Annotated in this window: 54 protein-coding genes and 1 pseudogene (2 of these 55 running past the window's edge); 30 read left to right on the top strand and 25 right to left on the bottom strand. The window is 63.6% G+C overall.

Annotated elements, in window-relative coordinates; genetic code table 11:
• Positions 1-283 carry the start of a response regulator transcription factor gene (locus K359_RS0114775; protein WP_029080052.1) on the bottom strand. Its footprint begins 338 nt before the window's first position, so the window shows 283 of its 621 coding nt (coding positions 1-283); it begins with the start codon at positions 281-283; its stop codon lies beyond the left edge, outside the window.
• Positions 284-463: 180 nt separating this feature from the next.
• On the opposite strand from K359_RS0114775, the gene K359_RS0114770 reads away from it, so the two are divergent.
• Positions 464-1,828, top strand: coding sequence for a histidine kinase (locus K359_RS0114770; RefSeq protein WP_029080051.1), 1,365 nt, complete (start codon positions 464-466; stop codon positions 1,826-1,828).
• Between the two features lie 96 nt (positions 1,829-1,924).
• On the opposite strand, the gene K359_RS0114765 is transcribed toward K359_RS0114770, so the two are convergent.
• Positions 1,925-2,341, bottom strand: coding sequence for a YkvA family protein (locus K359_RS0114765; protein WP_051346134.1), 417 nt, complete (start codon positions 2,339-2,341; stop codon positions 1,925-1,927).
• 30 nt (positions 2,342-2,371) lie between these two features.
• A complete protein-coding gene (locus K359_RS0114760; protein WP_029080049.1) occupies positions 2,372-3,346 on the bottom strand; it encodes a helix-turn-helix domain-containing protein in 975 nt (324 codons plus the stop codon).
• Positions 3,347-3,788: 442 nt separating this feature from the next.
• Between K359_RS0114760 and xoxF5 the strand changes: the two genes are divergently transcribed.
• From xoxF5 to K359_RS0114735, 5 genes are all read left to right on the top strand, one after another.
• Entirely contained in the window at positions 3,789-5,594 is a 1,806-nt protein-coding gene (gene xoxF5 / locus K359_RS0114755; protein WP_029080048.1) for a lanthanide-dependent methanol dehydrogenase XoxF5, read from the top strand.
• Positions 5,595-5,717: 123 nt separating this feature from the next.
• The gene (locus K359_RS0114750) at positions 5,718-6,194 is read left to right on the top strand and encodes a c-type cytochrome, methanol metabolism-related (protein ID WP_035976611.1); all 477 of its coding nucleotides are present in this window, start codon (positions 5,718-5,720) and stop codon (positions 6,192-6,194) included.
• A 49-nt stretch (positions 6,195-6,243) separates the two neighbouring features.
• Positions 6,244-7,353 (top strand): S-(hydroxymethyl)glutathione dehydrogenase/class III alcohol dehydrogenase, encoded by a 1,110-nt coding sequence (locus K359_RS0114745; RefSeq protein WP_029080046.1) that lies wholly within the window; start codon positions 6,244-6,246, stop codon positions 7,351-7,353.
• 34 nt (positions 7,354-7,387) lie between these two features.
• The gene (gene gfa, locus K359_RS0114740; protein ID WP_029080045.1) at positions 7,388-7,951 is read left to right on the top strand and encodes an S-(hydroxymethyl)glutathione synthase; all 564 of its coding nucleotides are present in this window, start codon (positions 7,388-7,390) and stop codon (positions 7,949-7,951) included.
• Positions 7,952-8,099: 148 nt separating this feature from the next.
• Positions 8,100-9,053: a hypothetical protein gene (locus tag K359_RS0114735; protein WP_029080044.1), complete on the top strand. Its 954-nt coding sequence runs from the start codon at positions 8,100-8,102 to the stop codon at positions 9,051-9,053.
• A gap of 11 nt (positions 9,054-9,064) precedes the next feature.
• Here K359_RS0114735 and K359_RS0114730 read toward each other — a convergent pair whose 3' ends face one another.
• Positions 9,065-9,496: a hypothetical protein gene (locus tag K359_RS0114730; RefSeq protein ID WP_029080043.1), complete on the bottom strand. Its 432-nt coding sequence runs from the start codon at positions 9,494-9,496 to the stop codon at positions 9,065-9,067.
• Positions 9,497-9,738: 242 nt separating this feature from the next.
• Between K359_RS0114730 and K359_RS0114725 the strand changes: the two genes are divergently transcribed.
• Both K359_RS0114725 and K359_RS0114720 read left to right on the top strand, forming a co-directional pair.
• A complete protein-coding gene (locus tag K359_RS0114725; protein WP_029080042.1) occupies positions 9,739-10,881 on the top strand; it encodes an epoxide hydrolase family protein in 1,143 nt (380 codons plus the stop codon).
• 112 nt (positions 10,882-10,993) lie between these two features.
• On the top strand, positions 10,994-12,712 hold the full coding sequence (locus K359_RS0114720; RefSeq protein ID WP_245284605.1) for a metallophosphoesterase: 1,719 nt from the start codon (positions 10,994-10,996) through the stop codon (positions 12,710-12,712).
• Between the two features lie 90 nt (positions 12,713-12,802).
• Here K359_RS0114720 and K359_RS0114715 read toward each other — a convergent pair whose 3' ends face one another.
• Both K359_RS0114715 and K359_RS0114710 read right to left on the bottom strand, forming a co-directional pair.
• A complete protein-coding gene (locus K359_RS0114715) occupies positions 12,803-13,837 on the bottom strand; it encodes an AI-2E family transporter (RefSeq protein WP_029080040.1) in 1,035 nt (344 codons plus the stop codon).
• 258 nt (positions 13,838-14,095) lie between these two features.
• A complete protein-coding gene (locus tag K359_RS0114710; protein WP_029080039.1) occupies positions 14,096-15,631 on the bottom strand; it encodes an alpha/beta hydrolase in 1,536 nt (511 codons plus the stop codon).
• Between the two features lie 97 nt (positions 15,632-15,728).
• Here K359_RS0114710 and mddA point away from each other — a divergent pair, with 97 nt between their 5' ends.
• Both mddA and K359_RS0114700 read left to right on the top strand, forming a co-directional pair.
• On the top strand, positions 15,729-16,493 hold the full coding sequence (mddA, locus tag K359_RS0114705) for a methanethiol S-methyltransferase (protein ID WP_029080038.1): 765 nt from the start codon (positions 15,729-15,731) through the stop codon (positions 16,491-16,493).
• A 1-nt stretch (position 16,494) separates the two neighbouring features.
• Positions 16,495-17,481, top strand: coding sequence for an NADPH:quinone oxidoreductase family protein (locus K359_RS0114700; protein ID WP_029080037.1), 987 nt, complete (start codon positions 16,495-16,497; stop codon positions 17,479-17,481).
• A 124-nt stretch (positions 17,482-17,605) separates the two neighbouring features.
• On the opposite strand, the gene K359_RS65785 is transcribed toward K359_RS0114700, so the two are convergent.
• On the bottom strand, positions 17,606-17,728 hold the full coding sequence (locus K359_RS65785) for a hypothetical protein (RefSeq protein ID WP_256375154.1): 123 nt from the start codon (positions 17,726-17,728) through the stop codon (positions 17,606-17,608).
• A 98-nt stretch (positions 17,729-17,826) separates the two neighbouring features.
• Here K359_RS65785 and K359_RS0114690 point away from each other — a divergent pair, with 98 nt between their 5' ends.
• Positions 17,827-18,459 (top strand): invasion associated locus B family protein, encoded by a 633-nt coding sequence (locus K359_RS0114690; protein WP_029080036.1) that lies wholly within the window; start codon positions 17,827-17,829, stop codon positions 18,457-18,459.
• Between the two features lie 28 nt (positions 18,460-18,487).
• Here the strand turns inward: K359_RS0114690 and K359_RS0114685 are convergent, their stop codons facing one another.
• From K359_RS0114685 to K359_RS0114670, 4 genes are all read right to left on the bottom strand, one after another.
• Positions 18,488-18,952 carry a GNAT family N-acetyltransferase gene (locus K359_RS0114685; protein WP_029080035.1) on the bottom strand — a complete coding sequence of 155 codons (465 nt, stop codon included), beginning with the start codon at positions 18,950-18,952 and terminating at the stop codon, positions 18,488-18,490.
• 169 nt (positions 18,953-19,121) lie between these two features.
• Entirely contained in the window at positions 19,122-20,063 is a 942-nt protein-coding gene (locus K359_RS0114680) for an aldo/keto reductase (protein WP_029080034.1), read from the bottom strand.
• 32 nt (positions 20,064-20,095) lie between these two features.
• Positions 20,096-21,589 (bottom strand): DHA2 family efflux MFS transporter permease subunit, encoded by a 1,494-nt coding sequence (locus K359_RS0114675; protein ID WP_029080033.1) that lies wholly within the window; start codon positions 21,587-21,589, stop codon positions 20,096-20,098.
• Positions 21,586-22,815: an HlyD family secretion protein gene (locus tag K359_RS0114670; protein ID WP_029080032.1), complete on the bottom strand. Its 1,230-nt coding sequence runs from the start codon at positions 22,813-22,815 to the stop codon at positions 21,586-21,588. Before K359_RS0114670 ends, K359_RS0114675 begins: the two co-directional genes overlap by 4 nt.
• Before the next feature lie 142 nt (positions 22,816-22,957).
• Here K359_RS0114670 and K359_RS0114665 point away from each other — a divergent pair, with 142 nt between their 5' ends.
• Entirely contained in the window at positions 22,958-23,599 is a 642-nt protein-coding gene (locus K359_RS0114665; protein WP_029080031.1) for a TetR/AcrR family transcriptional regulator, read from the top strand.
• 793 nt (positions 23,600-24,392) lie between these two features.
• On the opposite strand, the gene K359_RS0114660 is transcribed toward K359_RS0114665, so the two are convergent.
• Positions 24,393-25,331: a GAF domain-containing protein gene (locus K359_RS0114660; protein ID WP_029080030.1), complete on the bottom strand. Its 939-nt coding sequence runs from the start codon at positions 25,329-25,331 to the stop codon at positions 24,393-24,395.
• Positions 25,332-25,443: 112 nt separating this feature from the next.
• Positions 25,444-26,238, bottom strand: coding sequence for a class II aldolase/adducin family protein (locus tag K359_RS0114655; RefSeq protein ID WP_035976608.1), 795 nt, complete (start codon positions 26,236-26,238; stop codon positions 25,444-25,446).
• 188 nt (positions 26,239-26,426) lie between these two features.
• Between K359_RS0114655 and K359_RS0114650 the strand changes: the two genes are divergently transcribed.
• Together K359_RS0114650 and K359_RS0114645 are read left to right on the top strand one after the other, a co-directional pair.
• Positions 26,427-27,923, top strand: coding sequence for a M81 family metallopeptidase (locus tag K359_RS0114650; RefSeq protein WP_029080028.1), 1,497 nt, complete (start codon positions 26,427-26,429; stop codon positions 27,921-27,923).
• On the top strand, positions 27,920-28,930 hold the full coding sequence (locus K359_RS0114645) for a glutathione S-transferase N-terminal domain-containing protein (RefSeq protein WP_029080027.1): 1,011 nt from the start codon (positions 27,920-27,922) through the stop codon (positions 28,928-28,930). The genes K359_RS0114650 and K359_RS0114645 overlap by 4 nt, the downstream gene beginning before the upstream one ends.
• 33 nt (positions 28,931-28,963) lie before the next feature.
• On the opposite strand, the gene K359_RS0114640 is transcribed toward K359_RS0114645, so the two are convergent.
• From K359_RS0114640 to K359_RS0114620, 5 genes are all read right to left on the bottom strand, one after another.
• A complete protein-coding gene (locus K359_RS0114640; RefSeq protein WP_029080026.1) occupies positions 28,964-29,593 on the bottom strand; it encodes a 2-hydroxychromene-2-carboxylate isomerase in 630 nt (209 codons plus the stop codon).
• Positions 29,594-30,078: 485 nt separating this feature from the next.
• Positions 30,079-32,001: an NAD(P)/FAD-dependent oxidoreductase gene (locus K359_RS0114635; RefSeq protein ID WP_029080025.1), complete on the bottom strand. Its 1,923-nt coding sequence runs from the start codon at positions 31,999-32,001 to the stop codon at positions 30,079-30,081.
• Positions 32,002-32,010: 9 nt separating this feature from the next.
• Complete coding sequence (locus tag K359_RS0114630) at positions 32,011-32,784, bottom strand: SDR family NAD(P)-dependent oxidoreductase (protein WP_029080024.1); 774 nt, start codon at positions 32,782-32,784, stop codon at positions 32,011-32,013.
• Positions 32,781-33,425 carry a TetR/AcrR family transcriptional regulator gene (locus tag K359_RS0114625; protein WP_029080023.1) on the bottom strand — a complete coding sequence of 215 codons (645 nt, stop codon included), beginning with the start codon at positions 33,423-33,425 and terminating at the stop codon, positions 32,781-32,783. The genes K359_RS0114630 and K359_RS0114625 overlap by 4 nt, the downstream gene beginning before the upstream one ends.
• Positions 33,422-34,918, bottom strand: a complete 1,497-nt coding sequence (locus tag K359_RS0114620; RefSeq protein WP_029080022.1) for an AMP-binding protein — start codon at positions 34,916-34,918, stop codon at positions 33,422-33,424. The genes K359_RS0114625 and K359_RS0114620 overlap by 4 nt, the downstream gene beginning before the upstream one ends.
• Before the next feature lie 172 nt (positions 34,919-35,090).
• Here K359_RS0114620 and K359_RS0114615 point away from each other — a divergent pair, with 172 nt between their 5' ends.
• From K359_RS0114615 to K359_RS0114570, 10 genes are all read left to right on the top strand, one after another.
• Positions 35,091-36,350, top strand: a complete 1,260-nt coding sequence (locus K359_RS0114615; protein WP_029080021.1) for an ABC transporter substrate-binding protein — start codon at positions 35,091-35,093, stop codon at positions 36,348-36,350.
• Between the two features lie 88 nt (positions 36,351-36,438).
• Complete coding sequence (locus K359_RS0114610; protein ID WP_029080020.1) at positions 36,439-37,341, top strand: branched-chain amino acid ABC transporter permease; 903 nt, start codon at positions 36,439-36,441, stop codon at positions 37,339-37,341.
• A complete protein-coding gene (locus tag K359_RS0114605) occupies positions 37,338-38,366 on the top strand; it encodes a branched-chain amino acid ABC transporter permease (protein WP_029080019.1) in 1,029 nt (342 codons plus the stop codon). The genes K359_RS0114610 and K359_RS0114605 overlap by 4 nt, the downstream gene beginning before the upstream one ends.
• Positions 38,363-39,142, top strand: a complete 780-nt coding sequence (locus K359_RS0114600; RefSeq protein WP_029080018.1) for an SDR family NAD(P)-dependent oxidoreductase — start codon at positions 38,363-38,365, stop codon at positions 39,140-39,142. The genes K359_RS0114605 and K359_RS0114600 overlap by 4 nt, the downstream gene beginning before the upstream one ends.
• Before the next feature lie 2 nt (positions 39,143-39,144).
• A complete protein-coding gene (locus tag K359_RS0114595) occupies positions 39,145-39,903 on the top strand; it encodes an ABC transporter ATP-binding protein (protein ID WP_029080017.1) in 759 nt (252 codons plus the stop codon).
• Positions 39,900-40,616: an ABC transporter ATP-binding protein gene (locus K359_RS0114590; protein WP_029080016.1), complete on the top strand. Its 717-nt coding sequence runs from the start codon at positions 39,900-39,902 to the stop codon at positions 40,614-40,616. The genes K359_RS0114595 and K359_RS0114590 overlap by 4 nt, the downstream gene beginning before the upstream one ends.
• Positions 40,617-40,725: 109 nt before the next feature.
• Positions 40,726-41,931, top strand: a complete 1,206-nt coding sequence (locus tag K359_RS51965) for a CaiB/BaiF CoA-transferase family protein (RefSeq protein ID WP_051346133.1) — start codon at positions 40,726-40,728, stop codon at positions 41,929-41,931.
• A gap of 16 nt (positions 41,932-41,947) precedes the next feature.
• Positions 41,948-42,724, top strand: coding sequence for an enoyl-CoA hydratase/isomerase family protein (locus K359_RS0114580; protein WP_029080015.1), 777 nt, complete (start codon positions 41,948-41,950; stop codon positions 42,722-42,724).
• A complete protein-coding gene (locus K359_RS0114575) occupies positions 42,725-43,180 on the top strand; it encodes a MaoC family dehydratase (RefSeq protein WP_029080014.1) in 456 nt (151 codons plus the stop codon).
• A 3-nt stretch (positions 43,181-43,183) separates the two neighbouring features.
• Positions 43,184-44,038, top strand: coding sequence for a CoA ester lyase (locus K359_RS0114570; protein ID WP_029080013.1), 855 nt, complete (start codon positions 43,184-43,186; stop codon positions 44,036-44,038).
• Between the two features lie 71 nt (positions 44,039-44,109).
• Here the strand turns inward: K359_RS0114570 and K359_RS0114565 are convergent, their stop codons facing one another.
• The 3 genes and pseudogenes from K359_RS0114565 to K359_RS0114555 form a co-directional block, all read right to left on the bottom strand.
• Positions 44,110-45,702, bottom strand: coding sequence for an ATP-binding protein (locus tag K359_RS0114565; protein ID WP_029080012.1), 1,593 nt, complete (start codon positions 45,700-45,702; stop codon positions 44,110-44,112).
• Positions 45,699-46,384 (bottom strand): annotated as a pseudogene (locus K359_RS51960) (response regulator transcription factor). The gene K359_RS0114565 and the pseudogene K359_RS51960 overlap by 4 nt, the downstream one beginning before the upstream one ends.
• Before the next feature lie 28 nt (positions 46,385-46,412).
• Positions 46,413-47,900, bottom strand: coding sequence for a DUF4173 domain-containing protein (locus tag K359_RS0114555; RefSeq protein WP_029080011.1), 1,488 nt, complete (start codon positions 47,898-47,900; stop codon positions 46,413-46,415).
• 245 nt (positions 47,901-48,145) lie between these two features.
• Here K359_RS0114555 and K359_RS51955 point away from each other — a divergent pair, with 245 nt between their 5' ends.
• A complete protein-coding gene (locus K359_RS51955) occupies positions 48,146-49,450 on the top strand; it encodes a glycoside hydrolase family 3 N-terminal domain-containing protein (protein ID WP_051346132.1) in 1,305 nt (434 codons plus the stop codon).
• A gap of 10 nt (positions 49,451-49,460) precedes the next feature.
• Here the strand turns inward: K359_RS51955 and K359_RS0114545 are convergent, their stop codons facing one another.
• From K359_RS0114545 to K359_RS0114535, 3 genes are all read right to left on the bottom strand, one after another.
• Complete coding sequence (locus K359_RS0114545; protein WP_029080010.1) at positions 49,461-50,615, bottom strand: OpgC domain-containing protein; 1,155 nt, start codon at positions 50,613-50,615, stop codon at positions 49,461-49,463.
• Positions 50,616-50,783: 168 nt separating this feature from the next.
• Positions 50,784-51,059 (bottom strand): hypothetical protein, encoded by a 276-nt coding sequence (locus K359_RS0114540; protein WP_029080009.1) that lies wholly within the window; start codon positions 51,057-51,059, stop codon positions 50,784-50,786.
• A 157-nt stretch (positions 51,060-51,216) separates the two neighbouring features.
• On the bottom strand, positions 51,217-51,846 hold the full coding sequence (locus K359_RS0114535; protein WP_029080008.1) for an XRE family transcriptional regulator: 630 nt from the start codon (positions 51,844-51,846) through the stop codon (positions 51,217-51,219).
• A 127-nt stretch (positions 51,847-51,973) separates the two neighbouring features.
• Here K359_RS0114535 and K359_RS51950 point away from each other — a divergent pair, with 127 nt between their 5' ends.
• From K359_RS51950 to K359_RS0114515, 4 genes are all read left to right on the top strand, one after another.
• Complete coding sequence (locus tag K359_RS51950; protein ID WP_051346131.1) at positions 51,974-52,534, top strand: GcrA family cell cycle regulator; 561 nt, start codon at positions 51,974-51,976, stop codon at positions 52,532-52,534.
• 94 nt (positions 52,535-52,628) lie between these two features.
• Positions 52,629-53,204 carry a DUF6456 domain-containing protein gene (locus K359_RS0114525; RefSeq protein WP_029080007.1) on the top strand — a complete coding sequence of 192 codons (576 nt, stop codon included), beginning with the start codon at positions 52,629-52,631 and terminating at the stop codon, positions 53,202-53,204.
• Between the two features lie 377 nt (positions 53,205-53,581).
• Complete coding sequence (locus tag K359_RS0114520) at positions 53,582-54,004, top strand: GFA family protein (RefSeq protein WP_029080006.1); 423 nt, start codon at positions 53,582-53,584, stop codon at positions 54,002-54,004.
• 305 nt (positions 54,005-54,309) lie between these two features.
• On the top strand, positions 54,310-55,572 hold the full coding sequence (locus K359_RS0114515; protein WP_029080005.1) for a CaiB/BaiF CoA-transferase family protein: 1,263 nt from the start codon (positions 54,310-54,312) through the stop codon (positions 55,570-55,572).
• A gap of 153 nt (positions 55,573-55,725) precedes the next feature.
• Here K359_RS0114515 and K359_RS0114510 read toward each other — a convergent pair whose 3' ends face one another.
• A complete protein-coding gene (locus tag K359_RS0114510; RefSeq protein WP_016847356.1) occupies positions 55,726-55,911 on the bottom strand; it encodes a hypothetical protein in 186 nt (61 codons plus the stop codon).
• Between the two features lie 25 nt (positions 55,912-55,936).
• Between K359_RS0114510 and K359_RS58800 the strand changes: the two genes are divergently transcribed.
• Positions 55,937-56,021, top strand: the 5' portion of a protein-coding gene (locus tag K359_RS58800; protein ID WP_084518393.1) for a hypothetical protein. 98 nt of this gene lie beyond the right edge of the window; 85 of the gene's 183 nt are visible here — the first part of the coding sequence; the start codon lies at positions 55,937-55,939; its stop codon lies off the right edge, out of view.

Genomic DNA, 56,021 nt, shown 5'->3' with positions numbered 1-56,021 from the left:
CGATATCGATGGCGCGGGCGGCGAACACCGGGTCGTCGTTCATGCTGAACATGATGAGGCGCGCCGATGCATCGTGCGACAGAATGCGGCGCGCCAGCTCGAAGCCGGAGACCGTCGGCAGGTTGATGTCGATCACGCAGAGATCGGGCTTTTCAGCGACGAAAGCCCGTTCGCCGCTCTCGGCATCCGCAGCTTCCAGCAGGATGATCTCGGGATCGTCGGCGAACACGGTGCGACAACCCGAGGCGACGATGGGATGATCATCAACAATCAGAATGCGCATGGCGTTGTTCCGCGACCTGCCTTGATTCACTCATCATCACATCGGTTTGCACCAGGACACGTCGGTTCCGACCGCTTGTGCACCTCGCGCGAGATTGCGATAGGCTGCGATTAGATAGCCGGGCAAATTTGGCTGTCAACGATCCTCTCGGAGGAGGGATCGCGGGTCGGGGGCAACGTCATGTGGCAAAAGCTATCCTTGCGCGCACGGATCAACCTGCTGCTGGCGCTGATATTGGCGCTTGGACTGGGCATCAATATTGCGCGGCTAGTACTGGAAGCGGGGCCGCGTGTCCAGGCCGAGGACCAGAGCGTGATCCGGCTGGCGCGCGAGTTTGTCGCGACGATCGTGGCCGGTCTCGACGAGGCGCCGGACCCCGATGCGCGGCTCGATCAGATCGTCGAGGATTTGAGCCGGCTGCGCCATGTCAGCATCTCGCGGCAGGATGACGCGACCGCAAAGCCGGCGGACCGGGCGGAGGAGGCTGGCGATCCGCGCGCCCCGCCCGAGTGGTTCGTCGCGCTGGTGCATCCCGAGCAGACCTCGGTGCGGGTGCCGATCTCGGTTCACGGCAAGCCGCAATCGCTGGTCATCACCTCGCATCCGGACGACGAAATGGTCGAGATCTGGGACGGCATCGTCACCCAGCTCGAGGTCGGCTCCGCGATTGCGGTGGCGCTGCTTCTCGTCACGATGCTGGTGGTCGGCCGTGCGCTTGCGCCGCTCGAGGCGCTGTCGCAGGCCATGACCGGCATCGAGGCCGGGGATTACGATGCGCGCGTCGAGCCCGGCGGATCGCCGGAATTGGCGGCAATCTGTGCCAAACTGAACCATTTGGCGGCGACCCTTGGCGAAGCCGTGGACAGCAAGCGGCAGCTGGCCGAACGCGCGGTGTCGCTGCAGGATTCCGAGCGCAAGGAGATCGCACGCGAACTGCATGATGAGTTCGGGCCGTATTTGTTTGCGCTGCGCGCGCATGCCGGCGCGCTGAACCGGCTGTCGGAGGTCGAAAAGCCCGATCCTTCGGCGCTGCGCAAGCACGGCAATGCCATCCTCGAGCAGGTCAATGCGCTGCAGCAGTTCACCCGCCGCATCCTGGAGCGCTTGCGGCCGGTTGGACTGGCCGAGCTCGGGCTTGCGGAAGCGCTGGGCGCGCTGGTGCGGATGTGGGGTGAGTCGCACCCCGAGGTGGAGATCGATAGCCGCATTTCGCCCGATCTCGGCGATACCGGCGAGATGGCCGATTTGACGATCTATCGCATCGTCCAGGAGGCGCTCACCAACGTGTTTCGCCACGCCGGCGCAACTGAAGTCGACATCATGATCGAGCCGGCGGAGCGGCAGGCAGGCCCGCGCGGCAGCCGTGGCTGCGCGCTGGTGCGGGTTCGCGACAACGGCCGCGGTATGCTCGGGGATCACCGGCTTGGGCGCGGTCTATCCGGCATGCGGGAGCGAATCCTCGCGCTTGGCGGCACGCTCAATATCACTTCAGGCGATGACGGCGTGACGGTCGAGGCGCTGGTGCCGAAGGCCGCGCGCGCCTAGAGCTTCGGTCCTGATTGAATCAGAACCGAAGCTCGAGATTCTTGTTTTGACGCGTTTTCTTCACGCGAACCGGCCTCCACTTTGCTCGAAAACGCTCTAGGAGGCGGATCGCGGCCAGTATCTGAAGGCGGCGCATACCAGCGCCAGTGCGCCGGCGATCCAGAGCACGATGATCGCGATCATGCCCGCCCAGCTGGTCGGACGCTGCAATATGGTGCTGGCCTTGGCGCGGCATTCCGCCATCACCTCGTCCGGAACGAGCGCGATCGCAAGCCAGATGCCGAGCGGCAGCAGGATCAGGTCGTCGAGATAGCCGATGACGGGGATGAAATCCGGAATCAAATCGATCGGCGACAGCGCGTAGGCGGCCACCGCGACGGCAACGGCCTTGGCGTACCAGGGCACGCGCGGATCACGCGCTGCGAGATACAGCGCGACGCTGTCTCGCTTAAGGTTGCGCGCCCAGGTTTTGAGTGAATGCTTGATCGAGGAAAGTTTGGTCGCGGACAGCATGGCGTGACGCCTGCACGCCAGGCGGAAACGCTATTCCAGCACCACGTCAGCCGGCATGCCGCCGTGCAGGCCCTTGTGGACGGAGGAGGGCGCGATGCCAAAATACTTCCGGAACACGCGGCTGAAATGCGAGGAGCTCGAGAAGCCCCAGGAGAACGCGACATCGGTGATGGTCTTGCCGTTCTGTGATTCCAGCTCCTGCCGACAATTCTGCAGCCGAGCCTTCCAGATGTAGTCGCTGACCGTCATGCCGCGATCGCTGAACAGCATGTGCAGATAGCGCTTCGAGCAGCCGAGCGCCGCGGAAATGCGGTCGATGCAGAGATCAGGATCGCGCAGATGCTCGCGGATGAAGCCTTGGGCCCGCACATAGGTCGCCTCCGCGCTGCCGCGGTCGAACATTGCGCCGGTCTCGCGCAGCGGCAGCAGCAGCAGGTCGATCAGCGCATCGGCGACGCCGACCGCGTTGACCGGGGTCAGTGTCGGTGCCTCGCCGAACGCGGCATGGACGAAATCATAGGCGATGCGGCCGGTGCCGTTGCGCGCCGACAGCTTGCACGGCGCCATCTTGGAGAGCTGGAAGCCGCGCTCCTTCAGCAGGTCCTTCGGCACGATGACAACCTCGTGACGGGTCAGGGACGGGCTGATGATCGTATGCGGGCAGGACACGTCGTAGGCGAAGCAGTCGCCCGGCATGATGTCGAAGTGCAGGCCGTCCTGTTCGAAATGCGAGACGCCGTGGGTCTGGAACACGATCTTGATGTAGGGGTGCTCGCTCAGCTTGATGCGCGAGATGGTGTGCGCGATCCGGTGCTGGCTTGCCTCGATCTGGCACAGCTTCAATCGCGAAACCGTCGTGAAATTGATCCGGCCCTCGAGCGAAGATCCCTCGAGCGCATCGACGTCGAACTGACCGCAGAGGTCAGTGAGCGCATCCGACCAGCGCTGGATCTGACGCTTGGGCGTCAAACCGTTCGTGCTGAGTGAATGGACTGTATCGGTCATCTTTCCAGCCACCGATTCGATCCCCAACGTGACTGCTCACCGAGCTTAGGTCTGGCCCGGGATGATGCGCCTTCTCCCTGATTCTGAACAGCTTAGGGAGGCGACGGGATTTCTTCCCGGTTGACGGGATTTCTTCCCGGTTAATGTCGGGTGATCCTCCGACTTAGTTCTGGGCGCGTCAAGCGCAACCTTGGGCCGCTTCCATCTGACGCTGGAACGGCACCGAGGGCGTTTGATGCCCTGCAACATGAGGCGGCCTTTCCTGCCAATTGGGGGCCCGGCCGCAAAAATCTGACAAAGCTTCGCTTCTGAGCAAACGGCGCTTCGCTGCTGGGCAAGTCAGCACGGTTCGATGGGACTACCACTGAGCAACCAAAATGGAAGAAGTGGGGCCGTTTCGGCGGAAACCCTTGAGCTCTTGAACCCTGGGAGGAAATCCACGATGCGCAAGTTGCTTTACGCGACCAGCCTTGGCGCCATGGCGGTGTTCGCCGCCGGAGCCGCCAACGCCAATGACGAACTCAGCAAGATGTCGCAGAACCCGAAAGACTGGGTGATGCCGGCTGGCGACTATGCCAATACGCGCTATTCGAAGCTGAATCAGATCAACGCTTCGAATGTCGGAAAGTTGCAGGTCGCCTGGACGTTTTCGACCGGTGTGCTGCGCGGCCACGAGGGCGGTCCGCTGATCATCGGCAACATGATGTACGTCCACACGCCGTTCCCAAACAAGGTCTATGCTCTTGACCTTTCGCAGGACAACAAGATCGTCTGGAAGTATGAGCCGAAGCAGGATCCGAACGTCATTCCGGTGATGTGCTGCGACACGGTCAACCGCGGCGTTGCCTATGGCGACGGCAAGATCTTCCTGCACCAGGCCGACACCACGCTGGTCGCGCTCGATGCCAAGACCGGCAAGGTGGAATGGACGGTGAAGAACGGCGATCCCAGCAAGGGCTCGACCGGCACCTCCGCGCCGCTGGTGGTCAAGGACAAGGTTCTGCTCGGCATCTCCGGTGGCGAATTCGGTGTCCAGGCTCATGTGACCGCCTACGACATCAAGACCGGCAAGCAGGTCTGGCGTGGCTTCTCGGAAGGTCCGGATGACCAGATCCTGGTCGACGACAAGACCACCGAGCTCGGCAAGCCGGTCGGCAAGGACTCGAGCCTGAAGACGTGGCAAGGCGATCAGTGGAAGATCGGCGGCGGCGCAACCTGGGGCTGGATCTCCTACGATCCCGAACTGAACCTCGTCTATTACGGGTCGGGCAACCCCTCGACCTGGAATCCGAAGCAGCGTCCGGGCGACAACAAGTGGTCGATGACGATCTGGGCACGCAACCCGGATACCGGCGTCGCCAAGTGGGTCTACCAGATGACGCCCCATGACGAATGGGACTATGACGGCATCAACGAGATGATCCTCTCGGATCAATCGATCAACGGCACCCCGCGCAAGCTCTTGACGCATTTCGATCGTAACGGCCTCGGCTATACGCTCGATCGCGCCACCGGCGAACTGCTGGTCGCCGAGAAGTACGATCCGAAGGTGAACTGGACCTCCGGCGTCGACATGAACAAGAGCTCGCCGACCTATGGTCGTCCGAAGGTTCTTGACGCAGCGTCGACCGACAAGGCGGGCGAGGACGTCAACGTGAAGGGCATCTGCCCGGCGGCGCTCGGTTCGAAGGACGAGCAGCCGGCGGCCTATTCGCCGGACACCCAGCTGTTCTACGTGCCGACCAACCACGTCTGCATGGACTACGAGCCGTTCAAGGTGAGCTACACCGCAGGTCAGCCCTATGTCGGCGCGACGCTGTCGATGTATCCGCCTCCCGGTGAAACCCACATGGGCAACTTCATCGCCTGGGACGGCAAGACCGGCAAGATCGTGTGGTCGAACAAGGAGCAGTTCTCGGTCTGGTCGGGTGCGCTCGCGACCGCCGGCGGCGTGGTGTTCTACGGCACGCTGGAAGGCTACCTGAAGGCAGTCGACGCCAAGACGGGCAAGGAACTCTACAAGTTCAAGACCCCGTCCGGCATCATCGGCAACGTCACCACCTATGAGAACGGCGGCAAGCAGTACATCGCCATTCTGTCGGGTGTTGGCGGTTGGGCGGGCATCGGCCTCGCGGCCGGTCTGACCGATCCGACGGCCGGTCTCGGTGCGGTCGGTGGCTATGCCGCGCTGAGCAACTACACCGCGCTCGGCGGAACGCTCACCGTGTTCTCGCTGCCGCAGCAGTGAGCTGAGCAAGCTCGTTCCGGCGCATGGAGCGATCTCCATGCGCCGGACCGTCTTCAATCTGCACGCGAGGATATGCTTTTGCGTAAGATCTGGTTTGTGAGTGCCGCGATCTTTGTCGTGGCAATGGGTGGAGTTGCCTCCGCCGAGGACGCGGGTGATCCGACCGCCGTCAAGTCCGAGGACGGCAAGTATCTCGACAAGGATGGAGACCCGACGTTCAAGGTGGCGCCCGACGGCACGGTGGACTGGTACACCTACTCCGGATACCGCCGCTATCACTCGGAGTGCCACGTCTGCCACGGACCCGATGGCATGGGCTCGACCTACGCGCCGGCGTTGAAGGATTCGCTGAAGACCATGAGTTATGCCGACTTCATGGGCGTGGTCGCGAGCGGCCGCAAGAATGTCTCCACGGCGCAGGAGAACGTGATGCCGGCATTCGGCGATAACCCGAACGTTGCCTGCTACATGGACGACCTCTATGTGTACCTGCGCGCCCGCGCCAATGATGCGACCGGGCGTGTTCGGCCGGCCAAGCACGAAGACAAATCGGAAGCCTACACCAAGGCGGAAGACGCCTGCATGGGCAACAAGAAGTGAGCGTGTCCGGCGCGAACGGCAACCTGTTTAATATTTGTTGGAGACCAAGATGAAGACCCGCGCCGCAGTCGCATTCGAAGCAAAGAAGCCGCTTGAGATCGTCGAGCTCGACCTGGAAGGCCCCAAGGCCGGCGAGGTCCTTGTCGAGATCAAGGCGACGGGCATCTGTCACACCGATGCCTACACGCTCGACGGCTTCGACAGCGAAGGCATCTTTCCGTCGGTCCTCGGGCACGAAGGCGCCGGCATCGTTCGCGAGGTCGGCGCCGGCGTGACGTCGGTGAAGCCGGGCGATCACGTGATCCCGCTCTACACGCCCGAATGCCGCCAGTGCAAAAGCTGTCTCAGCCAGAAGACCAATCTCTGCACCGCGATCCGCGCCACCCAGGGCAAGGGCGTGATGCCCGACGGCACCTCGCGCTTCAGCTACAAGGGCAAGCCGGTTTTCCACTACATGGGCTGCTCGACCTTCTCGAACTTCACCGTGCTGCCCGAGATCGCGGTGGCCAAGATTCGCGAGGACGCGCCGTTCGACAAGAGCTGCTACATCGGCTGCGGCGTCACCACCGGCGTCGGTGCGGTGGTCAACACCGCCAAGGTGACGCCAGGCTCGAACGTCGTCGTGTTCGGCCTCGGCGGCATCGGCCTCAACGTGATCCAGGGCGCCAAGATGGTCGGCGCCGACAAGATCATCGGCGTGGACATCAACGACTCCAAGGACAATTGGGGCCGCCAGTTCGGCATGACGCATTTCGTCAACCCGACCAAGGTAAGCGGCGACATCGTCCAGCACCTGGTTGGGCTGACCGACGGCGGCGCCGACTACACCTTCGACTGCACCGGCAACACCAACGTGATGCGTCAGGCGCTGGAAGCCTGCCACCGAGGCTGGGGCGTCTCGGTGGTGATCGGCGTTGCGGAATCCGGCAAGGAGATCGCGACCCGGCCGTTCCAGCTCGTCACCGGACGGGTCTGGAAGGGCACCGCCTTCGGCGGCGCGCGCGGTCGCACCGACGTGCCGAAGATCGTCGACTGGTACATGAACGGAAAGATCCAGATCGATCCGATGATCACCCACGTGCTGAAGCTCGAGGAGATCAACAAGGGCTTCGACCTCATGCACGAGGGCAAGTCGATCCGTTCGGTCGTCGTGTTCTAAGAATCAAAACACCAAGCACTAGGAGGATAGGTCAATGACTGTTCATATCCACCCGTCAATCGACAACGGCGTCAAGCAAGGCTCCGGCAGTTTTGCCGGCGGCACGCTTGTCTGCAAATGCGCGGACAAGAAGGTCAAGGTCGGGGTCAAGGGCGACGTCGCCCATAACCACGCCTGCGGCTGCACCAAGTGTTGGAAGCCCTCGGGCGCCACCTTCTCGGTGGTCGCGGTGGTGCCGCGCGAGAACGTCACCGTGCTGGAAAACGGCGACAAGCTGAAGATCGTCGATACGGCGGCGGTGATTCAGCGCCACGCCTGCTCGGGCTGCGGCACTCACATGTACGGCCGGATCGAGAACAAGGGCCATCCGTTCTACGGCCTCGACTTCATCCATCCCGAGCTGTTCCAGGAGTCCGGCTCGGCGGCTCCGGGATTTGCCGCTTTCGTGTCGTCGGTGATCGAGTCCGGCGTCAAGCCGGCCGATATGGCCGGGATCCGGTCGCGGCTGAAGGAGCTTGGGCTCGAGCCCTATGACTGCCTGTCGCCGCCGCTGATGGACGCAATCGCCACCCACGTGGCGAACTCCAAGGCGGCCTAAGGCAGCCTAATCTTAAGGCAGCCTAATGGAGGCGGCCTGAACGGCCGGGCCTGACGAGATCCTGCGCCGGCAGAGGGCTGCCGGTGTCGGATATGCTGGTAGTACCCGTGACCTTGAACCTTGCATGCCCTGCGGGCGACCACAGGGCATGCATTTTATCTTCCGCCTTGCCCTCGCGCTTTCCCCGATCCTGGTCCTTTCGCACGCCCACGCGGCGTCGCTGGAAGACCGCTACATTGCCGCGCGTGACGCCGCGATCGCCAAATTCGCCAAACAGGCGAAGGACGGCAAGACCGGCGAGGCCGTCGACAAGGCCGAGGCGGCGGCGCGCGACGAGCTGAAGACGCAGCTCACCGCAATCCTGTCCGAGTCCGCCTGGCCGGGCTTTGCGCCCGCCCAGCTCAACCTCGACACTCTATATAACGGCGATATGGGGTTCGGCATGCTGGACGGCCTGCGCTTCGATGCCGACAAGGGCAGGGACGGCGGCAAGATCGGCTGGCAGCGCCCCGACGGGAGCTTCGTCGAGCCGAAGGCCCATATCATCGTCACCACCGAAGCCCTGTTCACCCGCTGGCTGCACGAGCACAAGACCTGGTGGGACAAGGGCAGCAAGAACGTGCCGCAACAGATCGAAGCGGCCCTGAAGTTCGAAGGCCTCTACACCCAGGCGATCTCAACCGATGCCGCAGTGATCAACTTCGACCAACTGCCGGTCGCCAAGCCGTCGCCGGCCACCCTGACCTACGGCTTCCTGGCCGGCCGCACCCAGGATTCGACCCCCGAGGCCGGCGATGAGGTGTTCGTCGCGGCGCTTGCTGGCGGCAAATTCTACATCGCCTGTGGCGAGATCGAGCCCGCCGTGCAGGTGCCGACCTGCGCGACCATTCGTGCCGACTACAACAAGAAGGCCGACGCGGCGGCCGAGAAGCTCGATCGCAAAGAGATCACGAAGAAGGCCTATGACAAGCTTGGCGATTTGCGCCAGCAGGGCGACGACGCCTTCAAGCGCTGCTTCGTTCAGCACGCGCCAGAGCAACCGGCATTCGCAGAGGCCACCAAACAGGCCCAGGCGCTGCTGCAGACCGCGATCGGCAGGTAATTTGACCCGATCTATTCCCACTCTCCAAACAGCAGACACATCCACACCACCTGCAAGATCGGCCAGGCCGCGAATGCGCTACATAGCAGCCCATTGCCGAGCGGTGCTCTCCGTTGGCGCACTCGCACGAGGGAGATGATTGCGAATGGCGGCAGCAGAAGAAATGTCGGTGCGAAGATCGCGCCGTATAAAATGACGAGCTCCGCGTGAGCGGCAATGCCTTCCTGCATGACGGATTGCAGCAGCAAGAAGTAGATGACGAGGAGTACAGGGGCAAACAGGGCCGACGACGCTGCCGGCGAAAAGCCTGACGAATCGATGCCAGGCCTGTTCACCCATGTCCCGATGATGATCCACCCCGACAAGAACATGATGACAAGCGGCACGCCCAGCTTCAACAAAACGTCCTGGGCGTTCACGATGCTCGTCAAATAGAGTGCCACATCAGCTCCATGCGTTGCGCCATGAGTGCTTCAATCGTCCCGATTCATGTCGACTGACCGCAGCCTCTGTCTTAACAACATGGCGAGGCCGATGATGGATTTTGTCGTGCAGAATTCGCGGTTTGTCGTGCAGGGTTCGTGCAGAGGACGGCCAGGGTCGCAGTAAATGGCGCGGCGCGGGTTTGATCGGCGACCCGCGCGCGCTATCTTCCCCAGAAAGGTCTACATCCCGGGGAGACGCCATGACGACCGCCATCAGCCCGTTTCGCATTGCCGTCAGCGACGACGTCCTCGAGGATCTGCGCGCCCGGCTGCGCCGGACCCGCTGGCCGGAGGCCGAACTGGTCGACGATTGGAGCCAGGGCGCGCCGCTGCAATGGATCAAGGACGTCTGCCATTACTGGGCCGAGACCTATGATTGGCGGCAGCGCGAGGCGCGGCTCAACCGCTTCAGCCAGTTCACGACCGAAATCGACGGGCTCGACATCCACTTCATACATGCCCGCTCAAAGCATCCGGAGGCAAGGCCGCTGATCATCACCCATGGCTGGCCGGGTTCGGTGGTCGAATTCCACAAGGTGATCGAGCCACTGACCGATCCGACCGCGCATGGCGGCAGCGCGGCCGATGCCTTCCACGTGGTGTGCCCGTCATTGCCGGGCTTCGGCTTCTCCGCCAAGCCGGCCACGACAGGCTGGGGCGTCGACCGGATCGCCAGGGCCTGGGCCGTCCTGATGGAACGGCTCGGCTACACCAAATACTTCGCGCAAGGCGGCGATTGGGGCTCCGCGGTCACGACCGCGGTCGGCGGTCAGGACGCGGCACACTGCGCCGGCATCCACATCACGCTCGCGATGTCGACGCGGCCCAATGTCGAGGGCCAGCCGACGCCGGAGGAGACCCGCGCGCTCAACGGCATCAAATATTATGCCGACTGGGATTCCGGCTATTCCAAACAGCAGTCCACCCGGCCGCAGACGCTTGGCTATGGCCTGACGGATTCGCCGAGCGGGCAGGCGGCCTGGATCCTGGAAAAATTCTGGGCCTGGACCGACTGCGACGGGCATCCGGAGAACATCCTCAGCCGCGACGAGATGCTCGACAACGTGATGCTGTACTGGGTCACCGCGACGGCCGCTTCGTCGGCCCGGCTCTACTGGGAAAGCTTTGGGCCGGGCAAGCGAACCCTGCACAAGGTGACCGTGCCGACCGGCGTTGCGGTGTTCCCCAAGGAGATCGTTACGCCGGTCCGCAAATGGATGGAGACGAGCTTCACCAACATCCAGCACTGGAGCGAGATGCCGAAGGGTGGGCATTTCTCGGCGTTCGAGCAGCCTGAACTGTTTGTCGGTGAGGTCCGGGAGTTTTTCAGGAAACTGCGCTGACGATAGGCTAGCCGTGTAGGATGGGTGGAGCGCAGCGATACCCATCTTCGCGCCGCGGATCTGAGTTGATGGGTATCGCTGCGCTCCACCAATCCTACGGAGGGACGTCAGCGTGCTGCTTGACCCCCGCGACGGTGACTTTGAGGACGATGCCGCCAGTCCCGAACAGCGTTCGTTGTTCGCGATCGTGGGCAGCCTTCTCGTTGAGATCAGCCCGGCGAAGCTGTTATTCGCCTGGACGGTTTCGCTTCTGCTTCCGGGCGTGCTGCTCGGCCTTGCGCCGCTGGTCGCGTCCGCCTGGATTTCGGGCCTTTCCCAACACGTTCTTGCACTGTCCGAAGCGGGCGCCGTGTTGGCGCTCATTTTGATCGCGGCGTTAGGATGGCTCGGCGGGCGACCGCTGTTTCAAATCGCCGAAACCAGCTTCTGGTCACTTAACGCGCTCGCGGTCCAGCCGAGTTACGCGTTCGCGCGCGAGGCGCTGGGCCATCTGGCCGAGCTGTTCTGGCGCACCGGCGCAACTCCTGCCTCTCGCATGCGGCTGCGCCGCAGTTGCTCAGTCGGCGCTGGCCTGCTGCTCTCGGCAGGTGCGGCATTGATCGCGGTCCTGGCTTGGCCTGCCTCGCAATGGAAAGCGACCATCAATGACTTTGTTCTGATCCATCATCTTGTGGTGCCGACGTTCGCGAACGCCGTGGTGCTGGTGTCCTGCTATCTTGCGGTCGCATCACTGGTCTGGAGTGTGGCCGATGCCAGCATGGATCAACCGGCCGACCTTGCCGGGTTTGACGCGACGCCGTCAGGAGGGCGTGTCTGGCGCGTTGCGCATCTGTCCGATCTTCACGTGGTCAGCGAGCGATACGGCTTCCGCATCGAAAGCGGGACGGCCGGTCCGCGGGGAAACGAACGCTTCAATCGCGTGCTGGCTCAGCTTGCCGAAATTCACGCCGCTGATCCGCTCGACCATGTGTTGATCAGCGGCGATATGACGGATGCCGGCCGGCCCGGCGAATGGGCGGAATTTCTTGATGCATTGGCAGGTCATCCGGACCTTGCCGCACGCATCATCATGCTTCCGGGGAATCATGACGTTAACGTCGTGGATCGCGCCAATCCCGCGCGCCTCGACCTGCCGTTTAGCCCAAGCAAGCGGCTGCGGCAGATGCGTACGCTATCGGCAATCGCGGCCGTCCAGGGTGATCGCGTGCGCGTCATCGATGGTTCCGGCAAGCCATCGGCGACGCTGAACCAGGCGCTGGCGCCATCCCATGATCGGATAACGCAATTTGCGCAGCACGGGGGCGTGCGCCGCGCAGCGGCGCTCCGCGGCCTGTTCGATGATCAGTTTCCAATGATCGTGCCGCCGGACGGGGACGGCGGCCTCGGGATCGCCGTTCTCAACTCCAACGCCGAAACTCACTTCTCCTTCACCAACGCGCTCGGTTTGGTGTCGGAGGCGCAAACGCGGCGATTGGAGGCTGCGATCCGTCATTTCCCGACGGCGTACTGGACCATCGCGCTACACCATCACCTGATGGAATATCCCATGCCGGTGAAGACGTTCGCCGAGCGCATTGGGACGGCGTTGATCAACGGCAGTTGGTTTGTGCGCAGGTTGCAAAGGTTTTCCGATCGCTCGGTTGTGATGCACGGTCACCGTCATATCGATTGGATCGGTACATGTGGTGCGTCGAAGATCGTCTCGGCCCCGTCGCCGGTGATGGGGGCCGATGATGCAGTCAGCTATTTCTATATCCACAGAATGATGGTCGGGCCGGACCGGAAGCTCTGCCTCGCCGAGCCCGAGCGGGTGGAGATTTCCAAAGGCTAGAGCGTTTTCGAGCGAAGTGGATACCGGTTCGCGTGAAGAAAACGCGTCATAACAAGAATCTAGAGTCGTTCCGATTCTATCGGAACGGCTCTAGGCCGTTTTCGGCTTGTCTTCGTCTGATCCGCCGAAGAGATCGGCGATCCAGGCGGCCGGGGGATACTCGGCGCAGAAGGTCAGAATAGCGAGCGTGATCGGCACGCCGATGAAGGTCCCGAACAGGCCCCAAAGCGAGCTCCAGAAGAAGATCGCAAACAGAACCAGGAACGGCGAGATCGACAACGTCGAGCCGGCCACCCGGGGTTCGACATAGCTGCCGACCACGAACTGGATGACGTTGAGACAGGCGAACACACCAAACACCGAGGGCCAACTGTCGAACTGCGTCATGGCCAGCAGGGTGGGGAACAGCGTCGCGATGAAAGGGCCGATGAAAGGAATGTAGTTGAGGACAAAGGCGATCACGCCCCATTCGAACGCGAATGGCAGTCCGGTCACGGCAGCGAACAGGCCGACCAGCAGACCCGTGACCGCGCTCATTTGCGTCCGCACCAGCATATATTTGCGGAACTTCGCAGCCGTGGCTTTGCTGCCCTTGAGCAAGATGCGCGCAGCCGTGCGATTCTCCAGCCGCCCAATTCGTCGACCAGCGTCCTCGACCTCGAGAAGTCCCAGCACGACATAGACCAGCGCGATGAGCCAGAAACTCAACGTGGTGTTGATGCGGCCCGTGACATACTGCGTGGTGCGCAGCAGCCAGCCGACATTGAAATGCTCCGCCCAAAGGCCGGCGAATGAGACGCCGTGGCCGTCCAGCCAGATCACTGCGGCGTCGTAGAAGGCCTGATACCGCGCCGCGTCCGCCATCAAATTGCGCCCGACGCGGCCGAATCCCCATGCCGCCAGCGAGGCAAACGCGACGCAGGTTGCTGCCGTAACAACGACGGTAATGGCAAGCGCGAGGAGTTTCGGCAGCCACGACTGAAGCCGTTCCTGAACGGGCCAGACGATCGCAATGATGAACAGGGCGGCCGCAAGCGGGGCGAGCACACTGCGCGCCTGGGCCACCGCCGCAGTGACCAGCACCGCGGCGATGATGCCGGTCGTGATCTTCAACCCGCCACCCATCTCTGGATTCTCCCAGAACACAAAGATTGTCAGTCTGTCTCGCGGTGCGACCAGACCGGTGCCTCCGTCAAGCTGACGGAGACCTCGCGAGAGGTACGACCCATCGCAAGTGTGCCATGTTCCAACATATGCTGCCAGATGCGCAAGACGGCCGCGATCGCCAGGCGTGTGCAATTGAAATCAGAAGGGAAGATCAAACATTCAACCGTCTGCGCGCGGTGCGGATCGCCGGTCAGCGCTGCGGCTGCCCTGACAACACTACTCCGCGAGGTCGCCGACGAACTGCCTGACGCTGTCAAGCACCGCTTGCCGATCGCCGGCGAAAGCCCAGTGGTCGGCGCCGTCGAGCTCGACGAATCGCGCGTGTGGGATGTTGTCGGCGAGATGTCTCCCGGCACCGATGCGGACGGCTCGGTCGCCGCGGCGGTGCAGCACCAGGGTCGGAACGGTAACCCGCCCCAGAAGATGTCGCACATCCGTGTCGCGCAGCGTCTCCAGCACGCCCCTGATGGCGCCAGGGCTTGAGGCCGCACGAAGCAGGCCGGCCCACCAGGCCCTCGCCTTGGCATCGCCGGCCAGACTTGGCGCAAAAGTTTCGATGCCGGCAGGGCCGCCCCAGGCCGAAACGAGCTGCTGCAGCCACGCATCATACTGCTCGGCGTGCAACGCATGCGGATAGTCGGGCGCGGCACTTCCCTTCGCGAGCGAAGCGAACAGGATCAGTCCGGCGACGCGGTCGGGATGATCGGCGGCGAACCTGATGCAGGCCGGTCCGCCTTCGGATGCGCCGAACAGCACGACCCGGCGCGAGCCTGTGGCATCAAGCACGGTGCGAATGTCCTGCGCAGTTGCCTCGGCGTTGGGGGTGAACCCGACCCGGTCAGACAGGCCGACGCCACGGCGATCAAGCAGGACGAGACGGCCCATCGCCGCAAGCGAGGAAAGGAAGGCTCGGCACCTTGCGTCCTCCCAGACCCGTTCGACATGAGACACGAAGCCGGGCAGCATCAGAACGTCGGTAGGCCCTTTGCCATAGGTCTGGAATGCGAGATGCACGTTGCCTCCGCTGATATATTGCGTCGTCGGCGGTTCCGCGGCGCCGGCCTCGAGCAGCGCGTTGGTCTCGGCTTCGGGCGCCACGTCGAGTTCGTTGCGCAGACGCTGCGTCAGCGCCTTGAGCTGGCGCTCGGCCGCGGCCCGATCGCCGCTCAGGAGGAGATTGCGGATGAAGTGACGGGAATAGATTTCGCTGAGCGGATCGAGTGCCACCAGACGGCCGGCATGCGCGGCGGCGGAGGCGTAGTCGCCCGCCGCGTGCTTCTCCTGCACAACTCGCTCGAGCGCCTGGATCGCGCGGCCGCGCAAGGCCTCCCTTCGAAAGAACGCCCATTCGTCGAATTGAGGACAATCGCCGGGCGAGAAGCCGTCGAGGAAATCGGCTTGATAGAGACCGCAGGCGCGCTCGAACTCGCCGCGATCACAAGCCTGTTCAAACAGGCGTGAATCGATATCCAGTTTGATCCCCGCCGATAATCGAACTGTGGATCTGTCGGATGCGATGACATCGCCGAGCGTGAGCTGCAGGCGATGCAACAGCCGACGCAGCCGGGCTCTTACCACCTCGGCGGGGCTTTCCGGCCACAACATGGTCGCAATCGCATCGCGTCCGACCGGGCCTCTCGCCTCAGCCAGATAGACCAGCAGTGCAAGTCCCTTGCGCAGCGCCAACGGGCGCAGGCGGTCATCACAACGAACCTCCGGAAATCCGAGCGTCCGAACGCTGAACGAAGCCATACCGATGCGATCTTCGATGAAGGCGTCCGGGGACGCTCAGGGGACGCCGCGATGCTAGCACCGGGGGCATTGCGCCGCCACCTTCTGGAGAAACGTCATGACCGGACGCGCCGTTGCCCTCATCTATGGGCTCGCGAGCTACCTCGTCTTCTCGATTTCATTTGCCTATGCGTCGGCCTTTATCGGCAATTTTCTTGTCCCGGAGACGATCGATGTCGGACCGGAAAGCGGGTTAGCGCAGGCGCTCGCGATCGACGCGATTTTGCTCGGGATATTCGCGATCCAGCACAGCGTCATGGCGCGTCAGGGCTTCAAGCGCTGGTGGACGCGCATCGTCCCGGCTTCATGTGAGCGCAGCACCTATGTGCTGATCTCTAGCTTTCTGTTGATCCTGATCTTCTGGCAGTGGCGCCCGATCGTCGCGACAGTCTGGCGCGTCGAGGGCTGGCCGGAAGTAATGCTGACATCAATCTTCTGGATGGGCTGGGTGATCGCGCTGATGTCGACCTTCCAGATCGACCATTTCGAGCTGTTTGGATTGCGCCAGGTCGTCGACGCGCTGCGCGGAGCAGCCGATTGCATGCCAGCGTTCAAGTCGCCGCTGTTGTACCGGCTGGTCCGTCACCCGCTGATGCTGGGTCTGCTGCTTGCTTTCTGGGCGACGCCGCACATGACCGCCGGGCATCTGTTGTTTGCCGTCGCGACCACCGGCTACATCCTTATTGGCGTCAGGCTCGAGGAACGGGACCTGGTTGCAACGTTCGGCGCCAGCTACGAGCAGTATCGCCAACGCGTTCCGATGCTGCTGCCGCGTCTTCCTGGCGGTGCCCCGATCGCTCCAGAAACCCGCCACGGAGGCTGATATGCGCGCTATTGTTTGCAAGGCCTTCAAAGGTATCGAAGACCTGAGCTTCACCGAGATCGCCGAACCGCGCCCGGCAGCAAACGAGGTTCTCGTCGATGTCCATGCCGCGTCCGTCAGCTACATGGACTATCTGATGAGTTGCGGCGGTTATCAGATGCGGCCGGCGCTTCCCTACGTCCCCGGCACGGACGCTGCCGGAATCGTGCTGGCTTGTGGTGACCGGGTCACGCGCTTCCGGCCCGGCGACCGTGTCAGTTGCGGAAACTGGTTCGGTGCATTTGCGGAGCGGATGGTTGCCAGGGAGAGCAGCGTCGCATTGCTGCCGGCCAACGTTGATTTCACCGTGGGGTCAACAGTGCTGCACACCTATCTCACGGCCTGGTACGCCCTGATTGAGCGGGCGCGCCTGCAGGCGGGCGAGACGGTGCTCGTGACGGGCGCTGCCGGCGGAGTCGGTCTCGCCTGCGTCGAGATGGCGCATTTGATGGGCGCGCGGGTCATTGCCGTCGTGGGCAGTGCTGCGAAGGCGGCCACGGTGCGCGCGCATGGCGCTGCCGAGATCGTCGACCATTCGCGCGAAGACGTGCGTGAACGTGTGAAGGCTCTTGCGGGGGACAAGGGCCTCGACATTTGCGTCGACAATGTCGGCGGTGCGCTGTTCGCCACCCTTGCAAGGTTTATGGGCTGGAACGGTCGGCTGCTCCCAATCGGATTCACCAGCGGCGAAATCCCGTCGCTCGCGATGAATCTGCCTCTGCTCAAGAACTATTCGGTGGTCGGCGTCTTTGTCGGCGCCTGGATGGAGCGTTGTCCGGAACAAGCGGCCCGCGCGACGGAAGCCGTCATGGCATGGGTCGGCGAGGGCAAGCTGCGTCCGCAGGTTGACCGGGTGCTTCCGCTCCAGTGTGCCGGTGAGGCGATGAGCCTGGTTGCGAACCGGCGCGCGATGGGGCGAATTGTGCTGCAGGTCAGACAAGACCTTTGACCGATCTCAGCGCGAACTTCGCAGAACGCGCAGCGCTAGCCACCAGGTCGCATCGGAGGTGGGAACGACGGGTATCGCTTCGCTCCCCCATCCGGGCTGTGCGCCGCGCGGTGCGGATCGCCGGTCAGCGCTGCGGCTTCCGCTGTTGCTTGTTCGAGGTCCTGGCTTCACGAGCAATCGCCCAAAAATACCAGCCGCAGAATGCAACGATCGCGACGATCACACTGGCGGCGATAATCTCTTGCATGTCTGCGGTTCTCCAAGTACACGTAGCACATCTACGTGGGAAATATGCCCACGTAGAGCCGGAATCGGTTTCGAGATGTATCGTGCTGGAGCGAATGCATGGTGAGAGTAAGCGCAGCGGACAGGCGTCTTCGGGCGGTCGTCGCTCTCGTCGTCATTGCCGGCATCGGTTCGGCGCAAGCCGCCCGAACTGCCGATAAATCGGATGCCAGCGGGGGCACCGTCTCCGTTCCGATCGAGACGCGGAGCCAGACCTCCGCGGCGGATGGCGTGGTCCGCCCCGTCCAGCTTCCCAAGGGCGCTTCCGCGATCAGCGAGACTTATGGAGACTGGATCGTCAAATGCCTGCTCGACGGCGGTGCAAAGCTGTGCACCCTTGGTCAGACACAACTCTCCAAGGAGACCAACCAGCAAATCTTCGCCATCGAACTGATTCCCAGGGACGGAAAGGCGGAAGGCAACATATTGATGCCGTTTGGGCTGACGCTCGACACCGGGGCCGTCGTCAAGCTTGACGGCAGGGATCTGGAGCAGACGCGCTTCTCCACATGCACGGCGCAAGGCTGTTTGCTTCCGGTATCATTTCCAACAGCTGTTACCGACACCATCAGCAAGGCCAAGACGCTCACAATTGCCGCTCAGAACATCAATGGCGGGCAGGCTGTCGTCTTCAATGTCCCCCTCAACGGCTTCGGCGCGGCGCTGGAGCGCACCATTCAGCTGGGGACCTGATCGACACGCGCGCTGCGCGCCGGCGCAGCTATAGCAATCCCCGATAGATCCCGGGCGCAGAGCCTTCGATGGCCACCGCGCCGACGGCTTTCGCATAGAATTCCGCCGGACCGACGCCACCGATGATGGCGTAGCCGAAGCCCTGGTGTTTCATGTCCTCGAGACAGGCGAACAGCAGCGCTTTGCCGATTCCGCCCTGCTGCGCCTTGGGCGCGACACCGGTCGGACCGAAGAAGTTGCGACAGGCCGCGTCGTGGCAGGCAAATCCCACGATCTTCTTTTGCTGGATCGCGATGAAGCAGGACACCGGCAGGCGGCTGAACGCGACCTCGGTTTCGCTGGCCCAAGCCTCGCTGAATGTCTCCCGCACCCAGGCCACGACCTCGTGCTTTTCGGGTGCAAGCGCACGGCGCATCACAATTCCGGCCTTAAGCAATCGATCGTAGGCGGGCCGGGAATCGGGCAAGGCATAGAGCTTGACGAGCATGTCCATCCGGCGACCTTAGTTGAAAACGCGCCCCGCAGGCAAATCACGCGAGGAGGGTTGGCAATGGCGCAATCCACCGGCTTTTGGCAAGATGCAGAGCGATTGGGCTCGACGAACCTTGCCATGGTCCGCACGAACGTCAGCGGCCGAGTTTCACAACTACGTCGAATCCGGTTCAGCGCGATCCGGGAATGAATCCGGGCACGCCGGTTTGCACCACCGAGTTGAACCGCACGTTTGTCGTGATGCGGTCGCGGATTTCCTGCAAGGCATCTTCGGGCAACGCCGAAATATCAAAATTCTCTCGGATGCGCTGAGGATTGGTCGAGGTGGTCAGGAAAGCGGTGCCGCGCTGCACGGCCCAGGCGAGGGCAACCTGCGCCGGCGTCTTGTGCACGCGGCGCGCGATGTCGGCAATGACCGCATCCTCCAGCACGTTTGGCTTCAGGGCATGTCCCAACGCGGCAAATGCCAGCAGCACGATGCCGTTCTGCCGGCAGAATTCGAGCAGCTCCCATTCGGGAAGATAAGGGTGCGACTCGACCTGCACCACGGCAGGCTTGATCCGCGCGACGGCAACGATCTCGCGCAGCTTCTCCAGCGTGATATCAGAGAGGCCGATCGCCTTGCAGTGGCCATCGTCCACCAGGCGTTCCATCGCCTGCCACGTCTCCACCAGCGTCACACCACGATCGTAGATCACCTGGCCGTGCTCGTCCCTTGGGTCCTGCTCGTCGCCGGGCTGAAAGGCAAAGGGTGTGTGGATCAGATAGCAATCAATATCGTCGAGTTGCAATCGCTGCCGGCTGGCATCGAAGGCAGGCTTGACCCGCTCCGGGCGGTGATTGGTGTTCCATAGCTTTGTGGTGACGAACAGTTCCTCGCGCCGAATCGTCCCGGCCTTCAAGGCGTCCTGTATCGCGTCGCCGACCGCTGTTTCATTGCGGTAGCGTTCCGCTGCATCGAGATGTCGGAATCCGGCCTCCAGTGCGGTCTTCGTTGCTTGCATGGTTGCGAGAGGATCCGGGATCAGGGTGCCAAACCCGACCGCCGGAATCGCGCCAGCGCCGTGGTTGAGGGGAATCCGGGTATCGCGGAGCGTACTGGACGTTGTCATGCTTATACTCCTTCTTTTGATGTAGCACGGGATCAGTTGGCCGGTCGTGGTTTCCGGAGGAACAGCACCAGCGGACTGACAACCAACATGGCGAACATCAAGATCTCGAACTGGCCGATCACCGCGACCACGGCGGCTTGCTGGGTCACCAGTCCGTTGAGCGCGGCAAGACCTGGCGCCGTGATTGAGCCTGCGACATGCGCAGCGGCCCGATACGGCGCAAGGTCTCTCGCGAGCGCGGCATGCATGGCTTGCGTGTTGTTGTAGAAGAAGATCTGAACCACTGCGATGCCGATTGTGCTGCCATAGAGCCGCGACAGGTTGAGCAATGCGCTGCCTTCCGGGCGCAGCTTCGGATCGAGTGTGCCGAACGCCGCCTTGCCGAGCGCCGAAATCAGCATACCGAGCCCGGCACCCTGGAGAACGCCGGTCTGGACCACCGCTCGCCAGTCCATCGCGGGCGAATAGCCGAGCATCATCCAATTGGCATAGACGACTAGAGCCATTCCACCGAGCATGAACGGTCGGTAGTCGATCTGGGCCGGAACCAGGCTCGTCATCACGACTGTCCCCACCAGCGTCACGCCGCGGGGGATGGTCATGAAGCCGGTGGTGTCGACCGGATAGTTGAGCAATTCCTCCAGCATCGGGGAGGTCAAGGCCAGGGTCGGCAGCAGCACGAAGCCAAGCGCAAACGAAATCACCGCCGAGAGCACGAGGTTGCGGTCCTTGAACAGCGCCGTACGGAGAAAATGCGCCTTCGTCGTCAGCACGTGCACGATAAAAAGATAAAATCCCAGCACCGAAGCCCCTGCTTCGATCCAGATCTCCGTTGAGGCGAACCATTCCAGGCGCTCACTGCGGTCGAGAATCATTTGCAGACCGATCATGCCGAGGGAGAAGGTCGCGAGGCCGAAGAAATCAAAGGGCTTGAAGCGCTCGGCCCGCTTCTCGCGGAGCAACAGCGCCGTCGCCAGAAAGATGAAGGCGGTCACCGGCAGGCTGACATAGAAGATCGATCGCCAGCCGTAATATTCGCTGAGCCAGCCGCCGATTCCTGGCCCGCTGCTGATCCCGACCAGGAAGCACAACGACCACATCAGGTTGATCCGGGCGTGCTGCGTCGGCGGCCGTGTCTCAAGCAGCATCGCCAGCGAGAGAGGGGCGAGCGGCCCGCTCGCCGCACCCTGGAGGATCCTGGCGAGCACGAACTGCACCGAAGTCGTCGCTATCGTATCAAGCAGGAGCCCGAGCGCGAAGACGGCGAGCGAGATTAGATAGACGGTCTTTCTGCCATATCGCCCGGCGAGCCAGTTCGCCACCGACATTACCACGGCGCTCGCGGCGATATAGGAGGAGAACACCCAGCCGACCTCGTCGGTGGCCATCGATAGGGCACCCTGGATATGGGGTAGGGCGGCATTCGGCAGGGAGATGTTAACGGCCTGCATGTAGGTCGCTGTGAGCGCCGCCAGCGAGAGCGCGCGATGGTCCTCGTCCGCGGCAGACGGGAGGGCGGTGCTCATTTTGCCTCCGTCGCGTTGGCAAGTTGGAGTGGATGGTGCCAGGCGCGGCGATAGCCGGTGTCAACCCGCGCCGTCACGCTGATGCCGGAATAGAGCGGCCGGTTCGGATCGACGTCGTCGAGCTCGAGGCGAACCGGGAGGCGTTGCACGACCTTGACCCAATTGCCGGTCGCGTTTTCAGGCGGCAGCACCGAGAAATCCGAACCGGTACCCGGGCTCATGCTGACGATGTGCGCCTTGAAGGTGCGATCCGGATAGGTATCGACGTCGATCGTCGCCTGCTGGCCCGGGCGCATGTGGGTCAGGCTCGTTTCGCGAAAGTTCGCCTCGATCCAGACGTGCCGGCTCGACAGCAGCGAAAACACCGGTGCGCCGGAATTGACGAAACCGCCGATCTGCAGGTCGTCGACCCTGGTCACGACGCCGTCGTCGGGTGCCGTCACCGTCGCGTAGGAGAGATCGAGTTTCGCACGGTCGAGCTGGGCCTTGGCTGCACGAACCGTCGGATGGCGATCGATCGTGATGTCGGCGTCGCCGTCCAGCGCCGCCACGGTGTTGGCGATTTGCTGTTCGATCGATGCGACGCGCTGGCGGGCGACTTTAAGATCGGTCTCTGCGCGCTCGTAGACCGCGCGCGGCGTGAAGTCGGAGCTGACCAGCGCTTTCTTGCGGTCGTATTCGTGCTCGTCAAAGGCCGCGGTATCCCGGGCTGACTGCAATTCGGCCTGTTGCTGGCGATAGGTTGCCTTCAACGCGTCGATCTGGAGGCGTGCGCTGCCGAGCCGCGCTTCCGCCTGATCGACCGCGATCTGATACGGCTCCGGATCGATCCGGAACAGGACCTCGCCCTGGCGGACGCGCTGATTGTCGTGAACGGCGATTTCAACCGCCTGACCCGAGACGCGGGCATTGACGGTCATCTTCGCCGCGCGAACGAACGCATTGTCGGTGGAGACGTAGGGCTCCTCGGCGAAGTACACGGCGGCGCCCCATGCGGCCGCGAGAAGTGGCACTGCGACTATCAGCGGCCGCCGCAGCCGCTCCCCGACGCTCCAGCCGGCCGCCACGGCCGCTCGGTCGGACGCCGAACGCCCGACCTCGCCGTCGAACTGCGCCTCGACGGTACCTGCCGCCGCAGCGCTTACCAATTGCGTCGACGCCGACTTTGCGCGGAACGCCTTCTGGTCGCCCATCCAGCCGCCGAACAGCGAAAAAACGAAACGCATCGCAGAACCCTTCCCGGACTTAATTTTATAACGTATATTACAAAATAGATCGGGGTGGGGTGACGTCAAGGGTTCCCGGGTTGATTTTTGTAACGATGTATACAAATATGGGGAAGATGCAGCAAACAGGGTGCTTTACGCTATGGCAGGAAAAAACAGCCAGCCAGGTCCGGCCCGCCGGGGGCGGCCGAAGGCCTATGACGCGCAGGCCGCGCTGAAGCAGGCGACGGAAGCCTTCTGGCGGACCGGTTACTCCGGCACCTCGCTGGACAGCATTGCCGCCGCGACCGGAATGAATCCGCCGAGCCTTTACGCGGCTTTCGGCAACAAGCACGCCCTCTATCTCGAGGCGCTCGACCGCTATTGGCAGATCAGCCTGGCGGCTACGCGCGAGGCGCTGGCGGGGGACCGCCCGCTGGCCGAGGCATTGGTGCTGGCCTACGATGCGGCCCTTTCGATCTATTTTTCGGGCCGGGGCAGCGCGCGCGGCTGCTTCGTGCTCGGGACCGCCGTCGTCGAATCGGTCGAAGATACCGCGATCCGGAGCAATGTGGCGCGCGGCCTCCGCGCGATCGACGCTGACTTCGAAGCGCGCTTTCTTGCCGCGCGCGAGCGGGGAGAACTCAAACCTGACGCCGATCCCGCAGCGCTCGCGATCCTCGCGTCAGCCACGATGCACAGCATCGCGATCCGTGCCCGTGCCGGCGCTCGTCGCGCCGAACTGCGGGAGGTTGCGCGGAAAGCCGTGAGCGTGATCTGCCGAAATCCGGTCGAGGCAAGCTGAGCGGGGTCGCACGAGCGTCTTGTTGCGTACCCGGGACGGCTCCGCTGCACGAGCGATCGAGATCAGGCCCCTGCGACAAATCAACCCGACGGGCAAATCGGCGCTTCCGTCGTCGGGCAACTCGGTGGTCCAATTCCGCCCGTCTCACCCGATCGAGGGGCGCTTCGCGGTCGTCACGAACGCGGTGTGGGATGCGGTGGACGCTGATTGCGCGACTGACGAGTGCGCATGAGGCGGACGGTGAAGTCGTTTGGTCCTGACGCCCTGGTGGCCGGTGTCCTCTAGCAAACGCGAACGCGCGTTTTGCGAAGGCGGTGACAAGCAAGCCCAGTCTCGCCGGGGAGAGCACGAAGTAAGCCGTAAAACCATCGCGCAGGGAAAGCCGGACTGCTCCGGTTACACCTGTGGTCCTACCCCCGAGCTTTCTACCCTTTGCTCGGGGCCCATGGGTGCGATCGGCACCCGGCTTTCCCTGCGCCCTCTGTTCGGGAGGGCGGAATGAGATGCAAGACTCGGACGATTCTTGTCGCGAGAATACGATGCTGCGTGCCCATCCAAAGCTGTCATCGCCCGGCTCGACCGGGCGATCCAGTACGCCGCGGCCTCTCGATTCAAGCACCGACGTCTCTGGAATACTGGATCACCCGCATGCGCGGGTGATGACACCGAACAAGCTGTTTGACAGTGGAATCAAAAAGCCAATTCCGTCATCCTTCGAGGTTCGCTCCGCTCGCGCCTCGGGATGACGGTGATGGAGCTATATCCAGGCGATGACGAACGTCCCTTCCGGCCCCTAAAGATACCAGGCCAGCACGGCCTTGAGCCGGGCGTTCTCGATCACCGGCAGCGCGACCACCTGGTTCATGCCGGAGGCGCGCGCCAGTGCGGCCGCAATCGATTGATCCTGCTTCAGATGTTCGGTGAGCGCGGGCATGCCGGTTGCCCATACACCGCCGATAGAGCCTTCGCCGCGGCGGATCGTCTTTGCCGCGTAGAGCGTGGCGAGGTCGGACTGCTCGCTGCAATCGCCGGAGTCGAACAGCAGCGCCGACCGCGCTTCGTTCGGCACCCAGATCTCGAACCGGCGTGCGATCGGCGTCGCCTGGGCCGACAGGAATGTCACCACCCAGGTCTGGTCGCCGGTCGTGTAAGGGATGCCGACGCCGCAATTGATGCCGATCTCGGATGCCTCCTCCCCGCGCAGAAATCCCTTGGCATTGTGCAGCTCCTTGATGATCAGCGGCATGCCGGCCTTCCAGGTCCGGCCGGGCAGGCCGAAGCCGCGCGGAAATTTGGTGTGGCGCGAGTTGAACTCGAACATGTCGGCGGTGCCGTAGTAGCCGTCGACCAGCGCCATCTCGTGGGATCTGTCGGGATCGTTGTGCCAAAGCTCGATCGCGCCGACATGCTTCCTGTCGTCGCCGCAAAGCAGCACCATCACCGCCATCAGGAATTCGCCGGCGAACACCGGAAGCGCGACGCCGCAGGTCAGGCCGGCCTCGCGCGCCTCGTCGGTTCGCTTGAAATAGGAGTTGGCGAATTCGGTCAGGATGACCGGATGGCCGCTCGCCCAGGCCTTGCCGGGAAGGCCCTCGTCATAGGCGAACAGCGCGTTCTCGCTGACCGCGTTGAACTCCGTGAACTCGCCGCTGTGGAGGCTGCCGCCGAATTCCAGCCGCGTCCGGGTTTTATCGGGCACCCACAGTTCAACAACGCGAATGAAGGTCTTCATCGCACGCACCTGCCGCCTCGCCGACGGCTAGCATCGGCGATCTCATGGCAAAACGTGCGCTCAAATAGCGGGCAAGCGACGCCCAAAGTTGATGCGAAGGCGCGATTTCGCCTCAGTCCCGGTACGACGGATCGGCGCGATCGAGCTTGCGCAGCAGAGCAGGCCAGGCGAGCTCGCCGTTGCGCGCGGCGCGGCCGGGCTTCGGCTGCATCCGCTCATAGGTGTCCTCGAGGATGTTTTGCGGCGGATAGATCAGCTTGGTGTTGCAGGACAGCGCCATCACCTGGGTCTGGCAGGCGCGCTCGAGCCGGAACAGCACGTTGAAGGCGGCGGGCACGGTGCGGCCGACGACCAGCAGGCCATGATTGCGCAGGATCATCGCCTCGTTGTCGCCGAGGTCGCGGACCAGGCGTTCGCGCTCGTCGACATTGTCGGCGATGCCTTCGAAGTCGTGATAGGCGATGTGCAGGAAGCGCATCGAGGTCTGCGCGAGCGGCAGCAGGCCGCATTCCATCGCGGAAACCGCCATGCCGGCCGGGGTGTGGGTGTGCGCGACGCAGTCCATGTCGTGCTTGGCCATGTGGATGGCGCTGTGAATGACGAAGCCGGCGACGTTGACGTCATAGTCGGTGGCGTTGAGCAGCGTGTTGCCCTCGACATCGACCTTGATCAGGCTGGAGGCGTCGATCTCCTCATACAGCATGCCGTAGGCGTTGATCAGGAACTGGTTGGTGGTGCCGGGCACCCGGCAGGAGATGTGGTTTGCGATCATCTCGGTCATGCCGTACATCGCCGTCAGCCGATAGCAGGCGGCGAGATCGACGCGGGCCTGCCACTCCTCGGCGCTCACCTGCTCGCGAACCGATTTGACGACCTTGATCGCGGGCGAGCTGACGGGGGGATTCATGGCGTTCTCTCCTTGAGACATCTGCGGGCCCGCGGCCCGATTGTTGGCGTGGACCATAGCAGAATCGGCGCGGCGGCAAGCTGTGGCGCGTCTGCGTATTTGCAGGGCTGGCGGGCAAAAACCGAATGCGGCATTGGCGCGCCGCGCCTTCGATGTCAGGATACGGAAAAACAGCCGAGGCGCGCAAAATGAGCGAACGCAAGATACGTATCGCCGTCCTGCATTTCTCCCACGAAACCGTCTCGTTCCTGCCGAACGAGACCACATTCGACGACTTCATCTATCCGGGCTCGCCGGCGAGCGGCGAGGCGCTGCTGCAGCTCGATCCCAAGAACTACATGGGCGGCTTCGTGCAGGTGGCGCGCGAATTCTCCGAGGTCGAACTGGTCGGTATCGAATCTCCGCTCTGGCCGAAGACCGGTACCGGATCGGGCTGGATCACCGAGGGCGCCTATCGCACCTTCGTCGACAAGATGATCGCGGGACTGAAGGACGAGGCTCCGTTCGACGGTGTCTATCTGTGTCTGCACGGCGCCATGGCCGTGCGTGGCGTGCCGCGGCCGGAGGCCGATCTGGCGCGGCAGGTGCGCGAGGTGGTCGGCCGTTCCGCCTTCATCGCAGCAACCTTCGACCTTCACGGCAATGAGGACGAGGCGTTCCTCGAACAGGCGGACATGGCGTTCACCGTCAAATATTTCCCGCACTATGACGCCCATCTGCAGGGCGAGCGGGCGGCGCGTATGCTGGTGCGGGCGATCCGCGGTGATTACAAGCCAACGCACCGGACCATCAAGGTTCCCGTGATCTCGCCCACCGTGCTGCAATGGACCGGGGCGCGGCCGTGGATGGATCTCGTGCAGCGTGCGCTGGTCTGGGAGGCTCGCGAGGTCGACCTCTACGTCAACATCTTCTTCGGCTTCCCGTTCGCCGATGTTCCCGACGTCGGCATGACCGTGCAGGTCCTGACCAATGACAATCCAAAACTCGCCGAGCAGGTCGCGCGGGACCTCGCCGGCACGATCTGGCGGCTGCGCGAGGCGCTGCTGCAATCGACCAGGCTGCACAGCATCACCGAGGGCGTCACACTGGCCAAGCAGGCGGTTGCCGACGGCAACACGCCGGTGGTGCTGGCCGATCACAGCGACCGCTCGGGATCGGCGACCTGGCTGCTGCGCGAGATCATCGCGCAGGACCTTGCCAACACAGTAATCGCGACCATAGCGGATAGCAGGGCGACCGCAGCGCTGAAGGCCGCCGGCGCCAAGGCCGGCGATGCCTTCGACATGGCGATCGGCGGCCGCGCCGACGAGTCGGCGGGCGATCCGGTTCGTATTCAGGGCACCATCTCGGCTGCGGGCGAGGGGTACGGGCAGTTCTGGGTCTGCGTGCGCTTCGGGCGCAACAATGTGCTGGTCCTCTCCACCTATCTGGTGCAGGTCATGGAGCCGTTCTCGCTGAAGGCGCTGGTCCCCGACATCGGCACGTTTGATGTGATGGCGATCAAGTCGCGGGTCCACTTCCGCCGCGGTTTTGACGACAACGGCTTTGCCAAGACGATCCTGCTGGTCGAGCCCGACGAGCCGTTCCTCGGCACGACGCGTCTCGACAAGTTGCCTTACAAGAACGTCGATCTGGCGCAGTTCTATCCGTACGGCAATCCGACGTTCTCGGAGGCGTCGTCATGACCGAGGGGCGCTATCGCCTGATCGGATCGACCGCGTCGCCCTATGCGATCAAGCTGCGTGCGCTGCTGCGTTACCGGCGGATTCCGCACGACTGGGTGATCATGACCAAGGCCCTGCGCGCGGCGACCGCGCATTTGAAGCCGATGCTGATCCCGGTGCTGCAATATCCCGACGGCAGCTATCGCGGCGAGACCACGACGCTCGCCTACGACCTCGAAGCGCGCCACCAGGGGCGCTCGGTCATCCCGGAGGATAAGGCCGTCGCGTTCGTCTGCGACCTGCTTGAGGACCTCGCCGACGAATGGGCGGTGAAGCCGCTGTTTCTCTATCGCTGGTGGGATCCGGAAGATCAGGCCTATGTGTCGCGCTGGGCCAGCGAGGAATGGTCGACGTCGGACGCCGCGGCCGGCAGCCGCGAGGAGATCGAGCAGTTCCGGCAGCGGCAGATTTCGCGCATGGTCATTCTCGGCGCGACCGACGAGAACAGGCCGCTGCTGGAGGAGAGTTATCGCCGGACCCTCGCGGCGTTCGAGCCGCATGTCGGCATGACGAACTATCTGTTCGGCAGCCGGCCGTCGCTGGCGGATTTTGCCTGCTTCGGCCAGCTCAGCGAGATGGCGACCGACCCGACCCCGATGCGGATCATGCGCGAGCGGGCTCCGTTCACCGATCACTGGGTGCGGCGGCTCGATGACGCGTCCGGCGTCGAGGGCAAATGGTATCCGCGCGAGCAGGCGCTCGGCGGGTTCGCCGAGGCGCTGCTGCGGATCGCGGGCGAACTCTATCTGCCGTTCCTGGCGGCCAATGCGGATGCGTTCACGAAAGGACTCGATCGGCTCGAGATCAACGTTTGGGGGCTGCCTTACGCGCTGGCGCCGTTCAAATATCAGGTCAAATGCTTGCAGCAGCTGCGCGAAAAGTTCGCCGCGCTCGATGCCGGCGATCGCGCCGCATTGAAGCCCGTGCTGGAACGCACGGGATGTTGGGCCATCCTGGATGGAGGCTGATCGATCAGGAGACAGATTCGAAGTAGTGGATGCCTAGGTCCGGTGCCTGCTCCCGAGGGCATTCGCGATGGTCTCCGGCCGCTTGATCCGTTCGATCAGCATGTCGATGCGGTCGCCGCCCCAGAACAGCTCGCCGTTGAACACCATGCTGGGTACGCCGAACACGCCGAGCGCTTCCGCCTCGTCGATGATGCGATCGTGCTCCGCACGGGCAGGGCCGCCGACATAGGCCTCGAACGCCTCAGCGGAGCCGCCAACCGCGGCAATCACGCCGGAAATCTCCGACAGCTCGTCGATCTCCAGCTCATGGTTCCAGAACCTCCGGAACACCGTGTCGTGATAGGGCCGGAACAGCCCGTGACGCTGCGCGAACAGCATCCCGGCGCTGGCGTAGAACGCGTCGTAGATCCGGCGCGGGCCCTTCATGGTGAGCCCCTGCGCATTGGCGAACCGCCGCGCATCCATGTAAGCGTAGCGCACCTTGCGCCAGAAGTGCGGCGTGCGCGCCTCCACCGTGCCCATGAACTCGGGAATGCGCAGCGTGTAGGGCAGCCATTCGAGTTCGACGCCGCAGCTCTCCTCGAGTTCGAACAGCCGCCTGTTGGCGACATAGGCGTAGGGAGACTTGTAGTCGGTGTAGATTCGCACAAGCGGCTTTTCCATCAGCGTTCCTCATCCCGTCACGACAATTGTTCCCGATCCAGGACGGGGGCGCAATGCGGTGCGGGCAAACGAATGGGCCCCGGTGCATTCAAGCATCGCGGGGCCCTGCTACTTCGTTTTAGCGAAGGATCTCTGGTGTAGACCAGTGGTGATTCTGGACCTAAAAGCGCTTGGCCTTTGCGCTCTCGTCCTGCGGATATGTTCAGATTGTCGGCGGCACACGCGGCTAGCAGCTGCTGTTCGCCTCACGTGCACCGAGACCTTGCCGAGCAAGGTCGCTGGCTTTCGCCGGTGGCGTCATGCTCCTCTCCAAGGGTGGGCCGACGGACATCTGTCCGCTTTTGCTGCCTGGCGGCCGATCCCATAATCGTCCGTCAATTCCTGCGACGCGGGGAGCAGGCGCTCCCGCACCCCAACAGGTGCAGTCAGCGAAATGCTGCGGCAGTTATGGTCATCTGTCAAGTTAACGAGAGGGGTAATTCAGGTCAGGCGTCCTGTCGCGACTTGGTCTGGCGATACTGCGTGAAGTCCGCATCATGCGTCATTTTCCAGTAGTCGACGAACCGCCACGGCATCGCAGAGAACACGCGGCCGCTTCTGTTGCGGTAGTAGGTCGTCATGCCCGGATGCGTCCAGATCAATTGCTCATGCTCGGCATCGACCTCGCGGATGTATCGATCATGCGCATCGGGATGCACGTCGATCGCAGCGATGCCGTTCTCGATCATCTCGACGAGGCACGCGGAGATGTAGCGGCTCTGGCACTCCGACTGGAAGATCACGCTGCCGCCATGCGCAGGTCCCGAATTGGGCCCGAGCATCAGGAAGAGGTTGGGGAAGTCAGGCACGGTGAGACCGAGATATGCGGTCGGATTGTCGTGGTCCCACGCCTGCCTGAGAGTCTTGCCGTCGCGTCCCGTGATGTTGAGACGCGCCGCCATCTCGGAGACCTTGAAACCGGTCGAGATCACGATGACGTCGTGCTGCCGCGATTTGCCGTCGGCGGTGACGATTCCTTCTGCAGCGAAATGGTCGATCTTGTCGGTGACGAGTTCGACATTCGGCCTGGTCAGGGTCTTGAACCAGTTGTTGTCGAGCAGGATGCGCTTGCCGTAGGGCGGATAGGTCGGCATGCACTTGTCGATCAGGTCGGGGCGATCCTTCAGCTCGGACAGGATGAAGTCGGCCAGTTCCTGGCGATGCCGATCGTTGCCCTTGTTGACGGCGCGGTCCGGATGCGGCCAGGCCGGGTCCTTGCGCAGGAATAGCAGCAATCCGTCGCCGTAACGCCAGAACATGTTGAAGCGATACCACTGCACATAGAACGGCAGATGGGCGAGCAGCCACTGCGCGCCTTCGGTGATCGGATCGGAATAGCCCTTCACCGGCCGCGCCCACTGCGCGGTGCGCTGGTAGACGGTCACCGAGGCGACTCGGTCGGCGATGGAAGGCACCAGCTGCATCGCGGTGGCGCCGGTGCCGATCACGGCGACATGCTTGCCGTCGAGCTTGATGTCGTCGGACCACAGCGCCGAATGAACCTTCAACCCGTTGAAATCCTCGTCTCCCTCAAAGCGAGCGGGCAAGGGATCATTGAGTTGCCCGATCGCGCTGACCAGCGCGGTGGACTCGAACGTCTCCTCGCCGCTCGCAGTCTTCAGGGTCGAGATCCAGCGCCGCCTGGCTTCGTCCCAGTAGGAGGCAACGAGCTCGGTGCTGAGACGGACGTGCTTGCGGATGTCGTATTCGCGCACGACCTTGAGCAGGTAGTCGAGCAATTCCTGGCGTTGCGCGAAATAACGGGTCCACGGATTGCGGGCGCCGAACGAGAAGGAATAGGAGTGGTTCGGCGTATCGACGCCGCAGCCGGGGTAGCGGTTGACGTACCAAGTGCCGCCGATCTCGTCCTGCTTCTCGACGATCGTATAGGGAATGCCGAGCCGGCCGAGCGCAACGCCAAGCGCGATCGCGCAGACGCCGGCACCGACGATCAGCACATGCTGTTGCGCCAGCCGCCCGTCGGAGGGCCGCTCGCGCCAGCGCGCATCGCGCGGGGTGAAAGCCATCTCCTCGCGCATCAGCGGCGCGTATTCCGGTGCGACGTTCTCGCCGAGCGTGGCGCGCATCATCCGCAGCATCAACTCGTTGCCGGGATCGGTGATGACGGGCTTCGGCGTGCCGTTCGCGAACAGGTTCAGGACGGCCGCGCGGATCTCGTCCTGGATCTCCTTAGGCACGCCGGCATCCGGATCGGGGATCAGGCGGACGTCGCGCTTCGGCTTGTAGGGCGGCTCCAGCCACTTCTGGTCGCCGGTCAGGTGCACGAGCACCATCAGCAGCACGCGGATGTCGCCCTCGGCGATGGCGGAGGACAGATCGAGATGTTTGCGCGGAAGCTCGATGTTCATGCGTTGTCCTCAGCTGGCCGGCGCGTCCGGCAGACCGCCATAGGCGGCCCAGGTGGTGCCGACGATGTAGCCGACATCGACCGGCAGGTTGATGCCGGTCACGCCACTGCTCTGCGGCGAAAGCAGCCAGGCGATCGCCTGCGCCACTTCCATCGGCTCGACCAGCCGGTTCATCGCGGTCGGGCGCGCCAGCAGGTCCCTGTTCAGGGCGCCCGACGCGATGCCGGCCTCGAGCGCCGCCGTGCGGGTGAAGCCGGGCGACACCGCGTTGACGCGGATGCCAACGCGGCCCCATTCGGCGGCGAGCGTCTGGGTGATCTGGATGACGCCGGCCTTCGCCGCGGTGTAGGCGTGGATCGGACCCGACGTCATGCCGGCCACCGAGGCGACGTTGACGATCGCGCCATGCCGCCGCTTCGCCATCGCGATGCCGACGCTGCGCGCGACCAGGAAGGTGCCGCGCAGATCGATGTTGACCTCGCGGTCCCATTGCTCCATCCGCACGCGCTCGATCGTGTGCATCTTGCCGAACACGCCGGCCGCGTTGACGAGGCCGGTGATCGGGCCGTGCGCCTTCTCGATATCGGCAATGCCCGCGACCACGGCGGCTTCGCTCGCGACGTCGAACGGCGCCGGCCAAAGGATGGCCGCCGTTCCGGCCAGCGGCTCGGGCGCGATGTCGACGATGACGACGCGATGGCCCTGATCGGCAAGCAGCGTTGCGGTCGCCGCGCCGATGCCGCGGCTGCCGCCGGTGACGAGGATGGTGCCGTCGGCGCTCATGATTTTCTTCCCTTGTCGCTCGTGGTGAACAGGCCGCGCGTGACCAGCTTCTGGTAGGCAGTGATGACGTAATCGGGGACGGCGGTGACGCCCTGCTCGGAGTAGGAATAGCGGCGGCTGAGATAGCCGCGCGCGCCCATCAACACCTGGACGATGGCCTCGAATTCCTCGTCGCTGAAATTATTGGTGGTTCCCGCGGCCCGCGCGCGCTGCAGAATCCGCAGATAGGCGCTCGAGATGTTGTCGAAATGCTTCTGGTAGCCGATCGGCGCGAAGAACTCGGCCTCGTTGAGGATGCGCAGGAATTCCGGTACCTCGCGGATGAAATCGAAGAAGGCGCTGAAGCGCTCGATCTCCTGCCGGGCTGCGCTGGCGGTGCCGGTTCGCGCGCGGATGAAGCGGACCATGTCGAGGCCGATCTTCGGCAGCAGCTGGTCGAGCAGTTCCTGGCGGTTTTCGAAATGATTGTAGAAAGTGCCCTGCGCGACGCCGGCGGCTTCGGTGATGCGGGCGACGGAGGCTTCGGCGTAGCCGTACTTGCCGACGATCTTGGTCGCGGCGTCGAAGATCTTCTGCTTGGTCCAGGCGTTGCGCTCGACCCGGTTGAGCTTGGTCACCTTGGCAGATGTCGCTTGTGTCATGCGATGGCCTCGAGTTCGGCGCGGAGCACGCGCTTGAGCACCTTGCCGGATGGATTGCGCGGCAGGCTGTCGCGGATGATCAACTGCCGCGGCACCTTGAAGCCGGCGAGCCGCGAGCGGCAGAAATCTGTGAGCGCGGGCAGATCGAGCTTTGCGTCGGCGGCCAGCACCACGATGGCGACCGGCCTTTCGCCCCAGCGCGCGTCCGGCAGGCCGATCACCGCGACCTCGCGCACCTCAGGCATTTCGTAGATGACGCGCTCGACCTCGGAGGAGGCGATGTTCTCGCCGCCGGAGATGATCATGTCCTTCTTACGGTCGGTCAGATAGAGGAAGCCGTCCGCGTCGAGATAGCCGACGTCGCCGGTACGGAACCAGTCGCCGAAGAAGGCGGATGCGGTCTTCTCCGGGTCCTTCCAGTAGCCCTGCGTGACCTTCGGACCGCGCAGGCAGATCTCGCCATTCTGCCCGGCGGGCAGGCGCTTGCCGGCATCGTCGCGGATATCGATCTCGACATGGGCGATGGCGCGGCCGGTCGAGCCGATCTTCTCGATCTCGCGGCCCGCTTCCATGAAGGTGTCGCCACCGCAGCTTTCAGTGAGGCCGTAGGCATCGATGTAGCGCGCATTACCGAAATAATCCGAGAAGGCGCGGATGCGCACTTCCGGCGTCTTCTCGCCGCCGCCGATCGCCCATTTCAGGCTGGAGACGTCGTAGCGTTCGCGGTTCGGGCAGGTGAGGAGGGCGGTGGTCATGACAGGCGCAAACCACGCGGCGTTCAGCTTCTCGCGCTCGATCGCGGCGAGCGCCGGCTCCGGTTCGAAGGTGCGATGAATGCACAGCATGCCGCCGTGCCAGAGCACCGCAATGCCGGGCAGGTCGAGCGCGCCGACATGGTAGAGCGGGCCGACGACGAGCAGCCGGGTGTCGGCGTTGAGCCCGAGCACCAGCGTCTGGTCGGCGGATTTCCAGTAGATGTTCTCGTAGGTGAGCATCCCCCCCTTGGGGCGATCCGTCGTGCCCGAGGTGTACATCAGCCGCATCAGGTCGCGCGGCTGGCGCACATGGATCGGCGCCGGCGCGATGTCGGGCGCGAGGCTGGTGATGCTGGACTGCGCGCCTTCGTCGAGCAGCACGACCGGCGCGTCGCCGGCTGCGATCGCGGAAAATTCCTCGTCGGCGACCAGCAGGCGCGCACCGGAATTGCCGACGATATAGCCGACCTCATCGGCCGACAGCCGATAATTGATCGGCAGGAACACCGCGCCGATATGGCTGGTTGCGAACACCAGTTCGAGAAAGGCCGTGCTGTGCTTCATCAGCACCGCGACGACGTCGCCGGGCGCAATCCCGCGCGCCGCCAGCCAGCCGCCGACCTGGCGGATGCGCAGATCAAAGTCGGCATAGGAGACATCTTCGCCGCGATATTTCAGCGCACAGCGGTCCGGAGTCCGCTTGGCATGAAATGCGATGAAGCTGGAAAGATTGATCATTTGCCGCCCGTCGGGCCGATTTCCGGCGCCGTTTCTCCCTAGATGAATTATGAGTCGTAATTCATCTTTGGCTTGACGTCACCCCCCTTGCTCTGAAAACATTGCGGTCACGGAGACGGAACGATCTCCGACAGGGATTTTGGGAACGCCAACACCCGACAGGGAGGGGAAGATGAAGAGGACCCGGAAACCGGGCATCACCCGGCGCTCGACGCTTGCGCTGATGGGTGCCGGCGCGGCGAGCCTTGCCGCGCCATGGGTGGCGCGTGCCCAGGCCAAGACCATCAAGATCGGCATGCCGACCATTCTCTCGGGCCGCGTCGCGCAGCTCGGAACCTCCTCGCGCAATGCGGTGATGCTGGAGGTCGAGAAGGTCAATGCCGCCGGCGGGCTCGCCGGGCGGCAGATCGAGATGGTGATCCGCGATTCCAAGGGACAGCCGCAGGAAGCCGCCCGCATCGCGCGCGAGCTCGTCAACACCGACGGCTGCGAGATGCTGCTCGACGGCGAGGCGTCGTCGGGATCGTTCGCGGTTCATGAGGTGGCGCGCGATCTCGGCGTGCTCTGCATCCACACCTGCTCGGAAGCGTCGTCGCTGACCGCCGATCCCAAGCAGCACATCCCGAACGCTTTCCGTTGCGTGAGGCAAGGCATTCATGACTCGATCGTCGGTGCCGGCTACGCGGCAGGGATCGCCAAGGCCAAGGGCCTGAAGAAATGGGCGACCTGTTCGCCCGACTATGCCTATGGCCGCGACACCACCGGCGAGTTCGTGCTGTACCTGAAGAAGTTCGCGCCCGATGTCGAGATCATCAGCGAGTCCTGGCCAAAGCTGTTCCAGCCCGATTACACCGAAGTGGTGACCAAGATCCTGCAGGCGAAACCGCAGGCGCTGTATTCCTGCCTGTGGGGCGGCGATCTCACCTCGTACATCGACCAGGCCAACATTTACGCGATGTTCACCCAGATGGAGGTGTTCGCGGTCAACATGGCCGATTACACCGCGCTCACCGTGGTGAAGAACCTGCCCAAGGGCATCCACTCCGGCGACCGCTACATCAAGACATTCCCGCCGACGCCAGAGAATGCGGCCTGGGGCGATGCCTACAAGGCGAAGTACAACGAATATCCGACCAACTGGTCGTGGCAGAACGCAACGGCGGTCATGTTCCTCAACGAGGCCGTCAAGAAGGCGAACTCGGCCGATGGCAAGAAGGTCGCGGAGGCCCTCACCGGGCTTACCATCAAGTGCCCGTTCGGCGCCGACGGCACCGTCACCATGCGCGCCGACGACCACACGCTGGTCGGCTACGCGATCGGCTGGGGCACCACGATCCCGCAGGAGCCCTACGTGCCCGACGTGAAGGCAGGCGACTGGAAGACCATCTTCGAGCTCGAAGCCGAGTGGAAGAAGAGCAAGGGCTACACCTGATCCGCATGCGGGGCGGAGGCAGCAGCGTGCTGTCTCCGCCTTTCTGTCGCGCGCCGTCCTTGCGGCTCGCCGTAATGGATGATTTCCCGTGGACCTCGACGCGCTCGCCAGTTGTCTCGTCAGTCCTGCATGCCTGGTGACGCAGACCACCAGCGGCCTGATCATCGGCATGCTGTTGTTTCTCGTCGCCGTCGGGCTGACGCTGATCTTCGGCGTGCTCAAGGTGGTCAATTTCAGCCACGGCGCCTTCTATATGTTCGGCGCCTATTTCGCGATGACGGCCTATCAGTTCACCGGCAGCTTTGCGCTGGCGATACTGAGCGGCGCCGTCGGCACCGCGATCCTCGGCCTGATCTTCGAGCGCGTCTTCATGAGCCGCGTCTACGGCCGCGACGTGCTGATGCAGCTTCTGGTCTGCTATGCCTTCGTGCTGATCTTCGACGACGTCGTCCGCATGATCTGGGGACCCGAATTCAGGTCCATGGGCATGCCGGCCGCGTTCCAGGTGCCGCCGCTGTTCATCGCCGGCGGCGTGGTGCCGCCATATTACCTGCTGCTGATCGGCGTGGCGCTCGCAGCGGCCGTGGTTCTCGGGCTGGCGCTGGCGCGCTCCAGGATCGGCAAGGTCATCCGCGCCGCCGCGCATAATCCCGGGATGGTCTCGGCGCTCGGCATCAACACCGGGCTGATCTATGGCGGCGTGTTCGCGCTCGGCGGCATGCTGGCGGGACTGGCGGGAGCGCTTGCCGCGCCGGTGCGCTCGCTGACGCCGGGCATGGGGTTCTCGGTGCTGATCGAGTCCTTCATCGTCACCGTGATCGGCGGCATGGGCTCGATCCTGGGTGCGCTGATCGGTGCGCTGCTGATCGGCCTGATCCGCTCGTTCGGATCGCTCGGCTTCCCGCTGTTCACCGAGGGGCTGATGTATCTCTTCATGGTGATCGTGCTGGTGTCGCGCCCGACCGGCCTGTTCGGCAAGGAGGTCGCATGACCGAGCTGCAGGCCGGCCAAGGCGCACAGCCGCTCGAGGTTCCCCGGATCGATGCCAGGCCGCAGCGCTATCGCGATGTGCTGATCGCGCTCGCGGCGTTCGCCGTGCTCGCGCTGCTGCCGATGATATTCGGCAGCAAGCAGCTGCTCGACTTCGTGATCCGCTGTGCGGCCTACGGATTGTTCGCGACGTCACTCAACCTTCTCGTGGGTTACACCGGATTGATCTCGTTCGGGCACGGCATGTTCTTCGGCCTCGGCGCCTATGGTTTTGGCCTCATGATGCAGAAGACCGGTGTGCCGATCCCGGTGGCCTTCGTCGGCACGCTGGCGATGACCCTGGTCGTTGCCGTCGCTATTGGCGCAATCTGCGTGCGGCTGAAGGAAATCTACTTCGCCTTCGTCACGCTGGCGTTCCAGATGTTGATCCACTCGACCATCCTGTCGTGGCAGTCGCTGACCGGCGGCGACCAGGGCCTGCGCGGCGGCATCCCGCGGCCGCCGTTTCTCGGCATCGATCTGTCGAACCATTTGCATCTCTACATCGCGAGTTGCGCGCTGCTGGTGATTGGTCTGCTGTTGATGCGCCAGATCGCACAGTCGCCGTTCGGCTACACGCTGCGCATGATCCGCGACAACGCGACGCGGGCGAGCTTCATCGGCATCGATGTCTGGCGCGCCAAGCTGACAATCTTCGTGCTGGCGGCGCTGTTCGCTTCGACCGGCGGCATGATCATGGCGCTGTTCGTCTCCGGCGCCTATCCGGAATTCGCCTATTGGACGATCTCGGGCGAGGGCATCTTCATCAACATGCTCGGCGGCGTGACCACCTTCCTCGGACCGATGGTCGGCACCATGCTGTTCCTGATCCTGAATGACACCGTCACGCGCCTGACCGAGTATCACGGCATCGTGCTCGGCATCGTGATCCTGTTCTTTGCCATCGGCCTGCGGAAGGGCCTGATGGACTTTGTCGTCGAATGGTTCGCGCAGCGTCGCGGCGTGGCCGGGGAGCGCGCGCCATGAGTGCAAAAGGACGGATCAGCGTCGTCACCGGCGGCGCCAGCGGCATCGGGGCGGCCTGCGTCCGGGAACTGGCCGCGGCCGGCGACCTTGTGGCGGTCGTCGACCGCGACCTCGCCAAGGCGCAGGCGGTTGCCGCGGAAGTCGGCGGCAGGGCGTTTGCCGCCGATGTGGCAGACGAGCGAAGCGTCGAGGCCTGTGCGGCCGGGATCGAGCGGGACTGCGGCCCCGTGGATGTGCTGGTCAACAGCGCCGGGATCATCCAGGTGCCGGTCCGGCCGCACGATCTGCCGATGGCGGCCTGGGACGACGTCGTGCGGGTCGACCAGCGCGGCACCTATGTCGCCTGCATCGCCTTTGCGCGGCAGATGATCGCGCGAAAGCGCGGGAGCATCGTCAACATCGCCTCGATTGCCGGAATGCGCTCGATGCCGTTGCATGCCTATGCGCCTGCCAAGGCCGCGGTGATCGCCATCACCGAGTGCCTGGCGGCGGAGTGGGGACCGTCCGGAATCCGCGTCAACTCCGTGTCGCCCGGCTACACGCTGACTCCGGCGCTGAAGAATGCGATCGATCGCGGGGAGCGGGATGTCTCCGCACTCGCCGCCAATGCCGCACTCCGCCGCCTCGTCGATCCCTCGGAAATCGGCCGCGTGGTCGCGTTCCTCGCTTCTGACGCGGCGTCCGCCATGACGGGCGCCAACGTGCCGGTCGATTGCGGCTGGCTCGTCGCCACGTCGTGGAATAGCTATGGCGGGTTGCGGGAGGCGGGCGGCTAGCCATGCTGGAAATTCGCGCCCTCTCGAAATCCTTTGGCGGGGTCAAGGCGACCGACAACGTCTCGCTCGACTTTGCCGACGGTTCGCTCACCGCCGTGATCGGCCCCAACGGCGCCGGCAAGAGCACCTTCTTCAACCTGATCACGGGCGCGCTGCGGCCGGACGCCGGGCAGATCCTGCTCAATGGCGTCGACATAGCGGGCAAGACGCCGCCCGAGATCGTGCGCCATGGCATCGGCCGCGCCTTCCAGGTCGCGAGCATCTTCCCGTCGCTCACCGTCGAGGAGACGATGCTGGCAGCGGTCTGCGCCGATCAGCGCCGCGCCGGCGTGATGCATCGCCGCTTTCCGCTGGCCGAGACGCGCGACCGCGCCGAGCATGCGATGGAGCTGCTCGGCCTCGCCAGCAAGCGCAACCGGACCGCGGCGACGCTGTCGCATGGCGACCAGAAGCTGCTCGATATTGCCCTCGCGCTGGTGCTCGAACCCAAGGTGCTGCTGCTGGACGAGCCGACCGCGGGCATGGGCACCGAGGAGCGCTGGCGCATGATCGACAAGGTGCGCGAGCTCTGGGAGAGGCAGAAGATCACCGTCGTATTCATCGAGCACGACATGGATATCGTGTTCAAGATCGCGCCGCAGATTGTCGTGCTGTGCTACGGGCGAATTCTTGCGACCGGGACGCCGGACGCGATCCGGCGAAACGATGCCGTGATCGAGGCCTATCTCGGCAGCGACGACCACGCGGGAGCGGTGGCATGAGTGTGCAGCCGGTGGTGCAGGTCGAGGACCTCGACGTCTACTACGGCACCAGCCAGATCCTGTTCGGCGTCGGCCTTTCGGTACGGCAGGGCGAGACCATGGCGCTGCTCGGCCGCAACGGCGCCGGCAAGTCGACCACCATGAAGGCCATCATGGGGCTGGCGCCGGCGCGCCGCGGCAAGGTGACCTTGCGCGGCCAGTTGGTCTCGGGAATGCGACCGCATCGCATCGCGCGGGCCGGGCTCGGCTTCGTGCCCGAGGACCGCCAGATTTTTCCCGAGCATACCGTCGAGGACAATCTCGTCATCGGCCAGAAGAAGGGGCCGGACGGAGAGGATGAGTGGTCGATCCGCCGTGTCTATGACGTGTTCCCGCTGCTGGAGCCGCTGCGGCACCGGATCGCGGGCCGGCTATCCGGCGGCGAGCAGCAGATGCTGGCGATCGCCCGAACGCTGATGGGCAATCCGGTGCTGCTGCTGCTGGACGAGCCGAGCGAGGGGCTGGCGCCGATCATCGTGCAGCGCATCGGCGAGCTGCTGCGGCAGCTCCGCGGCACCGGTGCCACAGTGTTGATCGCCGAGCAGAACATGCATTTTTGCCTTGGCCTTGCGAGCCACGCGACGGTTATCGACAAGGGACAGATCGTCTACACATCCTCCATCGAAGAGCTGAAGGCCAACGACAACATCCGGCAGCGCTATCTGGCGCTGTAGGGCATGATCCGGAAAAGTGTGCAACGGTTTTCCTCGCGACAAACGCGTAGCGTTTGCGCGGGGATCATGCCCAAAAGGATAAGGCTCCTCGACGGCTGTGGGAGGACAAATGGCGGGCGAACGCAGGCTGACGCCGACGCACGAGGCGCCGTATCGCGGGCTGAAGGTGCTCGATTTCGGGCAGGGGATCGCCTCGCCCTATTGCGCGATGCTGCTCGGGGTCTATGGCGCCGACGTCATCAAGGTCGAGCCGCCGGAAGGCGACTGGTCGCGCTATCTCGGCACGACCTACGGCAATCACACGACGCTGTCGGCGGTCTACAACCGCGGCAAGCGCAGCCTGTGCCTCGACATGAAGCACAAGGACGGCATCGCGATCGCACAGCTTCTGGCGCGCGAGGCAGACGTGCTGATCGAAGGATTTCGCCCTGGTGTCGCCGAGCGGCTTGGGCTCGGCTATGAGAGCCTGTCGCGCGACAATCCCGGCCTGGTTTATCTGTCGGTCAGCGGTTTCGGGCAGAGCGGGCCATACTCGAAGCGGCCCGGCTCGGACTCGGTCGCGCAGGCGTTTTCGGGGCTGGTCTCGGTCAATCTCGGCACCGATGGCGTGCCGCATCGGGTCGGCACCACCATCTCCGACGTCGTCACCGGCGTGTATGCGTTCCAGGCGATTGCGACGACGCTGTTCGCGCGCGCGACGGTCGGCACCGGCCGCTGGATCGACGTCAATCTCTGCCAGTCGACCTCGGCGCTGCTCGGCCACAAGGTCGCGGAATTCATCCTCGAGGGTGGTGCGCCTCGCGCGCTCAACGTGCCGGCCGGCACCTATCAGACCCAGGACGGCTGGATGATGGTGACTTTGGTGAACGAGCCGCAATACAAGCGGCTGTGCACCGCGATCGGCCGCGAGGATCTGGCCAGCGATCCGCGCTTCGCCGATTTCGCCCGGCGCGCCGATGCGGCCGACACGCTGATCCCGCAGCTGCGCGAAGTGTTTTTGACCCAGCCGACCGACGCCTGGCTGACGCGACTGCACGCCGGCGATATCATCGCGGAGCGGATCCTCAATCCCGGGGAATGGCTGCGCAACGCCCATGTCGAGGCGACCAGGGCGTCGGTGCGCCAGCATACGCCCGGTGTCGGTGCGGTCTACTCGCCGCGGACGCCGGGGATCGCGAGCCTGTCCGAGGATCACCTCTGTCCCGCGCCTGATGTTGGACAGGACAGCCGCGCCGTGCTGATGGAGGCTGGTTTCGGCTCCGCAGAGATCGACGGCCTGCTGCTGTCAGGCGCCGTGCGGCAAGCCAAGCGATAATTGGAGGCAATACATCATGAGCACGCACCTCGTTCGTTACTCGATCACCGATCAGATTGCGGAGATCGTGCTGGATCGCGCGCCGGTCAACGCACTCAGCATGCCCCTGATCGACGCGTTGCTGGCGGCCCTTGCGAAGGCGCGCGATGATGAGGCGGTGCGCGCCGTCATCATCAGCAGCGCTCACAAGGTGTTTTGCGCTGGACTCGACCTTGACATCGTCAGAGGCAAGCCCGCGATCGAGACCAAGACATTCCTCGAGCGGCTGTATTTCGCGCTGAACGATACGCAGTATCGCATGGGCAAGCCGACGATTGCGGCGATCGATGGTGCCGTGCGGGCCGGCGGCATGACGATTGCGATCTCCTGCGACATGATCATTGCCGGCGACGGTTCGACCTTCGGCTATCCCGAGATCGACGTCGGTCTGATCCCGGCGATCCATTTTGTGCAGCTGCCGCGGCTGGTCGGGAAGCACCAGGCGTTCGGCCCGTTGTTCCTCGGCGAGCCCTTCAATGCGGTGACCGCCCATCGCATGGGCCTGCTCAGTGAAGTGGTGCCGAAGGGCACTGCGCTGGAGCGAGCGCGCGAGATCGCGCGGAAGTTTGCGGCAAAGTCGCCGATCGTGATGAAGATCGGCCGAGACGCCTTCATGCGCGCGGTCGATGCCGATTTCCGCCGCTCGGTCGAGAATGCGGCTGAGAGCTTTGTCGTGGTGGCGTCGACGGAAGACTGCCAGGAAGGGCTGAATGCGTTCGTCGAGAAGCGGACGCCTAACTACAAGGGACGCTAAATGGCTGGATTGTATTTCGAAGAGTTCGAGGTCGGGCAGGAATTCCATCACGAGTTCAGCCGCACCGTGACGGAGATGGACAACACCCTGTTCAGCCTCCTGACCATGAACCCGCAGCCGTTGCACATCGATGCGCATTTCGCGGAGAAGACTGAGTTCGGCCAGCGGCTGTTCAACAGCCTCTATACGCTCGGCATCATGATCGGCATGAGCGTGTACGACACGACGCTGGGCACCACGGTCGGCAATCTCGGCATGACCGACGTCAAGTTTCCAAAGCCGGTGTTCCATGGCGATACGCTGAAGGCGCACACCAGGATCATCGGCACGCGCGCCAGCAAGTCGCGGCCGACCCAGGGCATCGTCGAGTTCGAGCACACCATGACCAATCAGCGCGGCGAGGTGGTGGCGAGCTGCCGCCGCACCGGCCTGATGCACTGCAAGCCGAAGGCATAGACAATGCGATCGTTCCTGTTCGTTCCCGGCGACAGCACCCGGAAATACGAGAGCGCGAAGAAGACCGCGGCCGATGCGTTGATCCTCGATCTCGAGGATTCCATCGCACCGGACCAGAAGGTCGTCGCGCGCGGCATCACGCGCAAGATGCTCGATGCGCGCAATCCGAACCAGAAGCTCTATATCCGCGTCAACGCGCTGGATACCGACCTGACGCTCGGCGACCTCGCCGCTGTCATGCCGGGGAAGCCCGACGGCATCGTGCTGCCGAAATGCGCCGGTGCCGCCGATGTCAACAGGCTCGCGCTGTATCTCGACGCGTTCGAGGCCGCGTCTGATATCGCGCAGGGCACGACGCGGATTGTCACGGTCGCGACCGAGACGGCGCGGGCGGTGCTGAAAATCCTCGACTTCGAGAACATGAGCCCGCGGCTCTGGGGCATGATGTGGGGTGCGGAGGATCTCGCGGCCTCGCTCGGGGCAACCCGCAACCGGACCGACGGCCGCTATCATTCGCCCTTCATCCTGGCCCGCGATCTCTGCCTGATCGGCGCGGCCGCCGCCGGGGTGGTCGCGATCGATACCATTGCCACCGACATCAACGATCTCGATGCGTTGAAGGCGGAGGCCATTGCCGCGCGGCAGGACGGCTTCCTCGCCAAAGCCGTGATCCATCCCAAGCATGTCGACGTTGTCAACGCGGCCTTCATGCCGACGGATGAGGAGATCGCGTGGTCGGAGCGGGTGGTCGCCGCGTTCGCCGGCAATCCGTCCGGGGTCGCCAAGATGGATGGCAAGATGCTGGACAAGCCGCACCTTCGTGCCGCTGAGAAGATTTTGGCTTCGCGCAGGAAATAGTCGGGAAGTGGGTTCGATCAACGCGCCCTCCGAGATGAGGGCGGCGATCATCATCAAGCGGTTCTGACCGGTCAGACGGCGGGAAACTGCAACTCGAAGGCTGCACCCTGGCTGGAGGGCAGGAGACGGATCGAACCGCCATGGCTCACCATGACGGCTTGCGCGATCGCAAGCCCCATGCCGGTGCCGCCGCTGTCGCGGCGCGTGGTGAAGAAGGCATCGTAGATCTTGTCGCGGTTGGCGTCGGAGATCGGGTCGCCGTCATTGCTCACCGACACTCTGACGCTGGAGGCGTCACCGGTCGCTTCGATCTCCACCGACTTGGCGTTGTGACGGAACGCGTTGTCGGCCAGATGCGCCAGCACGATCAGCGCCTTCTCGCCGGACATGCCGATTGAGCGGTCGAGGCAGCCGCTGGCCGCAATGGTACGGCCTGCAAAGCGGCCCTTCAGGTTTTCGATGACGGGAGAGAGCGGGGTCTGCTCGTTCTGTGGGGCGCTCTCCGCACGGGCCAGCTCGCGCAACCGATGGCTCATTGCGTCGAGCCGCTCGACGTCGCCAAGGATGTTCGAGATGAAGCTTTGTTGTTCGGAGCGGGTCAGCGTATCCGATTTGCTCTGAAGCGAATCCTGCAGCAGCTCGGCTGCGCCCCTGATCGATGTCAGCGGCGATTTCAACTCGTGCGTCAGGTGGGCCGAGAAGGTCGCGATGTAGTCGGAGCGGCGCGACAGCTGCTGGGCCATATCGAGGAAACTATCTGAGAGCTGGGCGAGCTCACGCGTGCCGTAGTGCTGCAGCGGCTGGAACGCGTTGCGGTCGCCACGGCCGATCCGCACGGCGCGATCGACGAGCTCGCGCATGGGGCGCGTGACCGTGCGTGAGAACATCAACCCGATCGCAATCGTCGCCAGCAGCACGGCCAATGTGGCGAGCAGGAACTTGCCGCGCTCCTGATAGAGATGGTCGAAAATGTTGCTCGGCGTCCACGACGTGTAGATCACGCCGGCAACGTGGTCGTTGACGATCACGGGCATCGCGGAGAAGACGTGAACACCGACGCCGCGGCTGATCGAATAGATCGGTGGCGGAGGCTTGTCGGGCATGCGGATGCGCAGCGCGGCGCTATACTGGCCGCGCAACGCCGCGGCCACCTCCTCGATATGGGAAAGCGACTGTCCGACCTCCTGGCGTCCGGCGATCACCACGCCCTGCGGATCGAGAATCCGGAAACCCGCAAGCGTGACCTTCTGGGTCTCCAGGATGATGGGCATCAGCCGGGTGCCGATCTCGACATAGGCCGGATCCGCCGGCCTGGCCGCCGGCAGCGCGTCGGGCCGTCGCCGGAGCAGGTCGTTGCCGGCGAGGTCGAGCGCGGGCCGGATCGGCGTCACCTGATCGCCGGGATCAGGCAGCGCCTCCGGCGGGACCGCGGGGCCGAGCGGGATGGCGTTGCCAAGCCGCGCCTGCACGTCCCGCGCATAGATTGCAGCCAGCACACGGCTCTGCGCGATCAGCTCGGCCTGGGTCTGGTGAATCAGCTGGTTGTCATAGAGGCGGAAGAAGAACAGACCCACCAGCGGCAGCAGAGCGACCAAGGCAAGCACGGTGAAGATGACCAGACCAAGCGACGGTCGCCACTTCTGGCGGGCGCGGAACGATGTCATGCCTGCAGCTCGCAGCGACCGAGCTTGAAGCCGACGCCGTGAACGGTCTCGATAACGTTGTCGCAGCTCACGGCTGCGAGCTTGGCTCTGATGTTGCGGATGTGGCTGTCGATGGTGCGGTCGGAGACCTGGATGTTGAGCTGGTAGGCCGCGCTCATGATCTGTTCGCGGTTGAACACCACCGTCGGTCGCGTCAGGAAGGCGCGCAGGATTCCGAACTCGATCGCAGTCAGGCGCAGCGGCACGCCCGCGAACGTCGCGATGTGCTGCTCGGGATCGATCGAGAGCTGCCCCCGCGCGAGCACGGCGGCCTCTGTTCTTGACGCCGCTATCCGCGGGGTCAGCCGCCGCAGGATGACATTCACCCGCGCGACGAGCTCGCGCGGGCTGAACGGCTTGGTTACGTAGTCGTCACCGCCGATCTCGAGGCCGAGGACGCGGTCGATCTCGTCGTCGCGGGCGGAGAGGAACAGGATCGGCACGTCCGATGATTTGCGGATCTCGCGGCAGACATCGAGGCCGTCGAATTCCGGCATGCCGATGTCGACTCGCCGGCAAACCGGGTCAGCGCCTCCTTTTCGTCGCGGGCCTCGGCCACGCTCATGCCGGCTTTCTTGAGGGCGACGCGGATGACCTCGCGGAGATGCAGGTCGTCGTCGACGATGAGGATGCGGTGCGTCACGAGTCTTCTCCGAAAACCGGCGCATCGACTATCCCGGCGCATTGGTCTGCTGCCTGTCCAGGAAACGCTGAAGCCGCCAGCCGCGAAAGCCCCAGCTGCGCCATGAGGCCATCTGCTGGCGTTGCTGTTCTACAAGGCTATTGCGGCGCGAGACAAGGACCCGGTCGGCGTAGCGGAGCTGGATCGCCCGGTCGATGGCCGGAAGGGCTTGGGGGCCGAGCTGGATCAAGTAGTCCATATCCAGATTGACGCCACTGCCCGAGGCTTCGCGACTGTGGCTGACATTGTAGTCGGCGATGACGGCGGCGAAATTAACCAGGGAGCAGACATAGAGCACGATGGTCAGTACCGACAGGTTGGTGCCGACCAGCCATTCATTCGATGCCCGCAGGACGATGCGCACCAGAATCAGGATCAGCCCGTCCGCGACGAGCAGCATCCAGACGAATGCCGCGACGCGCCAGTAGGTGAGCAGGTAGGTTTGGACGTAGAGATCAAGCCGGAGCATCGAGGAGATCACCAGCAAGACATTCTGCCCGACCCAGACGTAGACGAGCGGTCGGATCACTCGCGATTGTTCGGCCGGGCCGCCCGGCCGCATCGCGAGCAGAACGATGGCCGCGGCCAGAAGCGCCGTGACGATCAACGGATAGGCGCCACGATGGGCGTAGGAGGCGTAGGTGATGGCGGCAGGAAGCGTCGCGTTGCCCCAGAGATAGATCGCATCGAGAATGGTCTGAATCGAAAACAGCAGGTTGAACAAGATCAGGGAGCGCAGGATGGAGCCTGCGCCGAACAAGTCGATGAAATGATCGGGTTCGGCCGGATCCTTCGCGGAAGATCGAGGTCCGTTGGGCACGACGTTGGTGTAGTGCCGCCATTTGACATGGATGAAGGGCCAGACCAGCGCCAATGCGAGGATCCAGAACAGCGTGCGACCGAGGCTGAGGCTGGCGGCGGGATTGCCCGGGTTCAGCTGGCTGATCCATATTTCCAGCACTGGATTGGCGGCGACGAACAGAGAGACAAACACGGTTCCGAGCAGCAATGGTACGAACCATAGGATGAAACCCCTGGTCAGGCCCGGCAGGCTGAATGCGTTGACGACGTCCCGGAACAACCTGAAAGGGCTGACCAGAAAGAGGTCCACCAGCGAGGCAGCTCCCTTGGCCACACTGTCGAGACAGGGATTGGTCGTGAGAGTGAGCGCGGTGCCGAGCGCAAGAACGGCGAAGGCTAGCGAGGCTGCGTTGAACTCCTCCAGGGCAGGGAGCAACCCGGCCACAACGATCGCGCCGGCCATCAGCAGCCTGTGGCGAGCGAGGTGACCAAAGTTGGAGGCCAGTGACACGCCGGCCAGCGCGACTGCGAACAGGACCACCGAGAGTCCGGCATTCTGATCATAGAACAACCAATCGGCCAGCGCGGCGAGAGTAAGCGCGGCGGCGGCCTTGGCCGGCGGCAAGCCGTTGGCAATCGATTGGGTCTCGGTTTCCGGTGACTCAAGGCTTGTCATTGTGACCTCAGGATTGAAGGACGTTTGGACTCCGGCGGTCGCGCTGACGTCATCGAAGGTGTGCGAACGCGATCCCGGCTGCGGCATGGCGAACCTTGGGTTGGCTGCGTGCAGACAGCGGAAAGGCGATGAGCAGGAGTTCAGGATTCTTATGCAGATTGCGTGCAGAGGGGTCTTATCCGCTAGCTGCGGCGAATCCGCTCTGATACGGACGACACGTTCGGTTTGTTCAACCCATCGTCTCCATGCAAATCATCAAGCGAGTCGGCATCGCCCTGGCCTGGATCGTCGGGCTCGCATTCGTCTTTGCCGGCGTCAACCACAACGATCCCTATCTGGTCCCGCTACGCGGGACGGGCAATCTGCTCCTCGTGGTCGCAAGTGTCGCCGTCGTGCTGATGCTGGTCCGCCGTCGCGCCTGGCGCAGGCGGGCGTGGGCGGGGAAGCTTCTGGTCATCCTGTGGTGCCTGCCGCCACTCGCAATGCTCGCCGCGCATGGTGCGTTCGAGGTCCGCAAGCACCGCGTAATGCAGACTGAGCCGCTTCTTGCGCGGTCCCTTGGGCAGCATTTCATCGTCGGCTACCGGTCGTTCGACGAGGTCGCGCCGCTGGCGGAGAGCGGCTTGATTGCGGGCATCTATGTCACCGGGCGCAATGTCGCCGGCAGGACGGTCGATGCACTGAAGGCGGAGATCGCTGCGCTGCAGGCGAAGCGGCGCGCGGCTGGGCTTTCGCCGCTGATGGTCGCGACGGATCAGGAGGGCGGCATCGTTTCGCACCTCGCGCCGCCGCTGACGAGGCTGCCCGCGCTTGCCTCGCTGGCCGAATTGGCGCCGGAGCAGCGGACGGCAAAGGCCGAGGAATTCGGGCGTATCCATGGACGCGAACTGGCGTCGCTCGGCGTCAACCTCAATCTAGCTCCGGTGCTTGACCTTCGGCCCGAGGCGACGCGCAACCGGTTCGATTTCAATACGCTGACCAATCAGCGCGCGATTTCCCACGACCCCGCCAAGGTGAGCGCGATCGCGGGCGCCTACATCCATGGCCTCGAGTCCGCGGGCGTCAATGCCACCGTGAAGCACTTTTCCGGATTGGGCCGCGTGCGCGCCGACACGCATCATTTCAACGCCGATCTCGATACGCCGGTCGGCGAACTGGAGGTGACCGACTGGCGTCCGTTCCGCGATGTGCTGTCGACGACCGGTGCGCGCCTGATGGTCGGGCATGTGGCGGTCAGCGCTCTCGACCCGGCGCGGCCTGCCTCGCATTCGAAGGCCGTCATCGATGGGCTGATCCGGAAAACCTGGAACTACCAGGGCCTCGTCATGACGGATGATCTGGTGATGGGCGCGATCTATCAGCACGACGTCTGCACCGCCGTCGTGGAGGCATTGAACGCGGGCGTCGATCTCTTGCTGGTCGCCTATGATGGGGCCCAATTCTACCGTCTGTTCGCCTGTGCGAGCGACGCAGTCGGTCGGGATGCGCTCGACGCTGCGATGTTGCACGACAGCGAGACGCGGCTGCGGCGGTCGCTGACGATCGATTAGACCACCGGATTCACGAATGGGCGCCGACGGCCGATTTGTGATCCTGCTTCTTCGACCACGAGACGTAGTAGGCGACGGCGATCATCGCCGCGATGCCTGCGATGCTGACGGCGGCCTGCCTCGCCACCGAGTTCGGGCCGGTGATCAGGATAAGGTGCGCGGCAAAGGAGAGGAAAACGCCTGCACAGAACACGGCGAGCCACTCCTCGCCGCACTTGATGAGCGGCTGCAGGGCGTGTGATCGCAGGTATTCCCAGTCGCGCGGCACCAGCAACGTGAACAGGAACGTCAGGGCCAGGAAATGCAGGATGCGATGGGGTGCGACATCCTCCCGGTCGCTTGGCAGGAGCATGTCGCTCAGTCCATCCGGCATCATCTGGGCGAGGGCCGGGATATCGCCAATTGAGACGATCGTCAGCGCGAACACCAGATACAACAGGGCCGCGGCGCGCAGCGCTGGAGTAGCCTGCAGCGAGCGGATCTCGGAGGCGTACCGCCTACCGACGAGCGCGAGCCAGCCGCCCATCACAAACAGCAATTGCCAGCAGAACGGGTTCAGGTACCAGCGTCCATCCGGGTATGATGTCAGATTCCAGTCGAGCACGCGGGCGGTCGCGTAAAGCGCAACGGACCCGGCGAGCGTCGCGTTCGGCACATAGAGCAGCCCGCACACGATAATGGGCTGGAAGGCCATCAAGGCGATAATGAGTTGCAGCACATCCAGATTGAGCGGCTTGGCTTGCAGGAACAGGCCGTAGATCAGCGTTCGGATACCGTGGTCGATGAAGCCGGTGATGTTGAACTCGCTGATGATCTCGGGCGCAGCGGTCCGGGCCGCGACATAGCTGATCAACTCGACATAGATTACGAACAGAACGATGTAGGCGGCGTAGAGCTGCCACACACGCCTGAAGATGCGGGTGGCCGCCACCAGCATTCCGCGCTCCACCGCCATCCCACTGTAGATCAGCGTCGTCGCGTAGCCGCCGACGAATACAAACAGGTCGGTGGCGCCGCTGAAGCCGAAGTTGCGAATGGTCAGCGTGTTGACGACGTTGTGCGGAATATGATCGAGGAATAGAAACCAGTTCGCGATGCCGAGCAGCAGCGCAATCCTGAGATCGCCATCGCCTGCCGCGATCCCGGCATTTTTTGTCGGAGTCATTTGAAGCAGAAATCTACCGGCCCGAGAAACGAATCGCTAATCTAAAGGGAACCCGCGCCCGGTCCGAATAGACTTTGCGTGAACCCAATCTAGTCCGTTTCCGGTTCCGGCCAAGTGGCCGGCTCAAGAAAGATCACGTTTTCGAAATCACCACGTGAGGTCTCGACGTCAGACCGGCTCGTGCTTGCGCAGGTCGCCGATGTGATCGAGCGTATTGGCTTGCATATCAGCGGCGGTCAGGGGGACCTCCGGCAGGGCGGCCTCGGCAAGGATGTCGTCCGTGACATCCTCAACCGAACATTCGGCAATCTCGTGGATGAAGCTGATGTTGGTATATTCACCCGACGCGATGCGCGAGACGACCTCACGCCGGGTCATTTCGGGGTCGACGATCGCTTCCCGGCCGCGGCGGCCATAGTCGATCATCACGACAAAATACTGCATGCCTGATAGTTCGATGCCTTGACTGTTATCGGCCATTATTTCCGATAATCGGAACTATGTCAAGAGGAATTGCCGATAACCCGAATTTCGACGCCGCTGGTCCGGCCGATTCGGTCTGGGTATCCGAATCGGCCTGGTCGGCCCTGAAGTCGCGCCGCTATTTCTCCGATCGCCCCTGCGTCCGGGCAGATTTGCGGCCCTTCGCCGTCTTGCCGCGCAGCCGTTCGATCTGGCCGCGGGGCAGGGTGACGCAGATTTCCCCGATCCATTCGAGCTTCACACCGTTGATCGGCTTGGCGTTGAAGCTCTTGAGGTTGACCAGGCCGGAAGAGCTGCCGCGTTCGATCGTCTTCAGGTAGCGCTCGCCGCTTTTCAGCCGGACCGCAGCTTCTTCGCCGTAGAAGCTCGACAGCGGATGGCGCTGCTCGCGATAGACCACGATGACGTCGCCGTTCTCGTATTTTGGCAGCATCGAATCGCCTGAGACCTCAAAAGCGATGGTCTCCTCGGTTACCGGGAACGGAAGTTCGACCTCGCCGAGACCCTCCGGCGGGACCTGCTCGAGGTCCGGCTCGATCGAGGCGCCGGCGCCGACCCGGCCCATGATCGGCACCGAGTTCAGCTCCAGATATTCGATGATCGGGGCGATCTCCGACGCCTTGATCAACCGTATCCCCGACAGTATCTCGGATACCGCCCCGGCCCGTACCCCCATTGCGCGGGCAAGCCCGCCCTTGCTCTTCCCTGTCTTTTCCAGTGCTCGTTCGATCAGTGCCGCGTCCAGCATGTTTCATCCTCTCCAAATCCTGTCATATCCATACCGTTACGATTATCAGAAATCAAGCTTGACTTTTTCTTCGGAATATCGGAAGCTATGCAAGGCGCCGGCGGAATGACAAAAATGGGAATCTGGAATGGAAATGACGAACTGGCTGCCGGAGCATTCGGCTGCCCTGCAGGACCTGCGCGCCCGCGGCTTGTCCTACTCGGAGATCGCTGACACCATCAACGCAACCTTCAACACGGCCTACACACGCTACGCGGCCCTCAGCCGGGCCCAGCGCATGGGGTTGGTGGGCCTCGATCGGGTGGAGCCGTCCCTGCCGGGGCGCCTCGACCCACTGAAACCGTCCCTGGCGAAGCTCCCGGGCAACGGGTGCCTGCGGGAGGGGCGGGCCGAGCTGAAGCCCGATCTGATTCGCTGGCCAAAAATCTTCGCCGAAGCGGTGGAGATGCCCCAACTTCGTTGCGCGGCGGTCGAGCCGCGGCATCTTTCACTGCTCGACCTGAAACGCGGCGACTGCCGCTATCCCTATGGCGGGGATGCCGACGGCGAGACGGTCACCTTCTGCGGTCATCCGTGCCGGCCGGGCACGAGCTACTGCGCACCGCATTTTCACCTGAGCCGCGATCCGGAGGCCTCAGCGAGGCCGGTATTGAACGACGCCTGGCTTCAGGCCGTCGGAGCCATCTGAGGCGATTCACCTCCCGACTGCCGGACTTCGGTCCGCAACCGCAATCGCGCGGATGACCCCGCGCGCTCATCACCACACATTTTGGAGACCAGCAATGCCGCGAGGCAAACGCCGGAAACCGTACGATCCCGCCGGAGCGCACGATCGACGCTCCCAGGATCTGCCCTTCAATGCCGAGGTGGCGACGGTCGAGATCGACGACCCCCTTGCGCTCGAGCCGGGCGACAAGATCGTTGCGTTCCGCTCGATACGCAACGATCCGCTCAGCCGGTTGCACGCGCATCGACAGATCGACGATACGCAGTATCGGAGCGGCAGGGCCTTCCAAAACGATTGGGAGAAGGCCGAGCGTGGCCCTCGCGCAGTGGACACGACACGCGAATACGTCGATGGCGGTCAGCAACGCGAGCCGATCACGGAGGAGCAGCGTCAGGCGACCCTGCGGTTGAATCGTGCCGAGCATGAGCTCGGCGCCGACGGCTCGGCGCTGGTGCACGATGTCCTGATCCTCGGCATGACCATGGAGCAGGTTGGGCAGCGGCGCGGGCTGCGCACGCAGCGCTGGCAGGACTATTTCGCGCGGCGTCTCAAGGAGTGCCTGGATCGGCTGGCGCTGATGTACGGGCTTGCCACGCCGAACAGGGTTCCCGTGAAGGATCGCCGATGCTGATTTGAAGTGATGTGCTTGCGTGCCGGTCGCGACGCAGGCCTCCGGTACGGCAACGCTTCATCACATTGCGGGACTGTGCCTGGCCTCACATTGCGCTCCATCCTTCGTGTGTGATGGCGTTGCACTCGGCCAGGCCGTGAAGAAGGTCGACAGCGGCGCGGACTCTCATGTAACTTCGCCCACGCCTATGACCTGCCTGCATTCGAGCGAAGTGTGATGGCCTCGGGGGCCGGCAATGGGTCTGGCGCGTCACCTCAAGGGAGTTCGCAGCGGCTACGCCTCTCCATATCTTCCTCCTGCATCACGAACATCACGAGCAACGTGGGTCGGTGCCGGCGCGGAGCCCCAATCAAAATTCACCCAAGGAGAACCGACCGATGAATCACACTGGAAACTGCTTTTGCGGCGCCGTCGAACTCAAGGTCATGGGAGAACCTGAGGCGATGGGCTACTGCCACTGCCGCTCGTGCCGTTCCTGGTCCGGCGGTCCGGTGAATGCCTTCAGCCTGTGGAAGCCCGAGGCGGTTGAGGTCACCAAGGGCGCCGACCATATCGGGACGTTCGAGAAGACGGCGATGAGCCAACGCAAATATTGCACCAAGTGCGGCGGTCACCTGATGACCAACCACCCGACGCTTGGACTCGTCGACGTATTCACGGCAACGATCCCGACGCTGAAATTCAGCCCTGGCGTGCACGTCAACTATGCCGAGGCGGTGCTGCCGATACGCGATGGTCTGCCGAAGTTGAAGGATTTTCCGGCCGAGTTCGGCGGCTCTGGCGAAATGCTCGCCGAATAGCGCGGCGCTTCTCGATGACGAAAGCGGGTGGCGGCGGGGCGTCGCCACCCATCGAATCTGCATTCCTCCGCTGGCCGGAAGCCCTCACGGACCCGCTATCCGGTAGTCTTCCTCGACATTCGAATGGTCCGACCGTGTCGGCACCGCGGGATCTGCTCTGCTGATGACAGCCATGTCAGGCGAAGGTCCCGCCCTGCAAAATCCGGGTTTGGTTTTGGTGACGGGCTTCCGCTAAAAAGGCGCGCAGCGTCGGTCCTGGGAGGGCCGTCGTATTTCGCCTGACAAAATAACAGAGGAAGCGTCAGATCATGACCGGACCAGAATTGCCAGGGCGCGCGCCGCGCGGGGAGGGAGTTCCGACGGCGCTCGATGGGCTGCTGGTTGTCGATTTCACCCGCGTTGTCGCCGGTCCGGCCTGCACGCAAACGTTGGCAGACTTCGGGGCCGAGGTCATCAAGATCGAGAACCCGGACGGCGGAGACGATACGCGCGCTTACGAGCACGCCGAAATCGGCGGAGAGAGCGCAGCTTATCTGAGCCTCAATCGCAACAAGCGCGGCATTGCGCTCGATTTCAACAATCCGGCCGCGCTCGAGGTCGCGCGCGCGTTGATCGCCAAGGCCGACGTCGTGGTGGAGAATTTCTCCGGCGGCGTGATGAAGAAATTCGGGCTCGACTATGCGTCGGTGGCGCCGACCAATCCGCGGCTGATCTATTGCTCGATCTCCGCTTACGGCCGTAAAGGCGATTTCGCGCTACGTCCTGGTTTTGACCCGATCACCCAGGCCGAAAGCGGCTTCATGTCGCTCAACGGCTTTCCGGATGGCGAGCCGGTGCGCACCGGTCCGCCGATCGTGGACATGGCAACGGGCATGTCGGCCTGCAACGCCATCCTGCTGGCGCTGATCGCGCGCGATCGGCTCGGACGCGGTCAGCAGGTCGAGGTCGCGTTGATCGACACCGCGGTCTCAATGACCGGCTTCTACGGCATGGCCTATCTCATCAACGGCAACAACCCGGGCCGTTTCGGCAATTCTCCGAACGGTTCGCCGACCGTCGGCGTCTACCGGGCGTCCGATGGTCCGCTTTACATGGCCTGCGCCAATGATCGGCTCTATCGCCGGTTGGTCACCGACGTGCTGGAGCGTCCGGATCTCGTCACTGACCCCGAATTTGCTCACCGCAAGGCGCGGACGGCCAACAAGGAGAAGCTCCGCGCCATCATTGCCAGCGTGTTCGCGAGCGACACGCTCGAGCACTGGATGGCGAAGATGAAGAAGGCCAACATTCCGGTTGGCTATCTGCGGACGGTCGAGGAAGGGTTCAACGCACCCGAGGTGCGCGATCGGCATCGCCTTAGCAGAATCGCGCATCCGACCGCCGGTTCGGTTCCGAACATCGAGTCGCCGGTCAATATGAGCCTGACGCCGGCGGTTGATCCTGTTGCGGCTCCGCTGCTCGGTCAGCACACGCGGGATGTGTTGAGCAAGACGCTTGGCTATGACGACCGGCGCATGGCCGGCTTGGCCGAGGCGGGCGCGTTCGGCAAGGCCGGGAACACCGGCTAGCGTGGCTGGCCTGCACCGAAGATCGAATATTCGCAAAGCAACCTGAGCGCAGGCGAGAGGCAAGCCTCTCGCCTCGCAGGACGTCGTTCAGACGTCACAGGCCTCCGGCGCATGCCGGCGGCCTCGGAGCCGGAACCGGTCCGTTTCGGGAGTTCAGTTCGGCTTGCTGCGCAAGTTGTTCCTTGGCATACTTTCAACTTCCTCGGGCTCCGCCCGATCAATCTCGAGGCGGGCCATCCGGAGTATGAGGGTTGCCGTGGTCAGGCCGAGGCGTTCGGCCTCTTGCGCTGCGGTGTCGACCTTCTGGGCCAAGCCTTCACGTTTACCTGGGTATGCCATTCGTAATCCTCACTTAAGGTGCGAGATGAAAAATCCCACATATGTTGCAGAGCTGCAGAACAAGCTCGGAGCTCCATCGAGCGAAACACTGGAAAGCCTGCGACTGTTGA

It is taken from the genome of Bradyrhizobium sp. th-b2 (assembly GCF_000426785.1).
In the GTDB taxonomy this organism is placed as follows: domain Bacteria; phylum Pseudomonadota; class Alphaproteobacteria; order Rhizobiales; family Xanthobacteraceae; genus Bradyrhizobium; species Bradyrhizobium septentrionale.
Note: the sequence above shows the minus strand (reverse complement) of the source record. Positions and strands in the feature narration are given on the sequence as shown.

Coding starts and splice junctions, on each gene's coding strand:
- K359_RS0114580 (WP_029080015.1), top strand. CDS start 41,948: ATGAGCACGCACCTCGTTCGTTACTCGATCACCGATCAGATTGCGGAG.
- K359_RS0114535 (WP_029080008.1), bottom strand. CDS start 51,846: ATGCTGGACGCGGCACTGATCGAACGAGCACTGGAAAAGACAGGGAAG.
- K359_RS0114620 (WP_029080022.1), bottom strand. CDS start 34,918: ATGATCAATCTTTCCAGCTTCATCGCATTTCATGCCAAGCGGACTCCG.
- K359_RS0114685 (WP_029080035.1), bottom strand. CDS start 18,952: ATGGACATGCTCGTCAAGCTCTATGCCTTGCCCGATTCCCGGCCCGCC.
- gfa (WP_029080045.1), top strand. CDS start 7,388: ATGACTGTTCATATCCACCCGTCAATCGACAACGGCGTCAAGCAAGGC.
- K359_RS0114710 (WP_029080039.1), bottom strand. CDS start 15,631: ATGGCTTCGTTCAGCGTTCGGACGCTCGGATTTCCGGAGGTTCGTTGT.
- K359_RS0114760 (WP_029080049.1), bottom strand. CDS start 3,346: ATGACCGATACAGTCCATTCACTCAGCACGAACGGTTTGACGCCCAAG.
- K359_RS0114670 (WP_029080032.1), bottom strand. CDS start 22,815: ATGCGTTTCGTTTTTTCGCTGTTCGGCGGCTGGATGGGCGACCAGAAG.
- K359_RS0114660 (WP_029080030.1), bottom strand. CDS start 25,331: ATGAAGACCTTCATTCGCGTTGTTGAACTGTGGGTGCCCGATAAAACC.
- K359_RS51965 (WP_051346133.1), top strand. CDS start 40,726: ATGGCGGGCGAACGCAGGCTGACGCCGACGCACGAGGCGCCGTATCGC.
- K359_RS0114680 (WP_029080034.1), bottom strand. CDS start 20,063: ATGACAACGTCCAGTACGCTCCGCGATACCCGGATTCCCCTCAACCAC.
- xoxF5 (WP_029080048.1), top strand. CDS start 3,789: ATGCGCAAGTTGCTTTACGCGACCAGCCTTGGCGCCATGGCGGTGTTC.
- K359_RS0114715 (WP_029080040.1), bottom strand. CDS start 13,837: ATGGGTGGCGGGTTGAAGATCACGACCGGCATCATCGCCGCGGTGCTG.
- K359_RS51950 (WP_051346131.1), top strand. CDS start 51,974: ATGGAAATGACGAACTGGCTGCCGGAGCATTCGGCTGCCCTGCAGGAC.
- K359_RS0114595 (WP_029080017.1), top strand. CDS start 39,145: ATGCTGGAAATTCGCGCCCTCTCGAAATCCTTTGGCGGGGTCAAGGCG.
- mddA (WP_029080038.1), top strand. CDS start 15,729: ATGACCGGACGCGCCGTTGCCCTCATCTATGGGCTCGCGAGCTACCTC.
- K359_RS0114570 (WP_029080013.1), top strand. CDS start 43,184: ATGCGATCGTTCCTGTTCGTTCCCGGCGACAGCACCCGGAAATACGAG.
- K359_RS0114555 (WP_029080011.1), bottom strand. CDS start 47,900: ATGACAAGCCTTGAGTCACCGGAAACCGAGACCCAATCGATTGCCAAC.
- K359_RS0114655 (WP_035976608.1), bottom strand. CDS start 26,238: ATGAATCCCCCCGTCAGCTCGCCCGCGATCAAGGTCGTCAAATCGGTT.
- K359_RS0114565 (WP_029080012.1), bottom strand. CDS start 45,702: ATGACATCGTTCCGCGCCCGCCAGAAGTGGCGACCGTCGCTTGGTCTG.
- K359_RS0114700 (WP_029080037.1), top strand. CDS start 16,495: ATGCGCGCTATTGTTTGCAAGGCCTTCAAAGGTATCGAAGACCTGAGC.
- K359_RS0114690 (WP_029080036.1), top strand. CDS start 17,827: ATGGTGAGAGTAAGCGCAGCGGACAGGCGTCTTCGGGCGGTCGTCGCT.
- K359_RS0114735 (WP_029080044.1), top strand. CDS start 8,100: ATGCATTTTATCTTCCGCCTTGCCCTCGCGCTTTCCCCGATCCTGGTC.
- K359_RS65785 (WP_256375154.1), bottom strand. CDS start 17,728: ATGCAAGAGATTATCGCCGCCAGTGTGATCGTCGCGATCGTTGCATTC.
- K359_RS51955 (WP_051346132.1), top strand. CDS start 48,146: ATGCAAATCATCAAGCGAGTCGGCATCGCCCTGGCCTGGATCGTCGGG.
- K359_RS0114590 (WP_029080016.1), top strand. CDS start 39,900: ATGAGTGTGCAGCCGGTGGTGCAGGTCGAGGACCTCGACGTCTACTAC.
- K359_RS0114600 (WP_029080018.1), top strand. CDS start 38,363: ATGAGTGCAAAAGGACGGATCAGCGTCGTCACCGGCGGCGCCAGCGGC.
- K359_RS0114665 (WP_029080031.1), top strand. CDS start 22,958: ATGGCAGGAAAAAACAGCCAGCCAGGTCCGGCCCGCCGGGGGCGGCCG.
- K359_RS0114545 (WP_029080010.1), bottom strand. CDS start 50,615: ATGACTCCGACAAAAAATGCCGGGATCGCGGCAGGCGATGGCGATCTC.
- K359_RS0114770 (WP_029080051.1), top strand. CDS start 464: ATGTGGCAAAAGCTATCCTTGCGCGCACGGATCAACCTGCTGCTGGCG.
- K359_RS0114725 (WP_029080042.1), top strand. CDS start 9,739: ATGACGACCGCCATCAGCCCGTTTCGCATTGCCGTCAGCGACGACGTC.
- K359_RS0114630 (WP_029080024.1), bottom strand. CDS start 32,784: ATGAGCGCCGACGGCACCATCCTCGTCACCGGCGGCAGCCGCGGCATC.
- K359_RS0114640 (WP_029080026.1), bottom strand. CDS start 29,593: ATGGAAAAGCCGCTTGTGCGAATCTACACCGACTACAAGTCTCCCTAC.
- K359_RS0114525 (WP_029080007.1), top strand. CDS start 52,629: ATGCCGCGAGGCAAACGCCGGAAACCGTACGATCCCGCCGGAGCGCAC.
- K359_RS0114615 (WP_029080021.1), top strand. CDS start 35,091: ATGAAGAGGACCCGGAAACCGGGCATCACCCGGCGCTCGACGCTTGCG.
- K359_RS0114765 (WP_051346134.1), bottom strand. CDS start 2,341: ATGCTGTCCGCGACCAAACTTTCCTCGATCAAGCATTCACTCAAAACC.
- K359_RS0114510 (WP_016847356.1), bottom strand. CDS start 55,911: ATGGCATACCCAGGTAAACGTGAAGGCTTGGCCCAGAAGGTCGACACC.
- K359_RS0114750 (WP_035976611.1), top strand. CDS start 5,718: ATGGGTGGAGTTGCCTCCGCCGAGGACGCGGGTGATCCGACCGCCGTC.
- K359_RS0114625 (WP_029080023.1), bottom strand. CDS start 33,425: ATGACACAAGCGACATCTGCCAAGGTGACCAAGCTCAACCGGGTCGAG.
- K359_RS0114675 (WP_029080033.1), bottom strand. CDS start 21,589: ATGAGCACCGCCCTCCCGTCTGCCGCGGACGAGGACCATCGCGCGCTC.
- K359_RS0114745 (WP_029080046.1), top strand. CDS start 6,244: ATGAAGACCCGCGCCGCAGTCGCATTCGAAGCAAAGAAGCCGCTTGAG.
- K359_RS0114540 (WP_029080009.1), bottom strand. CDS start 51,059: ATGCAGTATTTTGTCGTGATGATCGACTATGGCCGCCGCGGCCGGGAA.
- K359_RS0114635 (WP_029080025.1), bottom strand. CDS start 32,001: ATGAACATCGAGCTTCCGCGCAAACATCTCGATCTGTCCTCCGCCATC.
- K359_RS0114650 (WP_029080028.1), top strand. CDS start 26,427: ATGAGCGAACGCAAGATACGTATCGCCGTCCTGCATTTCTCCCACGAA.
- K359_RS0114575 (WP_029080014.1), top strand. CDS start 42,725: ATGGCTGGATTGTATTTCGAAGAGTTCGAGGTCGGGCAGGAATTCCAT.
- K359_RS0114520 (WP_029080006.1), top strand. CDS start 53,582: ATGAATCACACTGGAAACTGCTTTTGCGGCGCCGTCGAACTCAAGGTC.
- K359_RS0114645 (WP_029080027.1), top strand. CDS start 27,920: ATGACCGAGGGGCGCTATCGCCTGATCGGATCGACCGCGTCGCCCTAT.
- K359_RS0114605 (WP_029080019.1), top strand. CDS start 37,338: ATGACCGAGCTGCAGGCCGGCCAAGGCGCACAGCCGCTCGAGGTTCCC.